This window comes from Planifilum fimeticola (assembly GCF_003001905.1).
GTDB classification, from domain to species: Bacteria; Bacillota; Bacilli; order Thermoactinomycetales; family DSM-44946; genus Planifilum; species Planifilum fimeticola.
This window is the reverse complement of the sequence record NZ_PVNE01000027.1, coordinates 1-54,770: the sequence shown is the minus strand read 5'-3', so window position 1 is coordinate 54,770 and position 54,770 is coordinate 1. Positions and strand designations below refer to the sequence as shown.

Annotated in this window: 51 protein-coding genes, 1 tRNA gene and 1 pseudogene; 11 read left to right on the top strand and 42 right to left on the bottom strand. The window is 56.7% G+C overall.

Going from position 1 to position 54,770, the window contains the following annotated elements:
* Window positions 1-190: 190 nt before the first annotated feature.
* The 8 genes from pssA to CLV97_RS14605 form a co-directional block, all read right to left on the bottom strand.
* On the bottom strand, window positions 191-904 hold the full coding sequence (pssA, locus tag CLV97_RS14640; protein ID WP_106346266.1) for a CDP-diacylglycerol--serine O-phosphatidyltransferase: 714 nt from the start codon (window positions 902-904) through the stop codon (window positions 191-193).
* Between the two features lie 96 nt (window positions 905-1,000).
* A complete protein-coding gene (gene disA, locus CLV97_RS14635) occupies window positions 1,001-2,068 on the bottom strand; it encodes a DNA integrity scanning diadenylate cyclase DisA (protein WP_106346274.1) in 1,068 nt (355 codons plus the stop codon).
* Between the two features lie 8 nt (window positions 2,069-2,076).
* Entirely contained in the window at window positions 2,077-3,456 is a 1,380-nt protein-coding gene (radA, locus tag CLV97_RS14630; RefSeq protein ID WP_106346265.1) for a DNA repair protein RadA, read from the bottom strand.
* Between the two features lie 342 nt (window positions 3,457-3,798).
* Window positions 3,799-5,106 carry a pyrimidine-nucleoside phosphorylase gene (locus CLV97_RS14625; RefSeq protein ID WP_106346264.1) on the bottom strand — a complete coding sequence of 436 codons (1,308 nt, stop codon included), beginning with the start codon at window positions 5,104-5,106 and terminating at the stop codon, window positions 3,799-3,801.
* A gap of 27 nt (window positions 5,107-5,133) precedes the next feature.
* Window positions 5,134-5,841 carry a purine-nucleoside phosphorylase gene (gene deoD, locus CLV97_RS14620; protein ID WP_106346263.1) on the bottom strand — a complete coding sequence of 236 codons (708 nt, stop codon included), beginning with the start codon at window positions 5,839-5,841 and terminating at the stop codon, window positions 5,134-5,136.
* A gap of 79 nt (window positions 5,842-5,920) precedes the next feature.
* Complete coding sequence (deoB, locus tag CLV97_RS14615; protein WP_281257614.1) at window positions 5,921-7,102, bottom strand: phosphopentomutase; 1,182 nt, start codon at window positions 7,100-7,102, stop codon at window positions 5,921-5,923.
* A gap of 194 nt (window positions 7,103-7,296) precedes the next feature.
* Window positions 7,297-7,878 (bottom strand): protein-S-isoprenylcysteine O-methyltransferase, encoded by a 582-nt coding sequence (locus tag CLV97_RS14610; RefSeq protein ID WP_106346262.1) that lies wholly within the window; start codon window positions 7,876-7,878, stop codon window positions 7,297-7,299.
* 256 nt (window positions 7,879-8,134) lie between these two features.
* Window positions 8,135-8,521 carry a hypothetical protein gene (locus CLV97_RS14605; protein ID WP_106346261.1) on the bottom strand — a complete coding sequence of 129 codons (387 nt, stop codon included), beginning with the start codon at window positions 8,519-8,521 and terminating at the stop codon, window positions 8,135-8,137.
* 99 nt (window positions 8,522-8,620) lie between these two features.
* On the opposite strand from CLV97_RS14605, the gene CLV97_RS18250 reads away from it, so the two are divergent.
* Complete coding sequence (locus CLV97_RS18250) at window positions 8,621-9,211, top strand: hypothetical protein (protein ID WP_106346260.1); 591 nt, start codon at window positions 8,621-8,623, stop codon at window positions 9,209-9,211.
* Here CLV97_RS18250 and CLV97_RS14595 read toward each other — a convergent pair.
* From CLV97_RS14595 to CLV97_RS14530, 14 genes are all read right to left on the bottom strand, one after another.
* The gene (locus tag CLV97_RS14595) at window positions 9,197-10,465 is read right to left on the bottom strand and encodes a DUF4129 domain-containing protein (protein WP_170070554.1); all 1,269 of its coding nucleotides are present in this window, start codon (window positions 10,463-10,465) and stop codon (window positions 9,197-9,199) included. The genes CLV97_RS18250 and CLV97_RS14595 overlap by 15 nt on opposite strands.
* Window positions 10,425-11,594: a DUF58 domain-containing protein gene (locus CLV97_RS14590; protein WP_106346258.1), complete on the bottom strand. Its 1,170-nt coding sequence runs from the start codon at window positions 11,592-11,594 to the stop codon at window positions 10,425-10,427. Before CLV97_RS14590 ends, CLV97_RS14595 begins: the two co-directional genes overlap by 41 nt.
* On the bottom strand, window positions 11,591-12,559 hold the full coding sequence (locus CLV97_RS14585; RefSeq protein WP_106346257.1) for an AAA family ATPase: 969 nt from the start codon (window positions 12,557-12,559) through the stop codon (window positions 11,591-11,593). The genes CLV97_RS14590 and CLV97_RS14585 overlap by 4 nt, the downstream gene beginning before the upstream one ends.
* A gap of 189 nt (window positions 12,560-12,748) precedes the next feature.
* Window positions 12,749-15,184, bottom strand: a complete 2,436-nt coding sequence (locus CLV97_RS14580) for an ATP-dependent Clp protease ATP-binding subunit (protein WP_106346256.1) — start codon at window positions 15,182-15,184, stop codon at window positions 12,749-12,751.
* Window positions 15,185-15,248: 64 nt separating this feature from the next.
* Entirely contained in the window at window positions 15,249-16,322 is a 1,074-nt protein-coding gene (mcsB, locus tag CLV97_RS14575) for a protein-arginine kinase McsB (RefSeq protein WP_106346255.1), read from the bottom strand.
* Window positions 16,323-16,337: 15 nt separating this feature from the next.
* Window positions 16,338-16,856, bottom strand: coding sequence for a protein-arginine kinase activator protein McsA (gene mcsA / locus CLV97_RS14570; protein ID WP_106346254.1), 519 nt, complete (start codon window positions 16,854-16,856; stop codon window positions 16,338-16,340).
* Between the two features lie 6 nt (window positions 16,857-16,862).
* Window positions 16,863-17,333 (bottom strand): CtsR family transcriptional regulator, encoded by a 471-nt coding sequence (locus CLV97_RS14565; RefSeq protein WP_106346253.1) that lies wholly within the window; start codon window positions 17,331-17,333, stop codon window positions 16,863-16,865.
* A gap of 357 nt (window positions 17,334-17,690) precedes the next feature.
* Window positions 17,691-18,380, bottom strand: coding sequence for an MgtC/SapB family protein (locus CLV97_RS14560; protein WP_106346272.1), 690 nt, complete (start codon window positions 18,378-18,380; stop codon window positions 17,691-17,693).
* A gap of 56 nt (window positions 18,381-18,436) precedes the next feature.
* Window positions 18,437-19,129 carry an HAD family hydrolase gene (locus tag CLV97_RS14555; RefSeq protein ID WP_245891619.1) on the bottom strand — a complete coding sequence of 231 codons (693 nt, stop codon included), beginning with the start codon at window positions 19,127-19,129 and terminating at the stop codon, window positions 18,437-18,439.
* Window positions 19,130-19,363: 234 nt separating this feature from the next.
* Window positions 19,364-20,074 carry a glycerophosphodiester phosphodiesterase gene (locus CLV97_RS14550; protein ID WP_106346252.1) on the bottom strand — a complete coding sequence of 237 codons (711 nt, stop codon included), beginning with the start codon at window positions 20,072-20,074 and terminating at the stop codon, window positions 19,364-19,366.
* A 389-nt stretch (window positions 20,075-20,463) separates the two neighbouring features.
* Window positions 20,464-21,606 carry an acyl-CoA dehydrogenase family protein gene (locus CLV97_RS14545; RefSeq protein ID WP_245891617.1) on the bottom strand — a complete coding sequence of 381 codons (1,143 nt, stop codon included), beginning with the start codon at window positions 21,604-21,606 and terminating at the stop codon, window positions 20,464-20,466.
* Window positions 21,603-22,811 (bottom strand): CaiB/BaiF CoA transferase family protein, encoded by a 1,209-nt coding sequence (locus CLV97_RS14540; protein WP_106346251.1) that lies wholly within the window; start codon window positions 22,809-22,811, stop codon window positions 21,603-21,605. Before CLV97_RS14540 ends, CLV97_RS14545 begins: the two co-directional genes overlap by 4 nt.
* A gap of 96 nt (window positions 22,812-22,907) precedes the next feature.
* Window positions 22,908-24,059, bottom strand: a complete 1,152-nt coding sequence (locus tag CLV97_RS14535; RefSeq protein WP_245891616.1) for a thiolase family protein — start codon at window positions 24,057-24,059, stop codon at window positions 22,908-22,910.
* Between the two features lie 101 nt (window positions 24,060-24,160).
* Window positions 24,161-24,991, bottom strand: coding sequence for an SDR family NAD(P)-dependent oxidoreductase (locus CLV97_RS14530; RefSeq protein ID WP_106346249.1), 831 nt, complete (start codon window positions 24,989-24,991; stop codon window positions 24,161-24,163).
* 489 nt (window positions 24,992-25,480) lie between these two features.
* Between CLV97_RS14530 and CLV97_RS14525 the strand changes: the two genes are divergently transcribed.
* The 4 genes from CLV97_RS14525 (at window position 25,481) to CLV97_RS14510 (ending at window position 29,025) form a co-directional block, all read left to right on the top strand.
* Window positions 25,481-26,359, top strand: a complete 879-nt coding sequence (locus CLV97_RS14525) for an ABC transporter ATP-binding protein (protein ID WP_211295763.1) — start codon at window positions 25,481-25,483, stop codon at window positions 26,357-26,359.
* Complete coding sequence (locus CLV97_RS14520; RefSeq protein WP_211295762.1) at window positions 26,343-27,149, top strand: ABC transporter permease; 807 nt, start codon at window positions 26,343-26,345, stop codon at window positions 27,147-27,149. Before CLV97_RS14525 ends, CLV97_RS14520 begins: the two co-directional genes overlap by 17 nt.
* Window positions 27,150-27,352: 203 nt before the next feature.
* On the top strand, window positions 27,353-28,006 hold the full coding sequence (locus tag CLV97_RS14515) for an SCO family protein (protein ID WP_106346247.1): 654 nt from the start codon (window positions 27,353-27,355) through the stop codon (window positions 28,004-28,006).
* A gap of 140 nt (window positions 28,007-28,146) precedes the next feature.
* On the top strand, window positions 28,147-29,025 hold the full coding sequence (locus tag CLV97_RS14510; protein ID WP_106346246.1) for a cytochrome c oxidase assembly protein: 879 nt from the start codon (window positions 28,147-28,149) through the stop codon (window positions 29,023-29,025).
* Window positions 29,026-29,100: 75 nt separating this feature from the next.
* On the opposite strand, the gene CLV97_RS14505 is transcribed toward CLV97_RS14510, so the two are convergent.
* The 7 genes from CLV97_RS14505 to CLV97_RS14475 all read right to left on the bottom strand — a co-directional run bounded on the left by CLV97_RS14505 (window position 29,101) and on the right by CLV97_RS14475 (window position 34,605).
* On the bottom strand, window positions 29,101-30,231 hold the full coding sequence (locus CLV97_RS14505) for a site-2 protease family protein (protein WP_106346245.1): 1,131 nt from the start codon (window positions 30,229-30,231) through the stop codon (window positions 29,101-29,103).
* A 250-nt stretch (window positions 30,232-30,481) separates the two neighbouring features.
* Window positions 30,482-30,557: transfer RNA gene (locus tag CLV97_RS14500), tRNA-Ala, on the bottom strand.
* 51 nt (window positions 30,558-30,608) lie between these two features.
* On the bottom strand, window positions 30,609-30,938 hold the full coding sequence (locus CLV97_RS14495) for a hypothetical protein (protein WP_106346244.1): 330 nt from the start codon (window positions 30,936-30,938) through the stop codon (window positions 30,609-30,611).
* 1 nt (window position 30,939) lies between these two features.
* Window positions 30,940-31,197 carry a transglutaminase-like domain-containing protein gene (locus CLV97_RS14490; protein WP_106346243.1) on the bottom strand — a complete coding sequence of 86 codons (258 nt, stop codon included), beginning with the start codon at window positions 31,195-31,197 and terminating at the stop codon, window positions 30,940-30,942.
* A 117-nt stretch (window positions 31,198-31,314) separates the two neighbouring features.
* Window positions 31,315-31,563, bottom strand: a complete 249-nt coding sequence (locus CLV97_RS14485) for a SelT/SelW/SelH family (seleno)protein (RefSeq protein WP_106346242.1) — start codon at window positions 31,561-31,563, stop codon at window positions 31,315-31,317.
* A gap of 88 nt (window positions 31,564-31,651) precedes the next feature.
* Window positions 31,652-33,766 carry a tetratricopeptide repeat protein gene (locus CLV97_RS14480; protein WP_170070552.1) on the bottom strand — a complete coding sequence of 705 codons (2,115 nt, stop codon included), beginning with the start codon at window positions 33,764-33,766 and terminating at the stop codon, window positions 31,652-31,654.
* Window positions 33,767-33,864: 98 nt separating this feature from the next.
* Window positions 33,865-34,605 (bottom strand): protein kinase family protein, encoded by a 741-nt coding sequence (locus CLV97_RS14475; RefSeq protein ID WP_106346240.1) that lies wholly within the window; start codon window positions 34,603-34,605, stop codon window positions 33,865-33,867.
* 14 nt (window positions 34,606-34,619) lie between these two features.
* Between CLV97_RS14475 and CLV97_RS14470 the strand changes: the two genes are divergently transcribed.
* On the top strand, window positions 34,620-36,173 hold the full coding sequence (locus tag CLV97_RS14470; protein WP_245891613.1) for an MFS transporter: 1,554 nt from the start codon (window positions 34,620-34,622) through the stop codon (window positions 36,171-36,173).
* A gap of 779 nt (window positions 36,174-36,952) precedes the next feature.
* On the opposite strand, the pseudogene CLV97_RS18805 reads toward CLV97_RS14470, so the two are convergent.
* Both CLV97_RS18805 and CLV97_RS14460 read right to left on the bottom strand, forming a co-directional pair.
* A pseudogene (locus tag CLV97_RS18805) lies at window positions 36,953-37,384 on the bottom strand (HD domain-containing protein); the annotation flags it as partial.
* A gap of 51 nt (window positions 37,385-37,435) precedes the next feature.
* On the bottom strand, window positions 37,436-37,921 hold the full coding sequence (locus tag CLV97_RS14460; RefSeq protein ID WP_146130512.1) for an enolase-like domain-containing protein: 486 nt from the start codon (window positions 37,919-37,921) through the stop codon (window positions 37,436-37,438).
* A 766-nt stretch (window positions 37,922-38,687) separates the two neighbouring features.
* On the opposite strand from CLV97_RS14460, the gene CLV97_RS14455 reads away from it, so the two are divergent.
* From CLV97_RS14455 to CLV97_RS14440, 4 genes are all read left to right on the top strand, one after another.
* On the top strand, window positions 38,688-39,536 hold the full coding sequence (locus CLV97_RS14455) for an ABC transporter ATP-binding protein (protein WP_106346238.1): 849 nt from the start codon (window positions 38,688-38,690) through the stop codon (window positions 39,534-39,536).
* The gene (locus CLV97_RS14450; protein WP_106346267.1) at window positions 39,487-40,398 is read left to right on the top strand and encodes an iron-hydroxamate ABC transporter substrate-binding protein; all 912 of its coding nucleotides are present in this window, start codon (window positions 39,487-39,489) and stop codon (window positions 40,396-40,398) included. The genes CLV97_RS14455 and CLV97_RS14450 overlap by 50 nt, the downstream gene beginning before the upstream one ends.
* 62 nt (window positions 40,399-40,460) lie before the next feature.
* Window positions 40,461-41,459: a FecCD family ABC transporter permease gene (locus tag CLV97_RS14445; RefSeq protein WP_106346237.1), complete on the top strand. Its 999-nt coding sequence runs from the start codon at window positions 40,461-40,463 to the stop codon at window positions 41,457-41,459.
* A complete protein-coding gene (locus CLV97_RS14440) occupies window positions 41,456-42,475 on the top strand; it encodes a FecCD family ABC transporter permease (RefSeq protein ID WP_106346236.1) in 1,020 nt (339 codons plus the stop codon). The genes CLV97_RS14445 and CLV97_RS14440 overlap by 4 nt, the downstream gene beginning before the upstream one ends.
* Window positions 42,476-43,160: 685 nt before the next feature.
* On the opposite strand, the gene CLV97_RS14430 is transcribed toward CLV97_RS14440, so the two are convergent.
* On the bottom strand, window positions 43,161-44,306 hold the full coding sequence (locus tag CLV97_RS14430) for a dicarboxylate/amino acid:cation symporter (protein WP_106346234.1): 1,146 nt from the start codon (window positions 44,304-44,306) through the stop codon (window positions 43,161-43,163).
* A 246-nt stretch (window positions 44,307-44,552) separates the two neighbouring features.
* On the opposite strand from CLV97_RS14430, the gene CLV97_RS14425 reads away from it, so the two are divergent.
* Complete coding sequence (locus CLV97_RS14425) at window positions 44,553-45,884, top strand: vWA domain-containing protein (RefSeq protein WP_106346233.1); 1,332 nt, start codon at window positions 44,553-44,555, stop codon at window positions 45,882-45,884.
* Between the two features lie 160 nt (window positions 45,885-46,044).
* Here the strand turns inward: CLV97_RS14425 and CLV97_RS14420 are convergent, their stop codons facing one another.
* The 10 genes from CLV97_RS14420 to CLV97_RS18410 all read right to left on the bottom strand — a co-directional run bounded on the left by CLV97_RS14420 (window position 46,045) and on the right by CLV97_RS18410 (window position 54,731).
* Window positions 46,045-46,974: a hypothetical protein gene (locus CLV97_RS14420; protein ID WP_146130511.1), complete on the bottom strand. Its 930-nt coding sequence runs from the start codon at window positions 46,972-46,974 to the stop codon at window positions 46,045-46,047.
* On the bottom strand, window positions 46,944-47,126 hold the full coding sequence (locus tag CLV97_RS17915; protein WP_146130510.1) for a hypothetical protein: 183 nt from the start codon (window positions 47,124-47,126) through the stop codon (window positions 46,944-46,946). The genes CLV97_RS14420 and CLV97_RS17915 overlap by 31 nt, the downstream gene beginning before the upstream one ends.
* 150 nt (window positions 47,127-47,276) lie before the next feature.
* Complete coding sequence (locus CLV97_RS14415) at window positions 47,277-47,969, bottom strand: hypothetical protein (protein WP_146130509.1); 693 nt, start codon at window positions 47,967-47,969, stop codon at window positions 47,277-47,279.
* Between the two features lie 190 nt (window positions 47,970-48,159).
* Complete coding sequence (locus CLV97_RS14410; protein ID WP_146130508.1) at window positions 48,160-48,945, bottom strand: hypothetical protein; 786 nt, start codon at window positions 48,943-48,945, stop codon at window positions 48,160-48,162.
* 107 nt (window positions 48,946-49,052) lie between these two features.
* Complete coding sequence (locus tag CLV97_RS14405) at window positions 49,053-49,739, bottom strand: hypothetical protein (protein ID WP_146130507.1); 687 nt, start codon at window positions 49,737-49,739, stop codon at window positions 49,053-49,055.
* A 135-nt stretch (window positions 49,740-49,874) separates the two neighbouring features.
* Window positions 49,875-50,678 (bottom strand): hypothetical protein, encoded by an 804-nt coding sequence (locus CLV97_RS14400; RefSeq protein WP_106346228.1) that lies wholly within the window; start codon window positions 50,676-50,678, stop codon window positions 49,875-49,877.
* Window positions 50,679-50,757: 79 nt separating this feature from the next.
* Window positions 50,758-51,549: a hypothetical protein gene (locus tag CLV97_RS14395; RefSeq protein ID WP_146130506.1), complete on the bottom strand. Its 792-nt coding sequence runs from the start codon at window positions 51,547-51,549 to the stop codon at window positions 50,758-50,760.
* Window positions 51,550-51,594: 45 nt separating this feature from the next.
* On the bottom strand, window positions 51,595-52,371 hold the full coding sequence (locus CLV97_RS14390) for a hypothetical protein (RefSeq protein WP_146130505.1): 777 nt from the start codon (window positions 52,369-52,371) through the stop codon (window positions 51,595-51,597).
* A gap of 45 nt (window positions 52,372-52,416) precedes the next feature.
* Window positions 52,417-53,421 carry a hypothetical protein gene (locus CLV97_RS14385; protein ID WP_146130504.1) on the bottom strand — a complete coding sequence of 335 codons (1,005 nt, stop codon included), beginning with the start codon at window positions 53,419-53,421 and terminating at the stop codon, window positions 52,417-52,419.
* Window positions 53,422-53,447: 26 nt separating this feature from the next.
* A complete protein-coding gene (locus tag CLV97_RS18410) occupies window positions 53,448-54,731 on the bottom strand; it encodes a Tle-like phospholipase domain-containing protein (RefSeq protein WP_106346224.1) in 1,284 nt (427 codons plus the stop codon).
* Window positions 54,732-54,770: the final 39 nt, after the last annotated feature.

Here is a 54,770-nt window from a genome sequence, read left to right as displayed (position 1 = left end):
AAACATCAAAAAAATGGCCTTGCTCCTCTCGAAGAGAGGAAAAGGCTTTGTGATCCGCCTAATTTACCAAATCTAATTTCCTTTATCTGTTTATTTCCCATAAACATGCAACCCCTGGCGCTTTTCTTGCGAAAAGAGCCAGGGGGTTTGTCATCAATCTCAACCCCGGGGGTCCCGGGGTTTTTGCTGTTCAGGGCTTCAATTCCTCCACCGGTTCCTCCGAATTCCTCCGACGCCGGCGGTTGACCGATTGTTTCAATCCGTAGACCGCGTAAACGGCAAGCGGGAAAAAGACAATCTTGGGGAAATGCTCCGGATACCGCGCCGCAAGCACCGCGATCAGCACGAGAACCAGCGGAACGATCCAGTACGTGCGACGGGGCATCCCCAGATTTTTAAAGTTGGGATACCTGACCCGGCTGATCATCAGATAGGACAGGAGCAACATGCCCAGGATGTGAAACAGCGGATTGGGCGTCACTTCACTGTAGAGGGCCATCGTCGCCAACACCCCGCCGGCGGCGGTGATGGGCAGGCCGATGAAAAAGCCGGGCAACCCGGGTTCCACGTTGAACCGGGCCAACCGCAACGCGCCGCAGATGGGAAAAATGGCGGTGATGATCCACCCGGCAACCCCCATATCCTGAAGGATGGCCACATACATGATCAGCGCCGGCGCGACACCGAAGGAAATCACATCGGAAAGCGAATCCAGCTCCTTCCCGAATTCGCTTTGGGCGTTGAGCATCCGCGCCACCCGTCCGTCCAGGCCATCCAGAAACATCCCGATAATCACCATAATCGCGGCATACTGCCACTGATCATGAACCGCAAAAATAATCGCGATGATCCCTAAAAATAAGTTCCCGACGGTAAACATGCTGGGAAGCGTCTTGACAAACATCAAGGGAACCCCCTCAATCTATTGAATGGACCGGGCCAGCGGGACCCCACCCCTTTCGAACAATCGGTCGTTTGTTATTTCCCCATTCTATGTTATTTATATATGCCTGTCAATAAACACTTGCTCTTGGATTCGCTTCAATCCCTCTTTGATGGTATGCGCCCGGATGTCGCCGATTCCTTCGACCTCGTCCAAATCGTCGAGGCCGGCCGTCATCAATTTTGATAGATTTTTAAATCGATCGATCAACTTTTGTATCACGGTGGAGGGAAGGCGCGGAATCTTGTTCAGGATCCGATACCCCCTGGGAGAGACGGGGTCATCCTCGATGTTGACGGTTCCCGGGTAACCCAGTGCCCGGATGATGTGTTCATGCTCCAGCAGCTCATCGGAGGACAGGCTTTTCAGCTCGTCCAACACTTCCTCCGGGGTTCGGGAATCGTCATCATAACTGTAATCCCGGATCAGGAGCTTCGCTTCCTCCTCGATGTTGGACACCAGTTCCTCCAGCTGCATGCTGATGAGCCGCCCTTCGGTTCCCAGCTCGTTGATGTAGGTTTCAATCTCTCCCTTGATGCGAAGCACCACGGCGATCCGGTGGATGACCATGGCCACATCGTTCAGGGTCACCAGTTCCTCGAACTCCAGAGCGCTCAGATTGGTGATGGACTGGTCCAGCACCGACTTGTACTTTTCCAGTATCTGGAGTGTCTGGTTGGCCTTGGCCAGAATCACGCCGATGTCCCTCAGGGTATAGCGAAACTCGCCCTGGTACAGCGTGATGACGTTGCGCCGCTGGGATATGGCCACCACCAGCTTCCCGGTCTGGCGGGCGGTGCGCTGGGCGGTGCGGTGGCGGATCCCCGTTTCCGTCGACCGGATCGACGATTCCGGGACCAGATGGACATTGGCGTACAGGATCCGTTTCCCGTCGTCGCTCAGGATGATCGCTCCGTCCATCTTGGCCAGCTCGTACAGATGGGCGGCGGAAAAGGGACAGTCGATGTGAAAACCCCCATCGGCGATCTTTCTGACCCGTTCATCGTATCCAACGATGATCAACGCTCCGGTCTTGGCCCCGAGGATGCTGTCCAGCCCCTCGCGAAAGGGGGTGCCGGGAGCCACCAGGCGCAATACCCTTTGAACGAAGACCTCCCGTTCCATTTCCTCCTTCAATCATTCGACCCTCCCAATGCCACCTCCAAGGCTTCTTCCACCGTCCCCACCCCGATGATCTTCAATCCCTCCGGCGGGATGAGGGACCGGCAATTCTTCCGCGGAACGATCGCGTTTTGAAATCCCATCTGGCGCGCTTCCGCCAGGCGCTGCTCCAGCCGGGCGACGCTCCGAACCTCTCCGGTCAATCCCACCTCGCCCACATAAACATCCCGGGGGCCGGTCGGCCGATCGCGAAAGCTGGAGGCGACGCTGACGGCCACGGCCAGATCGACGGCCGGCTCATCCAGCCGCACTCCCCCGACGACGTTGACATAGGCGTCCTGGTTCTGAAGAAACAGACCGAGGCGCTTTTCCAGGACCGCCAGGATCATGGACACCCGGTGGTGATCCAGGCCGGTGGCCATCCGCCTCGGGGTGGCCAAGCCCGTCGGTGCCACGAGGGCCTGCACCTCCACCAGGACCGGACGGCTTCCCTCCATGCTGGCGGCGACGGCCGATCCGGCCACCCCCGTCGGCCGCTCCGAGAGGAACATCTCCGACGGATTGGCCACCTCGGCAAGCCCTTCCGACTTCATTTCGAAAACGCCCATCTCGTTGGTGGAACCGAAACGGTTTTTGACCGCCCGGAGGATCCGGTAGGCGTGATGCCGGTCCCCCTCAAAGTAGAGGACACAATCCACCATGTGCTCCAGAAGGCGGGGGCCGGCAATCGCCCCCGCCTTGGTGACGTGGCCGACGATGATCACGGTGATTCCCTGTTCCTTGGCCAGTCGCATCAGGTGTCCCGTACACTCCCTCACCTGGGCGACGCTGCCGGGAGCGGAGGTGATCTCCGGGTGATAAACGGTCTGAATCGAGTCGATCACCAGCGTCTTCGGACGGACCTGTTCCACCAGGGTACCGATCGCGGAAAGATCCGTCTCGGCCACGACGAACAGGCGGTCATCCAGGGCGTTGAGGCGATCCGCCCGCATCCGCAGCTGTTCCGCCGACTCCTCTCCTGAAACGTACAGGACGGCGGAGTCGCGGGCGGCCAAAAGGTGAGACGCCTGGAGCAACAGGGTGGATTTCCCGATCCCGGGGTCCCCGCCGACCAGGATGAGGGAGCCGGGAACCAGACCGCCGCCCAGCACCCGGTTCAACTCCCGGATCCCCGTATCCATCCGATCCTCCCGGCGCCGTTCCAGCCGGGTGATGGGGGTTGCCGTCGGTTGGGACTTGCGCCGGAGCATCGCGCCGCCCGGTGTGCGGACCGCCATTTCCCTCTCCTCAACCATCGTGTTCCACGATCCGCACCCGGGACAGCGTCCCATCCACTTGGGGGAAGCATATCCGCACTCTTGACAAGCAAACGTCGTCCTCGCCTTCGCCAACGCAGCTCCCCCCGATTCCCACGGTATGCTGTCTCCATTATATAGCAAAACGCAGTTCCCACATAACGGTTCCATCAATTTCCGCGCAGGCTTTCGGGTTGTCCTGACGTACGGGATTCGGTTTCCACGGGTGGCTCTCTGGGGGAAATTTGGGGAATGGATTTCGGAAGGCGGTTTGTCGGGAGGCATTGCGGAACGGGGGGAAGCTTACCAAAAAGCATCCCCCGAAGAAAAAGTGTATCCCTCACTTCCATTCTGCCACAGGAAACCGTCCATGGCCAGCGTCTTTCATCCGCAAAACGGCCCTTGGGACCCTTGAGGTTTACTTCCTTCCGGGTTTTCTTATCCCGTCGCCGCGATCACGTCATGGATCAAGACCGGCTTTTCCGCGCGGTCCCCGATCCGTATGCCGGCACGGATCTTCTCGATGATCTCATCGACGCGCTCGCTGTTTGCATGGATGGTTGCGAGGGGCTCTCCCTTTTCCACCGAATCCCCGATCTTTTTGTGCAGCACCAGACCCACCGACAGATCGATCTCCGATTCCTTCGTGGTTCGACCGGCGCCGAGCATCATCGCCGCCATCCCGATCCGATCGGCGACGATCTCCGCAACCACCCCTTTTTCCCTCGCCGGAACCTCGATTTGATAAGCGGCCCGCGGAAGCCGGTCCGGATCGTCCGCCACGTTCGGATCGCCTCCCTGACTTGCAATCCACTCCCGAAACTTCTCCAAAGCTTTTCCGCTTCGGAGAACCTCCCTCAGCTTTTCTTCCGCCTCCTCCGCGGTTCCGGCCTTGCCTGCGAGCACCACCATCTGCCCGCCGAGGGCCAGGCACAGCTCCTCCAGATCCTTCGGCCCCCGTCCCTGAAGGGTCTCAATCGCTTCCCGCACCTCCAGGGCGTTGCCGACTGCATAGCCGAGGGGCTGGCTCATATCGGAGATGACGGCCGTCGTCCTCCGGCCCAGCCGGTTGCCGATGTCCACCATCGCCTCCGCCAGGGCTCGGGCGTCCTCCAGCGTCTTCATGAAGGCGCCGGAACCCGTCTTCACGTCCAGCACGATCGCATCGGAGCCGCCGGCGATCTTCTTGCTCATCACCGAGCTCGCGATGAGCGGGATGGAATCCACCGTCGCCGTCACATCGCGCAGGGCGTACAATTTCTTGTCCGCGGGCGTCAGGTCGGCCGTCTGGCCGATGACGGCGATTTTATGCCGGTTCACCTTATCAATGAACTCTTCTCTGGTAAATTCCACGGTAAAGCCTTCGATCGACTCCAGCTTGTCGATCGTGCCGCCGGTATGCCCCAGACCCCTCCCGGACATTTTGGCCACCGGGATGTCCAGGGAGGCCACCAGGGGAGCCAAGACGAGAGTGGTCGTGTCCCCCACGCCTCCCGTGGAGTGTTTGTCCACCTTGATCCCTTCGATGGCCGACAGATCGACCTGTTCGCCGGAACGGACCATGGCCATGGTCAGATCGGCCCGCTCCCGTTCGGTCATGTCCCGGAAGTAGATGGCCATCGCCAGGGCGCTGACTTGGTAATCGGGAATTTCCCCCTTCGTATACCCTTCAATGATGAACCGGATCTCTTCCGCACTCAATTCCCCGCCGTCGCGTTTTTTCGCAATGAGATCCACCATTCTCATCGTCGATGCGCTCCCTTTCCCGCGATTTTACAGCGTGATGACGGTCTCCAGGGCCACTTCGATCATGTCGTTGAAGGTGGTCTGCCGCTCCGCCGCCGTGGTTTCCTCACCGGTCAACAGATGATCGCTGACCGTCAGGATCGTGAGCGCCTCCACGCCGTGTTTCGCCGCAAGGGTGTAAAGGGCGGTCGTCTCCATCTCCACCGCGAGCACGCCGTGATCCATGAACTTCTGCACGATCGATTGATCGTCGCGGTAAAACAGATCGGAGGTGAAGATGTTGCCCACGTGAACCCTCAGTCCCCTGGACGTCGCCTGTTCATAGGCGGCCTTCAGCAGCGAAAAGCTGGCGATGGGCGAAAAATCCCACCCGCCGAAGGCGTTCCGGTTCATGCCGGAATCGGTGCAGGCGGCCTGGGCCAGGATCAGATCCCTCACCTGCACATGGCGCTGCATGGCGCCGCAGGTTCCGACCCGGATGAGGCGCTTCGCCCCGTATTCCCGGATCAATTCATTGGCGTAGATCGCGATGGAGGGGACGCCCATCCCCGACCCCTGGACCGAGACGCGCTTTCCCTTGTATTTCCCCGTAAAGCCGAGCATGCCCCGAACCTCGTTGTAACAGGAGACATCCTCCAGGAAATGCTCCGCGATGTGCTTCGCCCGGAGGGGGTCGCCCGGCATCAGGACCGTCTCCGCAATCTCCCCCGGTTTGGCTCCGATATGTACGCTCATGAACGTTCATCTCCTTCAATGGGAATTGATGCCGGAACGGAGCGCGCCCGAAGGCGCGCTCCGCACCGACCGGCGATTTTCACTTTAGATCCTTTAGGAAGCTGGTGCCGTTCTCCGGCAGGGGGACGCCGAAATTGTCCGCGATGGTCGCCCCGACGTCGGCAAAGGTTTGGCGGAGCGGCAATTCCTTCCCTCCCGACAAAAACCGCGGAGAATAAACGAGGAGGGGCACCCGTTCCCGGGTGTGATCCGTCCCCCTGAAGGTCGGGTCGTTTCCGTGGTCCGCCGTGATGATCAAAAGGTCCTTCTCCGCCATCTTGTCCAGCACTTCCGGAAGGCGCCGGTCAAACTCCTCCAGAGCCCGGGCATACCCCTGCGGATCCCGCCGGTGGCCGTACTTTGAATCGAAATCGACGAGATTGATGAAGCTGAGCCCGGTGAAGGGTTCATCAAAGGTGGCGACAAACTTGTCCATGCCGTCCATGTTGGATTCGGTGCGAATCGTCCGGGTAATCCCCTCGCCGTCATAGATATCGGTGATCTTTCCCAGGGCGATGACGTCCAAGCCGTGGTCCTTCAACTCGTTCATCGTCGTCCGGCCGAAGGGTTTCAAGGCAAAATCGCGCCGGTTGGCCGTCCGGGTGAACCGGCCCGCCTGCTCCCCGACGAAGGGGCGGGCGATGATCCTTCCGATCCGATAGGGATCATCCCGGGTGATCTCCCGGCAAAATTCGCAGATCCCGTACAGTTCCTCGAGGGGGATCACCTCCTCATGGGCGGCGATCTGCAACACCGAATCGGCGGACGTATACACGATCAGCGCTCCGGTCCTCATATGCTCCTCGCCGAGCTCCTGGATGATCTGCGTACCGCTGGCCGGCTTGTTGCCGATCACTTTCCGGCCCGTTTCGGCTTCGATTCGCCGGATCAGTTCATCGGGAAACCCCTCCGGAAAGACGCGGAAGGGTTGATCGATATACAGCCCCATGATCTCCCAATGTCCCGTCATCGTGTCCTTGCTGCGGGAGGCTTCCTGCATTTTGCCGTAATAGGCCATGGGCCGCTCCGCCGCCGGAATTCCCGGAATCGGGCGGATGTTGGACAGCCCGAGCTTCGCCATGTTGGGCATGCGGAGCCCGCCGCACACCCGGGCGATGTTGCCGAGGGTGTCCGCCCCCGCGTCATCGAAATCCGCCGCATCCGGCGCTTCCCCGATGCCCACCGAGTCCATCACGATCAGGTGAATCCGTTCAAAGCTCACGACTCATCCCCTTCTCTCCTTTAGTGCGGTTTTCGCGCTGTCCCCTATCAGTTTCTGTTACTCCCACAGTCATAAATACCACAGTCCGCCTTCAAATCAAAGCGGTCGGCGGCGAAAATCGTGAATTTCCGTTGAAGGGGCGGAGGGCGCGCGCACCCGGATCGCCCCCGGGATGCAACGCAAAGCGATCCTGCTCAGCTCCGCCGCCACCGCGGAAAGATGCGCCCCGTTCGCTGCCTGTACGCCTGATACGCCTCCCCGAACTGATCGAGCATCATCTGCTCCTCCCGGGAAACGCGAAGAAAATACAGGATCAAGAGGGACAGGAAGGGGGACCAACCCGCGATCCAGTTATGCAGGATCAGTCCCTGGACGGCTCCCCACAACATGCCGGCGGCATACATCGGATGCCTCACATATTGGTACACACCATGGGTGATCAATTCATGCTCTTCCCTCAATTCGAGAGTGGGGGACCAGTTTCTCCCCAAATCCGCATGGGAGCGCCAAAAGAACCAAAGGGCCGCCGCGGAGACCCCGATGCCCAGCCATGTCGTCCAGGACGGCAGCCGGTAATCGGCGAAGTCGAGGAGCGAAGTGAAGGCATAAATCAGCGGGATGAAGACGATCCCGACGGCCATCTGCGCCAGCAGAAACTTCTCCAGTGCCGTTTTGCGGGCGACCACAATCCGGTTTGACTTCACCCGTCTCTCGTAGGGCCGGCGAATCATCTGCATCACGATCAATCCCAGAAAATACGCGGCGATCTGAAACATCTCGGCGTTCCTCCCCATTTCCGGATCGGGAGACGGCAGATGAAACCCCTCCCTCAATCGCAAAAAAGATTGGCGGGCAAGGAGGGCGAAAAGCGGGAAAGCGGGGGTGAGGACAGGAAACCGCACGACTTTGCCACAAGAGCATCACTGTTTACGCCCGAAAGTCCCGAAAGCGCTTCCAAACCGCCTTGCAGATCAGGGCGCTTATCGGCTGCGAAAGGACCGCCGCCTCCGGCCGGGTCGACAGGCACACCGGTCAACGGCCGGCCTGTTCTTCTTGCCGTTTTGCAAAATCGTCAATGGCTTGAACAGCCAACTGAAAGGCCTTAATTCTCCTTTCCAGAAGGGTTTTTTGCGGGCTGCCTTCCTTGGATTTCGCATAAATCCTCTTAATCGAAGGGAGCAAACCCGCCAGGACATGACGGGCTTCCGCCAGCTCTTCCTGTGTGTAAGGATGCGGCTCTTGATACCAGGTGCTTTTCAACATGGAAAGGCCGATGCGAAAGGCCTTGAGCCTTTTCCTTATCAAGGCGGTGTTTGCGCCTTTTTCAGCCATCTGATCCAAGGCGTTTTCGCTCTTGCGGATGGTTGATTGAAAGGATTGGATGGATTCGGATTTCACGCTGTCGGATACATTCTCCATTGTTTGGGCGCTCCTTCTCTGTTAATGCCCACGGCAATGCGAATCCCCGGTCATATCACGTTTCACGGAAAGGTTTATGAAAGAGGTTGAGCAACAGGGATGATTTTATGTTTTTTTGAATGGGTGGCAAGGGTTTTTCCTCATTTTATCGACCCGGAGGTGTCCGGATATAAGCGTCCTGTTTCTCAAAATCCCGCTCCACCGATGTGCGACCATTATCTGCCGAAACTCCTGGCCGCGATCCGTTCGGTGGAGAAGGAGGAACTGTGGCTTCGTGAAGGGGAAAACTTAAACAGCATCGGCGGAATCGCGCTGCACCTCTGCGAACACGTCCGGCGAAACGCCCTGTATCTGGGGGAAGGAGACGCCTCCATTTCCCGGGGAATCGAAGAGCATTTTCCGCACCTCCCCCTGTCCCCGGAGGAACTGGCCGCCCGGGCGGAACAAGCCTTCGGCGAGTGGCGGCGGGCGATGGAAGCCCGCCTCTGCAAGACCGGTTCCGGATGCCACCCGGAAAAGGGCGAATCCGGAAGACGAGATGCACCGGGTCTATCACCCGGTGGAGCATACCGGCGATCACCTGGGACAGATCGTCGACCGGGCGAGGCACCTCGCCGGCCGCTCCTTCGGGTTCGCTCAGGAAGGACCGAACGAGCGGCAGCTGCGGGAGAGGATTCAATCGGCGCTTGATCCTTCCCTTCGCGATTCCTGAAGGGTGACGGCCTCCCGATACAGCCGCTCCGCCTCCCGGCGGTCTCCCGCAAAGGAACGGCCCCCGTACCGCTCCTCCACGTACCGGGCCGTCAGCTCCTCCATCGGCTCCCGCAGGGCGGGGTGAGCCGCGGCCATGCGCCGGACGTATTCCCTCGGGGTTTCATCGGGATGGCGGGGATATCCGGCCCGCTTCATCCGAAGGAGAAACCGGCGATAAAGCCGGCGCATCCACGTGTCGGTGGAGGAATAGGCAACCCCGGCGGCTTGCGGTTCCGCCTTCCGGCCCGCGGGGATAAACTCCCGGATCTCCCGGTGGGAACGGCTTCTCTCCCCCGACGGCACCTCCCTCTGAAGCCGCCGGAAGAAGAAGACAAACACCGCGGCCATCACCGCTCCCAGGAACAGCGGCCCCAGCCAATCCCAACCCTCTGGCGGGACCGCTGCCGCCTCGGAGGCATCGAAAAGGAGGGGACTGGTCTCCTGCCCTTCAGACATGGACGGGAGTTCCAACTTCCGCGAGCCCTTCGAAAGGAACGCCACCAGATGCTGGACCATCCACCCGGCTCCGTACAGCAGAGGAGACAGCAGCAGGATCAGCCCGCGGACGACCAACGAATAAAGGAAGGGACCGAAAAACGTCAGGCTCCATCCGGCCGTCAGGAAAAGGCAGATTCCCAGCCACTCCATCCCGCCGAAGCCGGCTCCCCCCATCTGCCGGGTTCCTCTCCACAGGGCCGCCATCCGCAACCCGGCCCAGGTGAACAGAAGGGGAAGCGCTTCCCCGTCCCAACCGTCGCGCACGGAATAGACGGAAACAAACAGGGAGACCGCGAGCAGAAGCAGTCCGTCCCGGCGGGTTTCATCGATCAGATCATCCCTGAAAAAGGCGGGGTCCCGCACCATTCCCCTCCACATCCGCTGAACCAGCCACATTCCCAGAACGACGAAGCAGATCAAAAAGGCGGAGGAGGGCTGAGAGGTCCCCTTCCATCCGGCCCACGCCCCCAGCACCACCGCTCCCGCCGCGGCCGGATATGCCGCCTTGGGACGGGTGAGGATCTCCGGGGCGAACAGGGCGGACCCCAAGGCCAGGAGCAGGGCGATCCCCGAAAAGTAAAGGGCCGCTTCCCTGCCGACGGATAAAGCTCCCGACAGCACCAGGAAAAGGAGGGAGACAAAGAGGGCCTGGCTAAGCAGGGTCACGGCCCTCCCGGCATCCATCCGCTTCATGCCGGCCCCTCCTCTCTGACCAACAGGTGACGGTGACGAGAGGGAGGGAGGCGGCGGAATCAAGCCCTTCCACCTTCTCATCGGGCTCCCTGAAGCAGACGAGGATCAAATCGTGTCCCCGCCTCCGGAGCTCCTCCGCGGCGGAGGTGAGATTTTCATCCCAATATCCCGTCATGACGACAAAAAAAGACGGGTTTGAGACCTCCTCGCGGATCCGGCGCAACAGATCGGCCAAAGGCTCCTGGGCCTGGGGAAGCAGGCGCCCCAAGGCGGTCTCCACCGCCTCCAGGTGTTCCGGGGACCTTCCGGGCGGAATGGAAAAGCTGCGGCGGCCCCGCCAAGAACCGTTGGAATAAAGGCCGTATTCCAACCCCAGCTCTTCCGACCGGCGAAACAGCGCGGCGGCCAGCCGGCACTGTGCGTCCACCCGCCGCGGAGAGGAACCCAGCCAATGCGGCTCAAACAGCTGATGGTTCAACACCCCGTACAGCACCGTCCGGGAGCTTGTCTCGAACTGCTTGACCAACCATTTCCCGGTCCGGGCCGATGCCGCCCAATGGATGTGCCTGTAGGGATCGCCCGGCCGGAACTGACGTACTCCCCAGAGACGGGACGGATCCTCCTGGTACCAGCGGCGGACGGCCACTTCCCCGATCCATTCCCGGAACCGGAAAGGAATCGCGTCTCTTTCCATCGGTTTGGGTCGGACCAAAATGCGACACCCGGATTCCAGCCTCTCCATCCGCTCTTCCCACCCCAGCCCGTCACTGTAGCGGATTTCCGCCGTCGGCAGGATCTGCAGGCCCCTTCTGACGCACCGCAGGCGATGGATCCGCTGCACCCGCTGACGGGGAAGGAGATAGGTAGCGTAGCGAAGAAGATGGGACCCGCCGCCTTCCTCCAAAAGAACCGTGCCCTCCGGCAGGGGCTGTGACAGCTGAAGCCACGGAACAGGAAGCCAGGCGGTATTTTCCAGGATCGTCCGCAGCTCGATCTCCTCCCCTTCCCGCGGGCGCCCTTCGGAAATCGTGACGGAATACCGGATCTTCCCCCCGACGATCCGCCCCCAGAGGCGGGTGTAGCCCCATACGCCCCCCAGGAGGAGAATCAACACCCCCACGACCTTCACTTTTCGATCGCCGATGGTTCCGCATCGTCCTCCACCGGCACGGGAACTTCCTTCAAAACATCCAACACCACCGACTCCGGGGTCACCCGTTCCATCCGGAGATCGGAGGCGAGAACCAGGCGGTGGGCCAGCACCCGGGGAGCCAGGTATTTGACATCGTCCGGAATCACGTACTCCCTGCCGCGGATTCCCGCGAGGGCCCGAACCGCCGTCCCCAGCGCAGCCGCCGCCCGCGGGGAAGCCCCCAGCACCACGCCGTCGCGGTCGCGGGTCCGGCGCACCACTTCCAGCAGGTAGGTCTCCACGTCCTCGGACAGGCGGATTCGGCGCGCCTCCTCTCGGAGGGCGAGCACATCCTCGGGTCCGATCACCGGCCGGACCTCATCCCTTCCATTCCCTACGCCGGTCATGCGGAGGATCCTCCGCTCTTCCTCCAGTCCGGGATATCCGAGGGACACCTTCATCAAAAAGCGGTCCAGCTGGGCCTCCGGCAGGGGAAAGGTCCCCTGGGATTCCACGGGATTCTGGGTCGCCATCAGAAAAAAGGGCCGGTCCAACGGGCGGGGCTCCCCGTCCACGGTCACCTGCCCCTCGGCCATCGCCTCCAGAAAAGCCGACTGGGTCCGGGGAACGGCCCGGTTCACCTCGTCCGCCAACACGATCTGACTGAAGAGGGGACCTTCGCGAAAGCGGAACTGGCCGGTGGAAGGATTGTACACCACCGTCCCTGTCACATCGGAAGGGAGCAGGTCGGGCGTGCACTGAATCCGCTTGAAACGGCAGCCGACGCAGGCGGCAAGGGTTTTGACCAGGGTGGTCTTTCCCACCCCCGGCACATCTTCCAACAGGACGTGGCCGCCGGAAAAGAGCCCGACGAGCAGGAGCTCCAGAGCCTCCTCCTGTCCCACCACCGCTTTCTCCGTCTCTTCCCGGATCTTCTCGAAAGCATCATGCAACGTCGTCATCATGATCCTCCTTGTTCGGAGACGAGTAATCACCCAATTGAATGATTTTCTAGATGTCGGAAAAATTCCTTCATCCCGTGAAGGAGATTCCTTTCAGAAAATGCGATCCTTAGGGCGTTGAAACCTGGTTGCGCCTCCGACAAAATAAAAGGCCCTCCCCCCGCCCGGCGGCGGAAGGAGGGATTTTTCTCATTGACGCGAAGGGCTGAGCTCGCTCCCCTCGACGACCAGTTTTCCGTCCTTCACGTCGATGCGCACGGTGTCGCCCCGCTTGATCGTTCCGCGGAGCAGCTCCTCCGAGAGGCGGTCTTCGATGTGCTTCTGGATCACCCGGCGCAGGGGACGGGCTCCGTAGGTGGGATCGTAGCCCTCCTTGGCCAGGTGTTTCTTGGCCTCGTCGGTGAGGACGAAATCGATGTCCTGCTCCTTCAGACGCTTCCGCAGTTCCTCGGCCATCAGAGTGACGATCTCCCGCAGGTGGACCTCCTCCAGGGAGTGGAAGACGATCACGTCGTCGATCCGGTTGAGGAATTCCGGGCGGAAGGTCCGCTTCAACTCCTGCATCACGTTTTCCTTCATCGCTTCATACCCGGTATCCTCCCCGGCGGTGAAGCCCAGTCGGGTGTTCTTGCGGATCATGTCCGCCCCGACGTTGGAGGTCATGATGATCACCGTGTTGCGGAAATCGACGGTGCGCCCCTTCCCGTCGGTGAGGCGGCCGTCCTCCAACACCTGCAGCAGCACGTTGAACACTTCGGGGTGAGCTTTTTCCACCTCGTCGAAGAGAACCACCGAATAGGGCTTGCGCCGCACCTTTTCGGTCAGCTGTCCTCCTTCGTCATAGCCCACGTATCCCGGCGGCGCTCCCACCAGCCGCGCGGTGGAATGCTTCTCCATATATTCGGACATGTCGATGCGGATCATCGCGTCTTCGTCGCCGAACAGCGCTTCCGCCAGGGCGCGGGCCAGCTCCGTTTTCCCGACCCCCGTCGGACCGAGGAAGATGAAGGAACCGATGGGCCGCTTGGGATCCTTCAGCCCGGCCCGGGCCCGGCGAATCGCCCGGGACACGGCCTTGACGGCCTCTTCCTGGCCGATCACCCGCTCATGCAGGATCTCCTCCATCTTCAGAAGGCGCTCCGATTCTTCCTCCGCCATCTTGCTCACGGGAATCCCCGTCCAGCTGGCCACCACTTCGGCGATATCCTCCGCCGTCACTTCCGAATCGGTTTTTCCCTGATCCTCTTTCCAGCGGTTGCGGGTGGCCTCCAGCTCCTCACGCAGTTTTTGCTCCCTGTCGCGGAGGGAAGCCGCCTTTTCGAACTCCTGGCTCTGCACCGCGGCATCCTTTTCCTTCTTGACGGCCTCCAGCTTTTGCTCCAGTTCCTTCAGCTCCGGGGGAACGGTGTAGGAGCGAAGGCGCACTTTGGAAGCGGCTTCGTCAATCAGGTCGATCGCCTTATCGGGGAGATAGCGGTCCGTGATGTACCGGTCCGAGAGCCGGACCGCCTGGGTGATCGCCTCGTCGGTGATCTTCACCCGGTGGTGCGCCTCATAGCGGTCCCGGAGCCCCTCCAGGATGAGGATCGCCTCCTCGGGGGAGGGCTCGTCGACGACGATCGGCTGGAACCGGCGCTCCAGGGCGGCATCTTTCTCGATGTATTTCCGGTATTCATCCAGGGTGGTGGCTCCCACGCACTGCAGTTCGCCCCGGGCCAGAGCCGGCTTCAGGATGTTGGAGGCGTCGATGGCCCCCTCGGCTCCTCCGGCGCCGATCAGGGTGTGCAGCTCGTCGATGAACAGGATGATGTTGCCCGCCTGGCGGATCTCATCCATGATCTTTTTCAGGCGGTCCTCAAATTCCCCGCGGTACTTGGTCCCGGCCACCACGGTCCCCATGTCGAGGGTCATCACCCGTTTGCCCCGGAGGGTTTCCGGGATCTCCCCGTCGACGATCCGCTGGGCCAGGCCTTCGGCGATGGCCGTCTTCCCGACCCCCGGCTCCCCGATCAGGACGGGATTGTTTTTGGTCCGGCGGGACAGGACCTGGATCACCCGCTCGATCTCTTTGCTCCGCCCGATCACCGGGTCCAGCTTTCCTTCCCGGGCCGCCGCCGTCAAATCCCGCGCGAGGCTGTCCAGGGTAGGGGTGTTGGCGGCGCTGCTGCCCTGATGGGAAGAGACCGTCTCGCTGCTGCCCAAAAGCTGCAGCACCTGCTGCCGCGCCTTGTTGAGGCTGACGCCCAGGTTGTTCAGGACCCGGGCCGCCACCCCTTCCCCTTCCCGGATCAGGCCGAGCAGGATGTGTTCGGTGCCCACGTACGTATGACCCAGCTTGCGCGCCTCATCCATCGACAGTTCGATCACTTTCTTGGCCCGGGGGGTGTAGGCGATGTTGATGGGCTGCCCCTGGCCGCGGCCGATCAGGGATTCCACTTCCTTCTGGATCTTCTCCAGGCCCAATCCCAATCCGATCAGGGCCTTGGCCGCAATGCCCTCTCCCTCCCGGACCAGCCCGAGCAGAATATGTTCCGTTCCGATGTTGCTGTGTCCCAACCGGACCGCTTCCTCCTGGGCCAGGGCCAGCACCTTATGCGCCCGCTCGGTAAACCGGCCAAACATCATCGTCTCAACACCTCGCTTGAAAAGGATGGATTCCGACTCCGACTCTCCCTTTGCTCTCGACCCTCTAGGACCGCTTTTCCTGCGCCAACCGCTCGCGGATCAGCGCGGCGCGCCGCTTGTCGCGCTCTTCCGGGGTCAACACCTGTCCCGCCTGATGCTGCAAGAACCCCGGCTGAGTGATGACCATCAGCTCATTCATCACGTGGGCCGACACATCGCGGATCAGTCCGAGATCGACTCCCAGCCGCACATCCGAAAGCCGGCTCATCGCTTCCTTGGAATCGATCACGCGGGCGTTGGCCAAAATGCCGTAGGACCGGTACACCCGATCCTCCAGCTGGACGGGGGAGATCTCCATCAGATGGGCTCTGGCGTTCTTTTCATGCTGGATCAGCTGCTGCACCACTCCCTGCAACTTGTCGAGAATTTCATCCTCGGTCAGCCCCAGGGTGACCTGGTTGGATACCTGATACAAATTTCCGAGGGCCTCGCTTCCTTCCCCGTAAATGCCCCGCACCGCCAGACCCACCTGGGTGATGGCGGGCAGAAGCCGGTTGAGCTGTTCCGCCATGGCCAGCGCCGGCAGATGCACCATCACCGAAGCGCGGATCCCCGTCCCGACGTTGGTGGGACAACTGGTCAAAAACCCGCATTTCTCGTCGAAGGCGTAGTTGAGGCGCTTTTCGAACCAATCATCCAGCTGATCGGCCAACCGCCAGGCGTCCACCAATTGAAAGCCCGGAAACAGGCACTGGATGCGCAGGTGATCCTCCTCGTTCACCATGATGCTGACGGCTTCGTTGCCGCTCAGGATCACGGCGCCGTGGCGGGACTCCTCCGCCATGTTGAGGCTGATCAGGTGCTTCTCCACCAGAACGCGCTTCTCCAGATCGGTCAGGTCCGCCATCGAGATCCATTTGGCGTCGCTCAGGACGGGATTGTCCCGTCCCCGGCGATAGACCTGCTCCACCCGGTGGAGCACTTCCTTGGCCTGGTGTTCATCGGCCACGGTGGGAAAGGGAAGATCGGCCAGGTTGCGCGCAATCCGGACCCGGCTGCTGATGACGATGTCGGACTGGGGCCCTTTTCCCCGCATCCATTCGCTGACGGAATTACGGATATAACGATGGAGCGACACGCGCGATCCACCTCCCTAACTGTCCAATTTTCCCTGCAGTTCCCGAATCCGGTCGCGCAGGCGGGCCGCTTCCTCAAATTCCTCGGCCTGAACACACCGGGAAAGTTCGGCCTTCAGCCGTTCGATCTCCCGATGGATCTTCAACCTTCCACCGGTTCGCTCCGGAACCTTGCCCCGATGGGAGGTGTGCCCGTGAACCCGGCGGAACAAGGGATCCAGCCGATCCTTAAAGGTCCGGTAACAGTCCATGCATCCAAAACGACCCATCTTGGCAAATTGTCCGTAGGTCAAACCGCAGGTCGGACAGCGAAGTCCGGTGGATTGGACCCGTTCCGACCTGCTCCCCTGGGAAAGGTCGGGGTTGAGAAGGCCCGACAAGAGATCCTGAAAGCTGAATCCGGTATCCAGCCCGGTAAATTTCTCCCCTTTTTCCTTGGCGCACTCTTCACACAGGTGATACTCCGTCTTTTCACCGTTGATGATTTTCGTGAAATGCAGGGTGGCCATTCGTTTGCCGCACTCGTCGCATAACATGGCGGCTCACTCTCCTTTTCCCGCGAATAGGATGGTCACCATCGCCCGCATGATCCGGGCGCGAACTTGATCCCGCAGAGGCACCGGCAGCTGCATGACGTCACGGGCGATGATGCGCCGCATGAGTCGGGCCTCCCGGGGGGTCATCAGCTCTTCCTCCCGAAGCCGATCGATGATGTCCTCCGCTTGGGCCTGGCTGATCGCCCCGCCGATCTGGCGCAGCAGGAGATCGTAGACGCTCCCCGGGGAACCCAGCCGCACCCTGCGAATCCGGATGTAGCCGCCGCCCCCTCGCTTGCTCTCCACTATATACCCTTTTTCCACCGTAAAACGGGTGCTAATCACGTAGTTGATCTGCGAAGGAACGCACTGAAACCGGTCGGCCAGCTCGCTCCGCTTGATCTCGATGATCCCGGACCGGCTTTGGTCGAGGATCTTTTTCAAGTGGTGCTCGATGATATCCGAAATGCTGGGCATCGAACAACCCCCTGTTGACTTTGACTAACTTTGACCTTCACTTTTTATTATAAATCCATTCGCGGGAAATGCAAGGGGTTCTCCGAAAGAGACCTGAACGATTCTCGACGCGCAGTCCATCCGTTGATTCATTACCATTTTTCCCGCCGCCGGCGAGCTTTCATACAAACGCGCATCCCGGACAAAAGCGAAAAAAGCGGCGGAAGACATGCGCCGCCGCCCGGGTGTTTGGCTTCTCGGCAGGGAGCGATGTTCCGCCCCCGCTCCATGTGCGAGAATTCCTCGAGGGAAGATTCACCCCGGTTTTTTGGACTCGAAGTTGTCCTGACATTCCAAGAGGGGACCCCGCCCTCCCGTTTATCCGGAACGCACCTCCTTGACCCCCGTCACCCGGCGCACTTCCTCCAAAATCTGCGTCGTGGAGATTTCCTCCGAAAGGCGGATCGTGAAGGAGATGTTGAGCCAGTCATCCTCCAAATCGCCCTCATCGATGGTCACCTTGCGAATGCTGGCGCCCATCCGCCCCAGCAGGGAGGCGATCTCCCCCAATTTCCCCGGTTCGTCCCTGACGGAGACCACGATCTTTTTCAGGCGATGGCGCCTGACCAGGATCTTTTCCAGCCGGTTCAGCAGCTCCAGGCTGACCAGGGCGAGGATCGTGGTCAACACCGCTCCGAACATGTAGCCGGCTCCCACGGCGAGACCGATGCCGGCCACCACCCAGAGCGAAGCCGCCGTCGTCAGCCCGCTCACCGTCAATCCGTGCCGGAGGATCGTCCCCGCCCCCAAAAAACCGATGCCGCTCACCACCTGGGCGGCCAGCCGGGCGGGGTCGGCCCGCACGTTTTCCTCCTTCATGAACTCGGAAAAACCGTAGATGGAAATCAGCATGATCAAAGCCGATCCGAGGCAGACGAGGATGTGCGTCCGGAAACCGGCCGGATGCGCGTCCCTCTCCCGCTCCCATCCGATCAGACCGCCGAGCAAAACAGCCATGAACAGGCGATATGCCGTCTCCCAGTAGGGGATGGTCCATACGCTGCTCACCCCGTCGCCCTCCTTGTTCGTCATTCTCCGCCGGACCCCCCGCCCGGCGGCGGGAATCAGGATGGGTCTCCGCACGCCTTCAACAAGACGGGCAAAATGTCCGGGAACCGGTCCACCACGACATCGGCATCCTTCAGCTCATCCGCCCGTCCGAACCGGGTGTAACCGGGATAGCGGCAGCCGATCACCTTCAGGCCGTTGGCCTTTCCCGCTTCGACGTCGGATTTCCGGTCCCCCACCATGAAACCGCCGGAGACCCCGTGTTCCTCCATCAAAAGGCGAACCAGTTCATCCTTTGTCTCCGTTTCATAGTCCCCCGCCCCGTAAACGCCGGAGAAGAGGGGGGCCAGGCGGAAAGTTTCCAGCACGCCGTCGAGATAGGGCCGGAGCCCGTTGCTGGCGATAAACAGCCTCCACCCCTCTTCCTTCAGACGATGCAGGGTTTCGGCCACCCCGGGATACAGGCTGCCCTCAGCACGTCTTAAGCCGGCCAGCTCCTCCTCCAGGGTCCAGCGGTCGGCGATTTTTCTCGTCTTTTCGTCCGCCTCCGGCAGCAGACGGGCCCAGATCTCCTCCTGGGTCATTCCGAACACCGACCGGATCTCCTCGTCGGAAGGGGAATCCCCCCGGTAGAGGCCCTCCTCCTTCAGGCGCCGGAAAGCCCTGCGGAAAGCGGGCAAGGCCACCTTCTCCGATTGAAACAACGTCCCGTCCATGTCAAATACCGCTGTTTTCTCGCCGCAGTTCACGAAAACGACTCCCTTTCCTTCATGTGATCATGCGGAGGCTGCCCGCCGGGCGGAACAACCCCCATCCCGAGGGAATTGCGCAGACGCGCCTCCCGAATCTTCTCCGGGAAGGATCCGTCCCTAAAAAAAGGATCTGCCGAAGCTCCATCTCCGATCCAGAGGCGGTCAATCCTCAGCGGTCATCTGGTCCGTTCGGCAGATCGTTTGAAGGCCGGATCGCCCGGGCGATCCGCGCTATTGAAATCGCTCTTGATACATTTCCTTAAAGCCTTCCAGATCATCTGTCACACACAACACGGAAGGATATCGGGCCGCCTTGTCAAACTGCCATTTCAGGTTGACCGGCCACACCATCAGCTGTATGCCCGACCGCTCGCAAAGCTTCACGTATTCATCCGTCAGATATTCGGTCCGGAGGGACAGGTACCGGGCCCGGATCTCCTCCATAAAGGGGACAACGGCGGGAGTGGCTCCCCACTGAATCAGCCCCAGTTCCACTTCGTCGGACAGTTTGCGCATCTTGACGATGGAGTAGTGATCAAAGGAGGAAATGTACACCTGGTCCAACATGTCCGTTTTCTTCAAAATCTCCAACACCGTCTCTTCCAGCCCCGGATACAGCTCTCCATATTGCTTCAACTCCACGTTCACCGTCATCTTGTCTTTGGCAAACAACAGGGCCTCTTCCAGGGTCGGGATGGTTTCATCCCTTCCCACGCGGAATTGTCTCAATTCCTCCAGGGTATAATCCTTGACCCACCCCTGTCCGTCGGTCATGCGGTCGATCGTCGGGTCGTGCATCAGGACGGGAACGCCGTCCTTGCTCAGATGCACGTCCAGTTCGAGATGCGTGAATCCGAGGTCATAGGCGGCTTTATACGAAGACAAGGTGTTTTCCGGGTATCGAAGGGGATACCCCCGGTGCGCCACTCCTCTTATTTTCACTTGGATGCTCCTTTCCGATGTAAACCGTGCACAATTTCATTATAGGTGTTATTGCGGGCGGAACAAAAGAGGGAAAAGGAAGACGCGCAGGAGGAAGGGACTTCGGAATGTGCGCCGCTTCCGTAATCTATTGTATTGTTTGCCCATCGAAAAATACGGAATATGGAGGAAAAAGAATTGGCCTCGTCCACTCTGTCCTCCGATTCGCGGAACTGCGGAAGTGCGTTCCCTTCCCTCCCGGCCATGACCCGCAGACCTGACGACGCGGTCGCCGGCAAATCATTCCGGCCACCTCGGTGGTCGGGATATGCGGTGCTTATGTCCGAGTTTCTACAGCAAACCTCTGATATCCTTCCCAAATATTTGGAGAAAAGCAGGCACGGCCTCCCTTACATCAGACGGGTCATGACCAGTTTCTGGATCTGAGTCGTTCCCTCGTAAATGCTCAGCACCTTGGCGTCGCGCATCCACTTCTCCACGGGGAAGTCCCGCATGTAGCCATATCCCCCGAGAATCTGCACCGCTTGGGTGGTAACCTCCATGGCCACCTCCGCGGCGTAGGCCTTGGCCATGCTGCCCTCCAGGGCGCAGGACTCGCCCCGGTCCGCCAGCTCGGCGGCCCGCCACACCAGGAACCGGGCCGCGTCAATCTTGGTACGCATGTCGGCGAGCATGAAGGAGATCGACTGGTTGTGAAAAATGGGCCTACCGAATTGGACGCGCTTCTTGGCGTAGTCCAGGGCGTATTCCCAGGCGGCCCGGGCCACTCCCACCGCCGCCGCCCCCACGGTCGGCCTGGAGTGCTCCAACATCTTCATCGCGTAGTAAAAACCCCGGTTCTCCTCGCCCACCAGGAATTCGGCGGGAATCCGGCAATCTTCAAAGATGACATCACCGGTGTGGGAGGCTCGCTGTCCCATCTTGCGCTCCTTTTTTCCCCCGGAGACCCCCGGCGCGTCTTTCGGGACGAGAAAGAGGGAAACCCCGTTGTAGCCGTCCTCCGGCTTCGTCTTGGCGAAGACCAGGTACAGATCGGCGATTCCCCCGTTGGTGATGAAGCACTTCCGGCCATTTATGACCCACTCATCCCCCCGGCGGACCGCCCGGGTCTGAATGGCTCCGAAATCGGAACCGGCTCCCGGCTCGGTGAGACAGACGGCCCCGAGGCGGGCATGTTTCGGATCGCACAGAAAGGTGAGCCACTTTTGTTTCTGCTGTTCCGTTCCGAACTGGTGAATCAGCCCGGCGGCCAGGGCGGTCACGCCGAAGGAGGTGGCCATCCCGGCACAACCCCAGAACAGCTCCTCCGAGATGATGCAGGAGGTGAGGAGGCTGTCCACACCCCCTCCCAGGTACTCTTCCGGAAACCGATAGGTGATGAGGCCGGCCCGGTGGGCCTTTTCGTACACATCCCGGGGGAAGCGCTCCTGCTCGTCGCACTCGGGAGCCACCGGGCGCATCTCTTCTTCGGCGAACCGGCGGGCCAGCCTCTGCATTTCCCGCTGTTCATCCGTCATCTGAAAGGAAATCAACGGGATTCCCCTCCTTCCACGATGCCTTCTTCCATAAAGCGGTCGATCTCTTCCCGGCGAAAGCCCATCTCCAGAAGGATTTCGGCGGTGTGTTCCCCCCGACGCGGGGCCGGCGTCACGGGATTCCCCTTCCGCTTGTTGCGGGCCGACAAAAACCCGCTGTTGGGCATCACCTGGCTCCCCTCCGCCGGATGATCCAGCGCGAAAAAGTTTTCCCGCTCCCGGGCCAGCGAAGAACGGACGGCTTCGGAAAGGGTGAGGACCGGCGTCAGACAACAGTCGGCCTCCTCACCGATGCGCACCCACTCTTCCAATTTCCTCCTCCGAAACAGTTCCGCCACTTCCCGGTACAATCCGCTCGGGTCGTCGGGGGGCGTAAAGCCCCGGTCCCTCCATTCCCGCCGGCCCACCGCGTCACAAAAACGGTTCCAGAACTTGGGTTCCAGCGCACCCAGGGCGACGTAACGGCCGTCCGCCGTTTCATACACATTGTAGGCGGTCATCGCCCCGCAGAGAACGTGGGAGCCCCGGGTGACCGGTTCACCGCTCTGCTCGACCGCGAGGGGGAAAACCTGCCAGCTGTGCAGCACGTCCGTCATGGACACATCCAGGACCGCTCCTTCCCCGGTGCGCAGGCGGCGGACCCAGGCGGCGAGGATCTGCTCGACGGCCGCCATGCCCCCGGCCAGGTCGGCCAACTGCACCGAAGGGATCGACGGAGGGCCGCCGGGGTTGCCGATTCCGTCCAAGATGCCGGTCATGGCCGCGTAGTTGATATCGTGGCCCGCCCGGGAAGCCATCGGTCCCCGCTGTCCGTATCCGGTGATGGAACAGTAGATCAGTCCGGGATGGATCGTGCGGAGCGTCTCCGCATCCAGGCCAAACCGGGCCATCACGCCCGGCCGGTAGCTCTCCACCACCACGTCCACCTTCGGTATGAGGCGATGGAGGATCTCCCTTCCCGCCTCCGTCTTCACGTCGATCGCCAGGCTTCGCTTGTTCCGGTTCAGGAGCAGAAAAAGGCGGCCCGTCTCCTCGGCAAGGGGAGGAAGGTAGCGGGCCGGATCACCGATGGACGGATCCTCCACCTTGATCACGTCCGCGCCCATGTCGGCCAGGCGCATGGTGGCGAAGGGTCCGGGAAGGTATCGGGAGAAATCCAGCACCCTCATCCCCTTGAGAAAATCCTTCCGTCGCAGTTCCATTCCCCCGCGCCTCCTCAGGAAAGCGTTTTCAGAATGAAAGGAAAAAGACGGGCCCTCGGAGTTCGACCGATTCCCGGAAGACCCGTCTTCCCGCGGTTACGCTTCCCGCTCGATAATGGTGGCGATCGCCATCCCGAAGCCGATGCACATGGTCATCAATCCGTAACGGGCTTCACGCCGCTCCAATTCGTTCAGGAGCGTGGCGGTGATGCGGGCGCCGCTCGCCCCCAGCGGATGGCCCAGGGCGATCGCCCCGCCGTTGACGTTCACCTTTTCCCAAGGGGCTCCGGTTTCCTTCTGCCAGGCCAACACCACCGAGGCAAAGGCTTCGTTCACTTCGAACAGATCGATATCGTCCATGGTGAGGCCGGCCTTTTTCAGGACCTTCTCCGTGCAGGGAATGACACCGGTCAACATGATCGTCGGATCCACCCCGGCCGTGGCGGTGGCGACGATCCGCGCCCGGGGCTTCAGTCCCAACTCGTCCGCCTTTTCCCGGGAGGCGACCAGCACCGCCGCCGCTCCGTCGGAGATCTGGCTGGAATTGCCGGCGGTCACCACGCCGTCCGCCTGGAAGGAGGGCTGGAGCTGCGCCATCTTTTCCAGGCTGGTGTCCGCCCGGGGAGTCTCGTCCTTCTCCATCCGGACCGCCTCCCCTTCCTCCGTCACCACATCGATGGGAACGATCTCGCGGTCAAACCTTCCTTCCCGCTGGGCCCGCAGGGCTTTCTGATGGCTTTCATAGGAAAACCGGTCCAGCTCCTCCCGGGTGAATCCCCATTGGGAGGCGATCATCTCCGCGGAAAAGCCCTGGGGGATGATCATGTACCGATCCGTCAATTTGGAGCTGAAGTTTCCGCCGTCGCTTCCCATCGGGACGCGGCTCATGCTCTCCACGCCGGCGGCGATGAACAGGTCCCCCATGCCGGCCATCACTTCGTGGGCCGCCTGGTTCAGGGTCTCCAGGCTGGAGCCGCACATCCGGTTGGAGCTGACCCCGCAGACCTCCACGGGGAAGCCGGCGATCAAAGCTGCTATCCGCCCGATGTTGAATCCCTGTTCGTCGATCTGGGTGACACAACCCATTTTCACATCTTCCACCAAGTCCGGCTTGATTCCGTTCCGCTCCACGATGGCGGACAGCACGTGGGCCGCCATTTCGTCCGGCCGGGTCCGGCTCAGCAGGCCCTTCTTCCGGCCGATGGGCGTCCGCACGGCGTCGATAATCACGGCATCCCTCGCACTCACTGGCTTCCTCTCCCCTTTTTGTTCGAATGAAAAAGACCTCATCCCCGTTTCAACAAGGGCCGGGGCCCGAATGCGCAGGCCCCCCTCCGCCGCGGCGAGGATCAGAAGGTGAACAGTTCAATCCCGCCGGACACGTTGAGCTCGATGCCGGTGATGTATTTGGCGTGGTCCGATGCGAGGAAACAGATGGCATTTGCGATATCCTCCGGTTCGCCTGGCCGCTTGAAGGCGGTGCGCTGGATCATCCGCTCCCGCATCTTGGGATCGATCATCTGGAAGGCTTCCGTGTTGACAATCCCGGGAACGATCGCGTTTACGGTGATGTTGTAGCGGGCGCCTTCCAGGGCCATGCTCTTGGTGAAGCCGAGGATCCCGGCCTTGGTCGTGGAATAGCTGGCCTGACCGAATCCGCCGATGGTCCCCGCGACGGAGGCCATATTGATGATCCGCCCCCAGTTCTGCTCCTTCATGATCGGCCAGACCGCCTTGGTGCAGTTGTAGGTCCCCGTCAGGTTCACCCTCAGATCCCTCTCCCAAAACTCGTCGTTCTGGTACTCGATGCGGGAGACGTGGTCCAGGGTGGCGGCGTTGTTGACGAGGATGTGGATGCCTCCCATCTCTTCCTTCACCTTCTGGAACACCTCGTTCACCTGTTCCCGATCGGTGACGTCCATCCGGATGGCCATCGAACGGCGTCCCATCTTGCGGATCTCCTCCGCCGTCTTTTCGGCGTAGACGACCCCGGTCGACTTCATCACCTGGCTCATCGGTCCGTACTTTTGCGCCGTTTCGTCATCGTCGAGGCTTTCCAGCAGAATATCGGTGATCACCACATCCGCTCCCGCGCGGGCCAGGGCCAACGCATCGGCCCGCCCCAAACCGCGCGAAGCTCCCGTGACCAGTGCCACCTTTCCTTCCAGCGAGTATGTCATCGTCTCTTCCCCCCATCGCGTGAAAATGATGTCAGTTACTGAAGACTTTCTTGCGGCGCAGGGATCCAAACCTGAGTATCAAGGCGTATTTGAATGAACAATCATTCATTTGGTTCAATTCGGATTATAAACGATCGAAGAGTGAAATTCAAGACTTGTCGGGGATTGACATTTGTTGTTTCCAGGGCTAAAATTTAAAAGCTGATATCCCTTGAAAAGGAGGTCGACGTCCATGCGGATCGAAATCGCTCTGGCAGCAGTTTCTCGCCGCCAAGGCCTTTTTGGCGTTTTTGCGGGTTCCGTATGCCCAAAACCGCATCTACCGCGCGTCGACCTCGGCAGGGGGATGCATCCCGAAGCTTGACCGGACAACTGCCACAGGTCGACACCGGCCTGTGTTGCTTTCATAAGATGTCGCATTTTTTGCTTTCGCACCACAGGCCGTCGCCTGTGGTGTTTTTTTGTCCGGAAGAAAAGGAGAGGTGAAGGATGACCCAAACCCTGGAAATGCCGTCTTCACCCCATATCGAAACCGTACCGGACGACAAAGAGGTGGTGATCGATTGCCGCGGCGTGTCCAAGCACTTCTATGAACCCGTGGAAGGAAGCCGCACCTGGCGCAATCTGTTTCTCGGCGAACGCCGGCGGATCCGCGCGGTGAATCAGGTCTCCTTCCGGGTTTACCGGGGAGAGATTTTCGGCCTCCTCGGCGCGAACGGGTCCGGAAAATCGACGATGATCCGCCTGATCGCCACCCTCCTCTTCCCTGACGCGGGGCAGCTTACGGTGTTCGGCAAGGACGTGGTCCGGCACCAGCAGGAAGTGCGCCGCCGGATCAACAGGGTGTCGGTGGAAGCCTCCTTTTTCAAGAAGTTGTCTTCCATGGAAAACCTGCGCTACACGGCTCGCCTCTACGGGCTGTCCGTCCAGGAGGGGGAACGGCGCGCGCTGGAAATCCTTCGACGGCTGGGAATATCCAGTCAAAAATCCCGCGTGCCCCTGGAAAACCTCTCCCGGGGGATGCAGCAAAAGGTGGCCATCGCCCGGGCCTTGATGACCGATCCGGAATTGGTGCTCCTGGATGAGCCGACCACCGGGCTGGATCCCAAATCCAAGCGGGATGTTCAAAAGTTCCTGCTGGAGGTGAAGAAGGGCGGCCAAACCACGATGATTTTGACCAGTCACGATATGGACGAAGCGGAAAAGCTGTGCGATCGCATCGCCATCATCAACAAGGGATCGCTGATCGCTCTGGACACCCCGGAGGGATTGAAACGAAAGACGGGAGCCTCCACGATGGAGGAAGTCTTTTTCCGATGTACCGGAACGGAATGGGAGGATGCATTGGCCGATGAAGACGATGAATGAACTGGGCGCCGCAGTCGCCTTCGTGGAACGCAGTTTTCGCCTCGTCAAGCGCTATCTCGCCTGGGAAGTGGTTTTCCTTTTCTACAATATCGTCAACACCCTGACCATCGGACTGATCGGATACACCGCGGAGCCCGAAGCCCGGGGAGAGACCGTCCTTTTCCTGGTGATCGGCGCCCTGTGCTGGGGGTTCATGGCTGTGCTTTTCGAGGAAGTGGCCAACACCATCACCTGGGAACGGTGGGAGGGGACGATCGAGTACACCTTCATGGCTCCGATCCGCAGGATCACCCATCTGTTCGGAACCTGCCTCTTCGCCATCCTCTACGGGCTCGTACGGACCGTCGTCGTCCTGATCGCCGTCGCCCTCTTTTTCGATCTTCCCCTTCAGCAGGCCAACCTGATCGCCGCCTTGGCGGCAGTCGTCGCCGCCGGTCCCGCCTTCATGGGCCTGGGCCTGATCGCCGCCGTGCTGCCCCTTCTCTCCCCCGAACGGGGAACGCAGGCAACCCACATCATCCAGGGGGTCATCTTGCTGGTTTCCGGCATCTACTACCCGGTGTCGGTCCTTCCCGGATGGCTTCAACCGCTGTCCCTCGTCTCGCCGGGAACCTACGCCCTCGAGGCGGCCCGGGCCGCTCTGCTGAAGGGGGCGAAAGTCGCCGAGCTCCTTCCCGACCTCCTTCTGCTCCTCGGTTTGGGGGCGATCCTCATCCCCTTGGGTCTGTGGATTTTCTCCGTCGCCGAACGGTACGCGATGCGGACCGGAAAGCTGAAGCGGAGCGGATGATGCCCCCGGGTTTTTCCGTGAAGACAAAGAACCGTCACTTCTCTGATCGGAAAGTGACGGTTTTTTGTCTTTCGGCCGGTCTCTTCCCTTCATGTGTTATCATAAGAGAGAGCCGGGAAGGGCTTTCAAAGCCGTCCGACAACGATGATGAAACAGCGGATCCGCCAGGATCCTTGTCTTGATAGGAGAGGGGAGAGGCATCCATGAAGGACCGTCGCAAACTGTTGAAGCGGATCGCATGGTTCGGCGGGGTCGGTCTCTTCGCAGCCGTTCTCATATGGAAGGCGTTGGACATCGCCAATTGTCTTCCCTTCAGCGGACCGGCTCCTGCACCTTCCAATGAGGCGGAGACGGATTCGGAAATTGCCTGGGAGGTCCCGGAATTTGAAGCGGTGGACCAAGACGGGAAACCCTTCAAACTGTCCGACATGAAAGGCAAGGTGTGGCTCGCCGATTTCGTCTTCACCAATTGCAACACCGTCTGCCCTCCGATGACGGCCAACATGGCCCTCCTCCAGAAGCGACTGAAATTTGAAGGGCTGGACGTGGAGATCGTCTCCTTCAGCGTCGATCCGGAGCGGGACGATCAAAAGGCGATTCACGAATTCGCCAAGCAACACAACGTGGATTTCTCCAACTGGCATTTCCTCACGGGATACCCCTTCGAGGAGATCCAGAAGTTGTCGCGGGAAACCTTCAAGGCGGAGGTCCGGATGGATCCCGAGTCGGATCAAGTGGTTCACGGCACCCAATTTTACCTCATCGATCAGTCCGGGAAGATTCGGAAGTTCTACAACGGCGTCCGACCCGATGACGATCAAATCGTTCATGACGTCAAAGAATTGCTCGGAAAGTGAAGGCTGACCCGAAAAAAAATCCGGACGGAAAAGACACACCGCCTTTCCCCGTCCGAATTTTTTCATGATCCGCCGCGAACAATGGTAATCATAAGCGGGGGGTTCATCGGATCACCCGCCCCCGAAAGGAGGGAAACTCCGTGGGATTTGAGGAACTGATGGAATTGTTTCGACACCCGGCCAACTGGAACCTGCCGGGAAACCTGCTGGCGATTCTGGTGGGAGCCATTTACCTCATCCTCGTCGGCCCCCTGCGCCGTCTGTTCCCGGGATCGGCGCCCGTTCGGCCCGGCAAGAAAATCTGGTTTTTGAGCGGGCTGCTGCTTTTGTATTTCACCCTGGGCAGTCCCATGGACCTTTTGGCTCATGAACTGTTCAGTTTCCACATGCTGCAGATGTCGCTCCTGTACCTGGTCCTGCCGCCCTTTTTCCTGCAGGGCATTCCGGATTGGATGTTTCGCGCCCTTTTCCGCATCCCCGGCGTGAGACCGGTGGTTTCTCTCTTCACGCGTCCGGTCGTGGCCCTGTTCGTATTCAACGGGCTGCTCTCCATCTATCACGTTCCGCTGATCTTCGATCGAATCATGGCCAACGAATGGCTTCACGCCGGCGTCCATCTCCTCCTCGGAATCACCGCCTTGTTCTTCTGGTGGCCCATCACCGCTCCGGTGGAGGAACTGGATCGTTTGAAGGGATGGAAGAGGCTCGTCTACATCTTTGCCGGCGGCGCCCTGCTCACCCCCGCCTGCGCGCTGATCATCTTCTCCGACACCCCCATGTTCGCCCTGTACAAAGAGGGGTCCGCGCTGGCGCCGATCCTAACCCCTCAGCAGGACCAACAGCTGGGAGGGGTCCTGATGAAGATCATCCAGGAGATCTCCTACGGCGTCGCCTTGACCTACAATTTCTTCCTCTGGGTGGCGCAGGAACGGGCCAAGGACCGAATACGGAAGGAAACCGACACCGCCGCGCCCACGACCTTCACCGGGGCAAGCGGCAAACCGCAGACCAATCCCTGACGGAGGGAAAAAGCTTGAAGGCGGGTCCAGTCAAAGGACCCGCCTTTTCTCTGGCAAAACCCTTGGAATCCGAATTTAAACCTGTGCCACAGCGGGGGGCTGCATGGGCGCCTGTCCGAGCATGGCCAGCATGATGATGAGAAAGACCGCCAAACCGAAATAGGCGATGCCGTAACCCAAACGGGTCAGCGGAGGCACTGAGTAATATTCTTCGCTTTTCAGCAAGCCGGGATCTTCCTCCGGAGCCGGGACATAATCCACCAGAAGATGGAGGCGGACCATCTCTCCGTTCACCCCGGCGGGTTGGGTGCGGACCAGACGAACCCGTTCGACGGACCCGCTGAACCCCGTGTCGGTGTGGATCACGCCCAGCCCCGGATAGGCGATCTCGAGGCGGTGCTCCCTCGTCGCCACCTCGCAGAAGAGGGAATAGGGCAAGTCCCGGCTGTGCTCCTCTCCCGGAACCAAGAGGCCCGCTTCCTCAAAGGCGCGGCGCTCCACGTCCACCTTGATCACGCCGGTCAACGCTGTCCGGCCCCGTTTCCTCCTGCGGTGGGCGGCATAAAATTGCCAAAGCTGCCAGGCAAACATCAGCCAAACCAGGAAGAGAATCGGACTGAAGGTGTATATGATCAGAATGAGGCCCACCACCAGCCCCACGGCCCACAGCCAGCGGGAAATGGCCGTCACGATTCTGCCCCCGTCGAGGGGATGGATCGGCAGCAGGTTGAAGAGATTGATGAAAAATCCGATCGCGGCGATGGGATAGAGAGGAGGATGATTCGTCACCTCCGCCAGGACGTAACACGCGACGGCTCCCAAGGTGCCGAACAGAGGGCCGGCATAGGCGATGTAGGCCTCGGTCACGGCATCCCTGGGCTGCTTTTTCAGGATGATCAATGCCCCCACAAAGGGAATGAAGGCCGGAGCCGTGACATCCAAGCCCTTCCGGCGGGCGGCCAGGACGTGACCCATCTCGTGGATGAAGATCATGACCACCAGTCCGATCGCCGTCGTCCACGGAAAGACCAAGGCATAGGCCCCCACCGACACCAGCATGCTGATCAGCGTTCCCCCGGCTTTCCCCAGTTTCAGCAGGGGCAGGATAAACTTCAATTTCCCCCCCAGGCTGAGCAGGAGGGCGGCCAACCCCCCCATCCATTTCCATCCGCTCCGACTCTTTTTCGCGCTATGCTCGTCGCTCAAACCATCGTCCTCCCGGTGTCTTTGATTCTGTCACACGCCTTTTGGGGAGACCCTTCGACAAAAACGGCCCCTTTTCCCTTTTTTTCATCGGGATCGCTCACGTTCATGATACCCTCTGCAGGCGGATTCAAACAATCAAAAGAGGGTGAATACGCTGCCTGCCCGGATTGCGGACAAAGGAAAACCCCGTCGGACCGCCGAGGTTCGCCGTTAAAACAATAAAAAAACCCTTGTGGCCAAGGGTTTTGCTTGGTGGAGCTGAGCGGGCTCGAACCGCCGACCTCCTCGTTGCGAACGAGGCGCTCTCCCAGCTGAGCTACAGCCCCATGTATTCCGTTCGCGCGCAAGTATCATAATACACGGTCGGCGGAAAAAAGTCAACCGGAAAAAAAGAACGGATCCTCCAACGCCCGTATGCATTCCTCCCGGATGCGCCAAACCCGCTCCCATACCAGGGGAGGACGTTGCCTGGCCGCCCACGAACGGATATAGGCCTGGTGCAGGGAAACTTTGTACTCGCCGATCTGGTCCGGCCGGATGTTCTCCTCCCAGAGCCACGTCCGCACCGGCTCGGCTTGAACGGAAACCGTCCGGGTGACGTCCAACCGGCAGTTCCCGTATTTCAGATAGCAGTGGGCCTCCGGAACCGCATCCAGACCGTAACGGGCGAGAACCCGGCCGATTCCCGGCGTGTTCCTTTCGTTCATCTCAAATGCCCAGAGTGAGCTCAAGGGGAATTCCCTGCTCCTGCGCCAGACGGGCCAGGAGGGCGTGTTTGGTTCTGCAGGTTCCCTTCCCCTCCCGGAGCACCCGCCGAAAGTCACCCCGGTCGGTATTTTGCCCGTAGGGAAGCCGGCGGATATATGCCACGGCGGAAGCCATATCCGTCAGTCCCCGGCTCAGGAACTCCCGGGAGATTTCCCCTCGGTCCGCGATCCGATGCCGGAGGAGTCGCTTCATGTTCATGGTTTCCCTCTCCCGTAATGAACTGTCGGATGACACAAGGACGAAGGAAGCGGTTTCCCTCCCCGGCACGGGCATTGCGGACCCGTCGGCGGAAAACCGCTTCCGTTCACGCCGGCTCTACTTGCCGACCGCCTCTTTCATCAACTGAACGACTTCTCCCTCCTCGGCATGGCGACCGAGCTCCTTCTTGGAGAAGATGCGCTTTCCATCCACATCCACCTCAAAGACACCGCCGCTGGAGGGAATCAGGAGCATTTCCCCGATCTCCCCGCGGAACTCGTTCAACAATTCCTCCGCCACACGGGCGGCATAGGGAGCGTAATTTCAAGCCATGCAGAACTCGATGCGGACCCGATACTTGTTCATGTTCCTCTCACCCCTTGAAAGAGCGTTCCCCTCTTTCTTCTCCGCTGCTTTCAGGGTTTCCTTCCGGGGAAATCCTATTCACGTCCCGTCATTCCGATTTCAGCTTGGTGAGGGCCTTTTTGTAGCGGTCGTTGTTCGGTTCCAATTCCACCGCCTTCTCCAGCGCCTTGATCGCCTCCGACTTCTTGTTCTGGGCGGTCAAGATCACCCCCAGCTGATAATGGTAGGAGGCCCGGTCGGAGTTCAGAACGATGGCCCGTTCCACCGCTCGTTTCGCATTGCTGAGATCACCGTAGTAAAATCGGCTCATCGCTTCGTAATAGTACGCCTGGGAATAGCGATCATTCAGCTTGGTGGCGGCTTGGAAACTTTCATAGGCCTTTTTGGCCAAGGATCGCTGTTTCTCTTTCTTTTCCTTGGCGGAGAGATCCGAATCCTTTTCCAGCAGCTCCCGTTTTTTCAGGTAGGCAAGACCGAGGGTCATCCGGTATTTTTCGTTGGAATCACTTAGTTGGACCGCTTTTTCCGCGTATTGGATGGACCGGTCGATTTCTTCGAGACGAAACAGAATGACGGCCAGATCATGATGATAAACGGCGTTTTTCGAGTCCCTCTTCACGGCTTCCTCGATCAATTCGGCCGCGGTCCTCTGATTCCCCTGGGCGACGAAAATTTTCCCCCGGTGATACAGGTATTCGGGATTTTCCGGTTCCAATTGAACCGACCGATCGCTCGCCGTTTCGGCGGTCTTCAGATCCTTGACCTGATAGGCGTACAAGGCCAGCATGTCATGGAGTTCCGCATCATCCGGAAACCGCTTGACGCCTTCCTGGAGGAGAAGCACGGCGCTTTGGGCATCCCCCGCCTCCTGGTAGAGTTCAGCCAGATGAACGTAATAATCGCGCTTGTTGGGATCGGCGCTGACCGCCTTCCTCCCCAGGAGGATGGCCTGCGCCACCTGCTTGTTGTTCTTCGCCTCCACGGATTGCCGGTGCCACACCGCCGCCTGTTCGGGATCTTCCTCCACTTCCGGATCAAAGACGGCCGAAGGTTTCGCATCGGCGGGGTCTTTATCGGCAAAGAGCCATTGATAGCCCCCCAGCCCCGCGAGCGCCACGATGCACACCACCAGCGCCGCCACCAGCCCCTTGGATTTCCACAGGGGCTGGGAATTCCTGGAGCGACCCGCGGAGGTCGGGGATTCCTCGGAAACGAGATAGGGAGATCTCTTGCCCTGGGGAACCAGGTCGGTTCCCGGACCGGCGTTCGCCCCCCTCCGTCCGTCCCCGCGCCGTGGAGATCCATCCGCGCCGATCGGGGAAGGCTTGACGGGAGTAGGTTGGACGGCCGGCAGCCGCCCATCCGCCCCCTTTTCGGCAGCCGGCAACGAGGACCCCCGTTCGGCCCTGCGAACACCCTCCTCCGCCGGCTTGGCGGGTGCGGGCATTTGCTCCTCCGGAACGTCTCCCCTTTCTTCGGGAGCCTTCAACATTCCTGCCTCGAGCCGGGCGAGGGTGGGCCGCGCAGACGGATCGGAAGAGAGGGCCTTGCGGATCAGTCCGTCCCAGACGGCGGGTATATCCCCCCGATGTCGACGAAGCGGCGGGAGAGCAGCTCCCTCCGGCGGCATATGACCGGTCAACAACCGGTAAGCCAGGGAGGCGATGCCGAATACCCACTGCTTTTCCACATCCGGGATCTCGGCACCGGGCAGGCTGCCGGCCGCTCCCCCGTATAAAAAGCGGACGTTCCCATCCGTCGTCTCCAGGATGTTGAGGGGATCGACGACGGCATACTCCCCTTTGGAAGCCAGGCGACGGGCATGACCGAAGATCGCCGACAGGAGACTTCGGACTTCCCCGAGCGGGAGAGAGCCGGCCTGAATCAGCCGATGGGCCAGCAGATTCCCCGCCAAGGGGCGGAACACCCAGTATAAAACACCCTCATCGACGAACTCTTCCTCCACCGGGAAAAAGGCGGCGTCATCCCGCTTCAGCAGATGGCGGGCACTTTCTTCCCTTTTCCGCTTCCCGACCGCCAATATAAAGCGCGTCGGTTGGGACTCCCCTTGACCCGGTTCCCAGTCTCCGCCCTCCACCGCCGAATAATACAAGATCCCTTGAACAAAAGGGAAAGCATCCAGGACCCGATATGTATAGCCGATCCATTCCCCCGACTGCTTCATCTTCATTTGATCGCTCAACGGCGGGAATCCCCTGTTGGGGAAGGGCCGTCCTTCCTCCTTTCGCATAGATTTCATTCCATCCCAAGCCAGGGAACAGGCAACCGCGACGCGCGGGATTAATACTCGACAGACGTCGCCGCAGCCGTCCGTTGAAACACTTCAGACATTCTCACCAGCGGAGGCCGCGCGGACGGATCGAGGGAACAAGCGCGCATCACCCATTTTTCCAGAACCGGAGACACGTCGGATCGGAACGTGCGGATGGGTGCCGGATTCGGGGCTTGGGAAGTGAACCGCTTTCCGGTGAGGAGGGCATAGCCCAGGGCCCCGACGGCAAAGGTGTCGAAGGAACGGCGCTGAGAAAGGCCTCCCGCTTCCTCGCCCCCGATCCAACCCGGCATCAGTGCTACGGGGCCGCCGTAGATGAAGCGAATGGCCTTTCCGGAGGTGATCAGGATATTCTGCGGATGAACCACGGCGAACTGGCCGAGCTCGTACAGGCGAAGCAACTGGTTCGACACCCCGTGGAGAATCCACAGCGCCTCATCGAGGGGAAGGGGGCCGTCCTTCTCGATGCTGTGCGCGAGCAAGGTCCCTTCCAACCGGCGAAAGACCTGGTACAGCGCCCCCTCCTCGACAAACGCATCCTGGAGGGGAAAAAGGATATCCTCGTGACGGCTTATTCGGAGCTCGTCCACATCGATGCCGGACAAGCCGTCGATGGCGTGAACGAAGCAGGTGCGGAGAAGATCGCCCTCCTCTTCCTCCACATAATAGAGCATTCCCTCCACAAAGGGGAATGCCTCGATCACCCGGTATCTCCCCCGGATTTTTTCGCCTTTCCCCTTGATGATCATCGCCTCATTCCCCCGTGACACGCAAAATCCCCGGGCATTCCCTTCCGATTCTTATATTTCCACCGTTTTGGAACGACGGAAATCTCCGTTATCTCCTCCCATTCTACCATGAAAGGCATCCTTCGACATCCCCCTTCCCCCGCTTCCGGCAAGGAAAAGGAGCACGTGACGGAGAATCTTTTCGTTGGGCGGATTCGGACCGATCGAACCGACCCCGATCCCGTCCCCCGGTTTCATCCCACGCCTTCGAAGGAGGACTTGATGTGAACAAGCGAGCCGTCCGCAGCTGGGTGATGTACGACTGGGCCAACTCCGCCTTCGCCACGACCATCATGGCAGCGGTGATGCCCATCTTTTACGCCGACGTGGCCGGGAAAAACCTCGCTCCCGCCACGGCGACCGCGTACTGGGGTTACACCCAGTCGATCGCCCTCGCCTTCGTGTTTCTGCTCTCCCCCGTCCTGGGAGCCATCGCCGATGTTACCCGATCCAAGCGGAATTTTCTTATCTTTTTCGTGCTGATGGGCGCCGTATCCACGGTGGCGATGGCCTGGATCGACGAGGGAGAATGGCTGTTCGCCTCCGTTCTGGTCATCCTGGGAACCCTGGCCTTTTCCGGGGGGAATGTGTTTTACGACGCCTTCCTGCCCGAGCTGGTTCCGGAAGAAAAGCAGGACATGATCTCCTCCAGGGGTTACGCCTACGGCTACATCGGAGGCGGGCTGCTCTTGGCCGTCAATCTGGCGATGATCCAGTTTCCCGAATTCTTTTTGCTGCCTGACACTTTGACCGCCACCCGGCTCGCCTTCGCCAGCGTCGGCCTGTGGTGGTTGCTCTTTTCCCTGCCCCTCTTCCGCCATGTTCGCGACCGGGACATGGGCGGCCGCCCGGACCGGATCACACCGGGGATCGTGGCCGAAGGCTTCCGAACCGTCGGCCGGACACTCCGGAGAATCCGGCGCTACCCGGAACTGCTCAAGTTCCTCATCGCCTTCTGGTTTTTCAGCGACGGCATCAATACGATCATCAAGATGGCCACCATCTACGGCCGGGAAATCGGCATCGGCCAGACGGATCTGATCGCCGCCCTGCTGATCACCCAGTTCGTGGGCATCCCCTGCACCCTGCTGTTCGGAAAGGTGGCGGAGCGCTTCGGCGCGATGCGCACGCTGATCACCACCCTGGTGATTTATCTGATCATCGTCATCCTCGGTTATTTCATGAAAACCGCCCTTCATTTCTACCTGCTGGCCATCCTCGTCGGCTTCGTCCAGGGAGGCAGCCAGGCTCTGGCCCGCTCCATCTTCAGCCGTCTCGTCCCGGCCGGAAAAAATGCGGAGTTTTTCGGCTTTTACGGCCTTACGGGCAAATTCGCCGCCATCTTCGGCCCCTTCCTCTTCGGCTTCGTCGGACAGCTGACCGGCTCCAGCCGGGCGGGCATCGCCTCTCTGGCCCTCTTTTTCCTGGCGGGCATCGTCATCCTGCTGTTCATCGACCTGGAGAAGGGGAAGGCCGAGGCGGCGGCGGAATCGGCGGAATCCGCGGCCCCTTCCCCGGCGGCGAGGTGATTCCCTCCCCATTCCCCGAGAGAATCACTCCGCAACCCGGATGTAGACTCCCCGGATCTCTGCGGACAAGTGACAAAGTATTGAGAGGGACCGATTTTTCGCCGAGCGACTTGCCACTGCATGGAACCGAGGCGGAAAATCGTGTCCCCGACCTTTTTAGCGTTGTGAAACAATTCATCCGATGCAGAAGGGGGTGTACCGCTTCGTTTCGTTGCGATGGCAAAGGCACTCAGCGTTACACCCCCTTCTCCACAACATTTTTTATGGATTTTTAGAGCGAAGTTGCCAGAAGTCTTCGAAGGCACCCGCTCCGACACCGCCGAGGCCCGCACCGCACCGGGCGGGTCGGAGCGGTAAATCAGAGGATCCACCATCCGGGGCTTGCTGCGGAAATGAAGACCGGCAGCCTGTTCGGCTTCCTCCACCCGAATCCCCTCACGGAGGCGATCCAAGAGGGCGCTCACGTGCTCATCGCCGCCGGTACGCATCTTTTGGATCACCTGCCCGTCGTCCAAAAACCAATCGTCGAAGCGGAGCAAGCCAATATCCAGGCTGCGCCGGATTGCCTCGGCCAGCGTCAGCTGGGCATACGCGTTGAGGGGATCGAGGAAAAAGTCGATGACTTCCTCCACATACCGGTCCACAAACCACTCCGCCATCTCCAGCGAGGAAACACCGATTCCTTCCGGTCCGACCGACAGATCACCGAGGAAGCGCTCCACTTCGGAAAGGGAGAGACCGCCGTACCGCACCCGATCCCGCAAGGTGTAATCGATCCGGTCTGCCGACAGGTCGGGAAGGGGTTTCTCCAGCAGGGTCCAATTTCCGGAGAGAATCGATTCCGGATGGAAGCCGTGCTTTCGCAGGATGGCGTAAATCTCCGATTCCTGCCAAATCCGGCGGTGCCAGCGTTCATGCAGGTTCTCCTTCCCCTCCCCGTATACATAATCCACCACGTGGGAAAAGGCCGTATGGCCCACATCGTGCAACAGCCCCGCAATCTGCTCCTCCAGACTGCCGCCCAACCGGCGGATGAGCAGCATCACCCCCACCGAATGTTCGTACCGGGTCACGTTCCACTCCGGCTTGACCAGACAGCCTGCGCCCCCCTGATGAATCCGCTTCAAGCGCTGAACGGGAGCCGATCGGACCAGATCGGCCAAAACCCCTTCCACCTCGAAGCAGCCATACAGGCGATCGGCAATTTGCATTTCCTTTTCCCCTCCAACATCGCTTCGGCTGCACCCGTCAAGGAATCCGGCTCAGCGGTCAAAAAGTTGGATCACCTTTTCCATTTTCTCCGGGGAGTAATAACGTCTCATATTTTGGAGGTCTGCTTTCGTCAACGGGACAACCTCCAGCTCAATCCCGTTTTTTTCAACGAGGCGCTCCACCCTTTGGATCTCCTCCAAATCGTATCGACCGTCAAACCGCAGTTCGCACACGGGTCCGGACAGGTCAAAGGCGTATTTCAGGGCGAAAATCTCCTCAATGTCCCTTCCCGGAATCCGATGGGGCAACAGCTTTGCACTTCGAATCTCCTGCCAGGGATAGAACCGTTCATCCCCCTTAAACTCGTAATGAACTCCCCGTTCGGTGATCTCACAGGAGGGGGACGGATTGAGGATTTTGACTGCCAACAGAAATGAAGCGATCAATATCAGGGCGATTGCGACACACAGCAAGAAAAAGAAAGCGGGACGCCGATACAACAATTGGCCCAACCAATCGTTCAGCCGCGCGATCATGAATCCTTTCTCCTTTCCATCCATAGCATATCAAATTACTTCCTGCCCCTTTGAAGGAATTCCCCTCATCCGGCGTCCCGAACCGACCAACAAAAAGACCGCGTGGATTTTGGAGGGCAGGCCCCCACGCGGCCTTTTCGCCTCTTCGGGACGGAAAGGGATTCCGCCCCGCCCCTGCCGGAGAACGGCGCGGCCTATTCCGGCTGCACGACAAACTCCACCCGCCGGTTCTTCTGCCGGTAGGCACCGTGTCGTTGGGAACCAGCGGTTCCTTCTCTCCGTAGCCCTTCGCCGTAAGCATCGACGACAGCACGCCGAACCGGTCGACCTGCGCCTTCCTCACAGGCATCGTTTCCCTTGCCGTCCGTATGGAACGAATGGGATGACACAAAATATTTTCAATCGGATTTCCTTCCGGTTCGAATGGATTTCCCATTTTTCACCCTTTATATCCTGTCGTTCCAAGGACTGTTTTCCAAACCCAACCCATCATGATTGATTCCTCCGGAGAATTGCAAAAAGGAACGCGTCCGTTTCAGGGAACTCGCAGCCGTTTCGGGATTGAATTTCCACACCGCAGAACCTGTTTCAAAACTGTCACAACCGGCGGGTGAAAGCCCCGCAACCCGCACCGCACCGGGCTTTTTCCCTCTCAGAAATCGGTTGACAGGATCCCCTCCACTTGGTATAGTGATCTCGAAATTGAGAATCATTATCATATGTTTCCGACAAAAATCCCGGGTGCATGCGGAAGGTGGGGGCATAGATGCATCGCCTGTGCGCGAAGAATCTGCAAATCGGATACGGCGACCGCCTCATCGTGCAGGATCTGAACATCACGATTCCGGACCGTCAGATCACCACGATCATCGGACCCAACGGCTGCGGAAAGTCCACGCTCCTCAAAGCGATGACGCGCATCATCGCACCGCATTCCGGTTCCGTCCTGTTGGACGGAAAAGACATCGCGCGCCAAAGCACCAAAGAGGTCGCGCAGAAAATGGCGATTTTGCCGCAGACGCCGGAAGGGACCAGGGGGTTGACCGTCGCCGAGCTCGTCTCCTACGGCCGTTTCCCCTATCAGAAAGGGTTTGGAAGATTGACCAAGCGGGATTACGAAGTGATCGACTGGGCACTGGAAATGACCGGCACGGCCGAATTCAAACACCGCCCCGTCGATCGGCTGTCGGGGGGACAGCGCCAACGGGTGTGGATCGCGATGGCCTTGGCCCAGGAAACCGATATCATCTTTCTGGATGAACCCACCACCTATCTGGATCTCGCCCATCAGCTGGAAGTGTTGGAGCTGCTCCAGGAATTAAATCAGAAACAGGGGCGGACCATCATCATCGTGCTGCACGACCTGAATCAGGCCGCCCGCTTCGCGGACTACATCATCGCGATGAAGCAGGGGCGCATCGTCAAAGCCGGTTCTTGTGAAGAAGTGATCAACGCCGACGTGTTGCGCGAGGTTTTCCGAATCGATGCGGTGATCAGCCGAGACCCCCGCACCGGAAAACCCATCTGTCTCACCTACAACCTGATCAAAGGAGAAGCGGATCATGATGAAAAAGTTGCTCATTCCCTTTCTGCTGATTTGCTTGGTGTTCGCTAGCGCCTGCGGCGCTCCGTCGCAGGACTCGGAAAAGTCCGCGGAGGGCGGGGAAACGAGAACCTACCAGTCTGAAAAGGGAGCCGTCGAAGTGCCCGCCGAACCGAAACGGGTCGTCGCTCTCCATCCCTACGCCGGCCATGTCTTGTCCCTGGGCATCAAGCCCGTGGCCGTCGATCAGTGGACCAAGATGAATCCCCGCTGGGAGAAACAGCTGAAGGATGTTCCGGTGGTATCCGATGAAAACCTCGAAAAGATCATCGAGCTGAACCCGGACCTGATCATCGGGATCTCGAGCATGAAAAACCAAGACAAGCTGAATGAAATCGCCCCCACCGTCACCTACACCTACGGCAAACTGGACTATCTGGAGCAGTTCATCGAGATCGGGAAGCTCCTCAACAAGGAAGAGGAAGCGGTCAAATGGGTGGAAGACTTCAAGAAGCGGGCCAAGGAGACCGGTGAAAAGATCAAGGCGAAAATCGGAGAGGATGCCACCGTCTCGGTCATCGAAAGCTTCGAGAAACAAATCTATGTTTACGGGGAAAACTGGGGACGCGGCACCGAAGTCCTGTATCAGGCCATGGGGCTGAAGATGCCGGAAAAGGTAAAGGAGAAGGCGCTGAAACCGGGCTATTACGCCATCTCTCCGGAAATGCTTCCCGAGTTTGCGGGCGACTACCTGATCGTCAGCAAATTTGAAGACACGGACAACTCCTACATGGAGACCAAGACTTACAAGAACCTGCCGGCCGTGAAGAAGGGACGGGCCTTCGTGGCCGACGCCAAGGCGTTCCAGTTCAACGACCCGGACACGCTGGACTACCAGCTGGAATTCTTCAAAGAAAAATTCCTCGGACAATGATGCATCCCTCCGGATGCATCTTCCCCGTTTTTTAACCTGGCACAAGGGGAGCCTGAACCTTCATGAATCGACCTTTTCTATTCCCGATACAGATCGCGCTCTTTTTCCTGCTGTTCGCCTTCGCCTTTTTCGGCTCCATCGCCTTCGGCGCGGCGGACATCTCCCTGCGGGAGGTATGGCTGGCGCTCACGAGCTCTGAAGGCGGCGAGAAAATCAACATCCTGCGCGAGATCCGTTTCCCCCGGGAAGTGGCGGCCGCCCTGGTGGGAGCGGCCTTGGCCGTGTCGGGGGCCATCATTCAGGGCATCAGCCGCAACCCGCTGGGGGATCCGGGTCTGCTCGGACTCACCGCGGGAGCCAACGCCGCTCTGGCGACGGCCATGGCCTTTTTCTCCAGCCTCAACTTTTTCGGCATCATGATCGCCTGTTTTATCGGCGCCGGGATCGGTTCCCTCATCGTCTTCGGCATCGGAAAAATGCAGAGGGGGGGCCTTTCCCCCTTCCGCCTCGTCCTGGCGGGGGCGGCCGTATCCACCTTTTTTTATGCCGTCTCCGACGGGATTTCCCTCATCTTCAAGGTGTCGAAGAATGTGACGATGTGGACCGCAGGGGGATTGATCGGAACCACCTGGGATCATCTTCTGTGGGTTACGCCGGTGGTGCTGATCGGCATCCTGGGAGCCCTCCTCTTTTCGCGCCAGCTCACCATCCTCAGCCTCAGCGAGGAGGTGGCCATCGGTCTCGGACAGAGGATCGAGCAGATCAAGGCGATTCTCTTTCTCATCACCATCCTGCTGGCGGGCGCCGCCGTCTCCCTGGCGGGGAATCTGGTGTTCGTCGGCCTGTTGATCCCCCATATCGTGCGCGCCATTGTGGGACCAGATTACCGCTTCATCATCCCGTCCGCAGCCCTCGTCGGCGCCGCCTTCATGCTTTTGGCCGACACCCTCGCGCGGACGGTCAACGCCCCCTTCGAGACACCGATCATCGCCGTCGTCGCCGTGCTGGGGTTGCCCTTCTTTCTCATCATCGTTCGTAAAGGCGGTCGAGCGTTCTCATGATTCCGCTTTCGGTTCGTCGCAGGCAAAAATGGTTGATCATCGCGCTGTTTGCACTCATCCTCATCACCATCGTGGTCAGCCTGGGGCTCGGCTACGCTTCCCTTTCCTACGATCGCCTCATTCCCACGCTGATCGGGGAAGGCACCTTCAAGGAGGAATTCATCCTCTTTTCCCTCCGCCTTCCCCGCATCCTGATCACCCTGCTCACGGGCATGGCCCTGGCCTTGTCCGGGGCGATCCTGCAGGCCATCACCCAGAATGATCTGGCCGACCCCGGCATCATCGGCATCAACTCCGGGGCCGGCATGGCCATCGCCGTCTATTTTTTGTTCGCTCCCCTCGATGTGGGGAACTTCGCCTACCTCATCCCCTGTATCGCCTTTGTGGGGGCCATCCTGACGGCCGCGCTCATCTACGTCGCCGCCTACGACCGGCAAACCGGGCTGCAACCGATCCGCCTCGTCCTGATCGGGGTGGGCTTCTCCGCCGCCCTCTCGGGGGGCATGATCCTCCTCATGTCCTCGGCGGAGCAGCAAAAGGTGGATTTCGTCGCCAAATGGCTGGCCGGAACCGTTTGGGGAACCGATTGGCCCTTCATCCTGGCGGTCCTTCCCTGGCTGGTCCTCCTGATTCCCTTCGTCTGGTACAAGATGAACCAGATGAACCTGCTCGGCATGGATGAAGCCCTGGCCATCGGGCTGGGGGTGAGGACCCAGCGGGAACGCCTCCTGCTCCTTCTGGCCGCCGTCGCCCTGGCTGCCGCGGGCACATCGGTGACGGGAGGAATCGCCTTTGTCGGCCTGATGGCTCCCCACCTGGCCAAGGTCATGATCGGCCACCGGGCGCAACTCTACCTGCCGATCTGCATCCTGCTCGGCGGATGGCTCCTGCTTCTGGCGGACACCATCGGACGAAACGCCGTCGATCCCGACGGCGTCCCCGCCGGCGTCGTCGTCTCCCTGATCGGCGCTCCCTATTTTGTGTACCTGTTGATGAGGCAATCCCGGCTTGAGTAACTTCCCGTATATGGACCTGACCATGCGATGCGAAGAGGCGCCGCGATGCCTTTCAGGGAGACGGGGCTTCGGTCCCCTTCCCGAATCGGTAGGGATCCGTCTCCTCCAATTCCGCAGCAGCCCGTTTTTCTGCCGGGGCACCGGCTTCGAGATGCTCTTTGGAACAGGAGGACGCCTGTCACCAAAAAGCTGATCCAGTCCGTGGATGATTCCGGGGCGTCGATGGGAAAGCGAGTCCCGGCCTGGCCAAAGCGCCTGTGCTTTCCAGGGGAAAGCATGAAGAGGGGAGAGCGGACCGTCCCTTCCGCGCTGCCCGGGCTTTCGCTGAAGGAGATAGGGGTTGCTCGAGACATCCACCAGGGAGACTTGCGGCGTTTTAAAGGGAAGGAGACCTTTCCATCGCCAACCGGGTTGTTTACGCCTCCCGGCGGATGATTTGATGATAAATAAACCGCGTGGAGGGTCGATTCGTACGGCCGCATCCACGCGGTTTCGCTTTTTCACTCTTCTTCAGCTGACTGACAAACTTCCCACGCTGTTTTCCCGTTCCCAAGACTCCCTGCCATTTCATCACCTTGGCGGAATCCGCCAGCCTCCCTCAAAAGCCGGTCCGATGCTCCCGTCACCGGAAATCCTTAAACAAAAAACCCTCCTCTAAACAAGAGGAGGGAATGTCCACCGAAAATCACTTTTTGGAGGACATGTACTTGTCTAGCATCAAAGCGATCGCTCCGTCGCCGGTTACATTGGTGGCGGTTCCAAAACTGTCCTGCGCCATGTACAGAGCGATCATCAGACCGATGGCCTCCTTGTCGAAGCCGAGCATCGAACCCAGAATTCCCGTCGCCGCCATTACCGCTCCGCCCGGAACTCCCGGCGCGGCGACCATGATGACTCCGAGCATCAGGATGAAGGGCAGCATCTCCAGAAAGCCGGGGACGCTGTAGCCGCTCAGGACCGCCATCACGGCCACGGAACAGCTCGTGATCGTGATCGTGCTCCCCGAAAGATGAATGGTGGCACAAAGGGGAATGCTGAAGTTGGCGATTTCCTCCCTCACCTGGTTCGACTTTGCTTGCCTCAGCGTAACGGGAATGGTGGCCGCGCTGCTCATGGTCCCGATCGCCGTAAAGAAGGCCGGCAGCATGTTCTTGAGCAGGACAAAGGGATTTTTCCCATTGTAGAGACCCGCCGCGGTGTACAGGACCAGGAGCCACACCCAATGCAGCAACACAGCAACGATGAGAACGATTCCAAAAACCTTCAGGGTGTGGAAAACAGTCCCGGCTGCGGCCATTTCCGTGAAAATTCCCGCGATGTAGAAGGGAAGGATCGGGATAACCACCTTGGCGATGGTCAATTCGATGATGGCCGTCCCCTCATCGAAGGCCTTCATCAGGGTGTCGCTCTTGACCCTCGTCATTCCGATCCCAAACACAAAGGCGCAGATCAACGCCGTAAGGACGCCCATCAGGGGTTCGATCTCGAGCTCCAGGAAGCCCTTGATCCCTTCCCCTTCCTCCAGGACGGACCCCTTGGAAGCGACGTAGGGCATGATGAAGGAGGCCACAAAAAAGGCCAGGATCCCGGCCAGCAAAGTGGACGCATAGGCGGCGCCGACAGTGGCCCCCAACAGCTTCCCGGATTGCTTGCCCAGCTTGGAAATTCCAGATGCGATAAACAACAAAATGATGAACGGAACGATAAAGTTGATGAATCCGCCGAACAGATCCTTCACCGTGACCGCCAGTCGAACAATCCATTCGATCTGGGTCATGCCTAATAGTATGCCTGCGACGATTCCTGCAATCAACTTAAAGATCAACTTCAAGAGGAATCCCGCCTTCCTATTAAACTGCATCCTTTGTATAGTGCGTTTTGTCATACATTGTCCAACATTACACATCTTGATTCAAGTCAAATAGATAAAGTCGAAATTGTCGAATGGCGGTAATTAATGGGATTTGAACGCGCATCCGGTCTATTAACCGTATTGACCGCAAGGAATCGGCAGGTATAATCTTCGTTGACGATCTCTGGATTCATATGGAAATTTACAAAGAATGGAGGATACGTGATGAAGAAGGCGTACTCATGGATATTCATCCTTGTTCTCCTGCTGAGCGGCGGCTGTTCCCCATTCGCTTCGGGGGATAAAGAGGAGGTGAAACAGGCGGCCACCGATGTGGAGGGGATGCTCCGGGAGGGACCTGGAAAATACGGTGGAGATAAATACGATGAAGCAAAAGTGAAAGCGGAGCTGGAGCAATTCCCCGACAACCTGTCGGCGGACGAGGCGTATAACCGGCTGATTGCCCTGTTGGCGGAGGACTATAAACCGCTTGTCAAACAGCTGGATGAACTGAACCCCGAATTCCAACTGAGCAAAGCACCGGAAAAGAGAAACACAAAGGGGGACGCTCAGGCAGAGGATGAAGAAAAACCGCGCCGTCTCAACGTGGAGATTCTCCTGGATGCCAGCGGGAGCATGGCCGGCCGGGTAAGCGGCGGGGTGAAGATGGATCTGGCCAGGAAGGCGATCCGGAACTTTGTCTCCCAACTGCCGGAGGATGCCCGAGTGGCATTGCGAGTATACGGTCACAAAGGTAGCAACCAGCAAAAAGACAAAGCACTCTCTTGCAAGAGCACCGAGGTCGTTTATCCCCTGGGGGCTTATGACGAGTCGTCCTTCCAGGATTCCCTGAACCAGTTCCGTCCGACGGGCTGGACTCCCCTTGCCGCGGCGATGGAACAGGCGAAGAACGATCTAAAAGGCAACACGGGAGAGAATGTGGAGAACATCATCTACGTGGTGAGCGACGGAATTGAGACCTGCGGCGGAGATCCGGTCAAGGCGGCAAAGGAACTGCACAGGTCAAAGATTCAGGCAATCGTCAACATCATCGGTTTCGACGTGGATGACGCGGGACAGCGGGCGCTGAAAAAGGTGGCCGAAGCCGGCGGGGGAACTTATCAGACGGCCAGTTCCGGGACAGAGCTAAACCAGGCTTTTCAGAGCAATATCGATGAACTTCTTTCCGAGATACACAATGAGATCGATTGGGGACTTTGGAATACCCACAACAGGTTGGATTTCGGCCTATATAAAAAAAGCGTTATCGAAAAACTGGTGGAATTGACCATGCTATGGAACTCGGGATTCCCGGCTGCCGCATCTCGGGAAAACGACCGTTTGAAAGAGGCGATGGCGGAACTCAAGGAAATGGGCAAACTTCAGTCCGGTATCGCCGATTTGAATGGTGCTTTGGCAAAAAAGATTGATCACCGCTATCAAGCGATTAAAAAGTATTACACCGAAAGAAACGAGGAAATCTCGAAAAAGCTGGATGAGCTGGAGGAAAAAATCGATCGGGAAATCAGTGAAAAGCACCGGGAAGGAACAAAATAAGTCCGGGTCCTTCGAAAACCCCGGGACTATAACGAGAAACACCGGACACGGCATGATTCTACTAACTATAACCCGGGAGCCCAGCAAGCGGGCTCCCACTTTTTTGGCTGAAAAAGAACTGGATATTGGAATAGAACGGAATGATTGCCAACAAAGGTATTTACTTTATCTCGCTCGCAAAATCCTCCCTGGGATTTCGTGTGATCTCGAGCGCTTTTTGAAACACTTTTTCTTCCCGCTCCATATTCCCATTTATATAAACATCAATAACCTCCTTCATCATCTCCCGATCCTTCGGTTTCACCCTTTCCTCGTCGGGATGCATCCGGAGATGGTAGAACCACAACGCGATTGCCGGCAAAAACTTTTTCCTTTGAAGCAGGTACTGAATCACTTTTTTTCGATCTTCATAAGTCTTCATCTGAACGACATTTTGCATGGTAGCACATCTACTGAATTCGTAGTGATAATTACCCAATATTTTATGATCTTCTGGTGTCACAACCTGATCTTTCACATTCTGCTTTATATGTCGATCCGTTTTTTTTACCAGCTCCTTTAAGCGTAGATGATTATCAATCGTCTCTTTAGGAGCTTTAATGAAGCCTTCCAAGGCCTGTTGGATGTCCGGTGGCATCTCATGTTTCATCGTTCGCTCCACCCAGCGAAGAATCGATAAGGTTCGTCTCATGAAACCTAAATGCCGCTTTCTTGCGATACGAAATCCGAAGTCATAAAGAGCTATGCTTATGTTAATTAATTCAAAGTATATTCTTGTTGCAAATTCAACCTCTTCTAGGTTAATGGAGGGTACCGAACCGTCCTCTTTGATGGTAATATATCCGGTTATCGGTTGTCCTAAATGATAACTGGCACCGTAATAGGTATTTCCGTTTACCTCAATTCTGCAAGGGAAAATCTCATAACGCTCTCCTTGCCGTTTATACTGTTCAAGGGTTTTTGATACAACTTCGGGAGGTCTAAATCGCGCCACGATCATCACCCCTAATTTTCCAGTGTAGAGAACCCCGGGACAGCTACGACCCCGGGGGCGATATTTTAAGAAAACCAGCTTTTCACTGTATTCCATGCTTTTTTGCCTGCGTTGGCTGCTTTATTCACACCGCTTTTGACGAGCCTCACCGGAGCAGAAACCGCTCGGGCAAAAGTTTCGTTTTTGGTGAAATGTTGTCCGATGCTTCCAATGGCCCAACAAGCCAAACCCATTCCTCCGACTGCCAATGTGACGGGACCTCCTCCGATTAGAGCAGCAGCCCCTATCAGAGCTCCGCCCACTGCCGCTATACCCTTTAAAGTGTAGTCCGCTTGCGTTTCAAGGTCTTCCTCTACCGTTTTATTTTAGAGACAAAAGGGAGGAATTCACCCTCCCCTTTACTTGATCAAATTCTTTTTAATATCCTTTTTCGCTTTAATCTCCGAGACATCTGCGATCTCTATCAGGCCTGTTGAATACTCCGTATACTCTGTTCTCCTGGTGAAATCAACCTCTTTAACCCCGCTTTTCTTGATCGCGGGATCATAATAAAGCACATCAAGCTCAGCTCGTATATTGTTCTGATTCAGATACGACACCAAGCGATATACTTCCTCAATTTCCTGCTCCTGATTCTTCTCCGTCAAAGAAGTGGCCAAGGCAATTGTTATTATTTGTTGGTACTTTTGGGTCTCTTTACGAAGTTCTTGATAGCTGGGAATCGATTTAGCATATTGATCTTCTACCTCATCTTCCGCAATCACTGAAGTCTCCCAATTGATCAGGCTGTCAAACGTTTTCTCAATAATTGGCTTAAATTCTTTCTGTGCATCTCTTGAGAGGCGATTACTAAAATACGTATCTTCAAACTGTCCATCGTCCTTAAAAACCCAAAAGTCCCATCCTTTTTCGCTTTTCAGATGTCCCCTCATATCCCAGGAATCCGTCTGCCAAATGTAATGAAGATCATCCACATAAAACTCCTCGCCGTATCGTTCCTTCAGATACTGCTCCGCCTCCTGCTTCACCTGCTGCTTTTCATCTTCGGAGGGCTCTGACAGATTCTCCATTTCCTCCAGCAGCTTGTCCACAACACTTTTCTCCGGAGTCAACAGAGAACATCCGCTACTTAAAAGCAGACATATAATCAAGGTCCATGCAAATACTGTTCTCATATTCATCCCCCTATATAGAAAGGATCCATTCAGCAACCCTCCCAGTAAAAACAGTGGGATGGTTTTCAACAACCATCCCACCCCCTACAATGAAACCTCTATTCCTTTATTTGTTTACGAACCTGAAATGGTTTTCCAAATCTCTTTCCCTCTTTACCTGCGAAACATCATCAATCTCTATCTTGGCAGTCAAAAAGCCCTCATATTGTACCCGCCTTGTAAAATCAACTTTTTTAATCCCTTTTTCCTTGATAGAAGGATCATAGTAGAATATCTCTATTTCTGCTCTTATGTTGTTTTGATTCAAATACGACACCAAACGATATACTTTCTCAAATTCCTGTTCCTGATTTTTCTCTGTCAAAGAAGTGGCCAAGGCAATCCTTATTATTTGTCGATACTCCCGAGTTTCTTTACGAAGCTCCTGATAGCTGGGAATAGACTTGGCGTATTTGTTTTCTACTTCATCTTCAGCAACAACAGAAGTCTGCCAATTGATGAGACTATCAAGCGCTTCCTCAATAATTGGTTTAAATTCTTCTTCTGCATCCCTGGAAATGCGGTGGGTAAAATAGGCATCCTTAAATTGGCCCCTTTCCTTTGATACCCAGAAATCCCATCCTTCTTCGTTTTTCAAATGCCCCCTCATATCCCATGTATCTGTTTGCCAAATGTAATGGAGATTATCCACATAAAACTCCTCGCCGTATCGTTCCTTCAGATACTGCTCCGCCTCCTGCTTCACCTTCTGCTTTTCTTCTTCGGAGGGCTCTGATAGATTCTCCATTGCCTCAAGTATCTTGTCCACAACACTTTTCTCCGGAGTCAACAGAGAACATCCGGCACTTAAAAGCAGACATACAAAAAATATCCATGAAATTACTGCTCTCATAAATATCCCCTTATATAAATAGGGTACTTTTTTTAAAAGATCGATCCATTGCACTCAATGCAGTTCGAAAACGATTACACACCAAAAGGGGAGAAATTCATCCACCTTTACTTTATTAAATATCTTTGGATATCCTTTATTGTTTTTATCTTTGATACGTCTTTGATCTCAAGTGTAGCAGTCGAATAATCCTGATAATCCCCTAGTTTAGTAAAGTCTACCTCTCGAATCCCTTTCTCTTTGAGGGTAGGATCATAGTAGAATACAAGAAGTAGAGCTCGTATATTGTTCTGATTCAGATACGACACCAAGCGATATACTTTCTCAATTTCCTTCTCCTGTTTCTTCTCCGTCAAAGAAGTGGCCAAGGCAATTTTTATTATTTGTCGGTACTTTTGGGTCTCTTTACGAAGTTCTTGATAACTGGGAATCGATTTGGCATATTGACCTTCTACCTCATCTTCCGCAATCACTGAAGTCTCCCAATTGATCAGACTGTCAAACGTTTTCTCAATAATTGGCTTAAATTCTTTCTGTGCATCTCTTGAGAGGCGATTACTAAAATACGTATCTTCAAACTGACCATCGTCATTAAAAACCCAAAAGTCCCATCCATTCTTGTCATGTACCCTCATGGACCACCTATCCGTCTGCCAAGCGTAATGGAGATCATCCACATAAAACTCCTCGCCATATCGCTCCTTCAGATACTGCTCCGCTTCCTGCTTCACCTTTTGCTTTTCCTCTTCGGAGGGCTCTGATAGATTCTCCATTGCCTCAAGTATCTTGTCCACAACACTTTTCTCCGGAGTCAACAGAGAACATCCGGCACTTAAAAGCAGACATATAATCGAGATCCATGCAAATGCCGTTCTCCTTCTCATCCCCTTGACACCTTCAAATAGGGGAGGATTCCCTCCCCTTTTTATTTACTTAAGATACTTACCGATATCCTTTGCTGTTTTTACCTTGGAAACATCATTGATTTCCAGAAGGCCTGTCAAATACTCTTGATAATACCCTGATCTAGTAAAATCAACTTTTTTAATCCCTTTTTCCTTGATGGAAGGATCATAGTAGAATATCTCCATGTCTGCTCTAATGTTGTTTTGATTCAAATACGACACCAAACGGTATACTTCCTCAAATTCCTGTTCCTGATTTTTCTCTGTCAAAGAGGTGGCCAAGGCAATGGTAATTGTTTGTTTGTAACGCTTTGTCTTTTCACGAAGCTCTTGGTAGCTGGGAATGGATTTTGCATATTGATCCTCGATCTCTTCAGGTATACCCACCGAGGTATCCCAGTTGATAAGAGAGTCAAAGGCCTCCTCGATTTGAGGTTTGATCTCTTCCTCTGCATCCCTGGAAATGCGGTGGGTAAAATAGGCATCTTTGAATTGTCCATTGTACTTTGATACCCAAAAATCCCAACCTTTTTCGTTTGTTAAATGTCCTCTCATACTCCATCTATTAGTCTGCCAAATGTAATGGAGATCATCCACATAAAACTCCTCGCCATATCGCTCCTTCAGATACTGCTCCGCCTCCTGCTTTACCTTTTGCTTTTCCTCTTCGGAGGGCTCTGACATATTCTCCATTTCCTCAAGTATCTTGTCCACAACACTTTTCTCCGGAGTCAACAGAGAACATCCGCCACTTAAAAGCAAACATACAATCAAGGTCCATGCAAATGCCGTTCTCCTTCTCATCCCCCTATCATAGAAAAGATCCATTCAGCAACCCTCCCAGTAAAAACAGTGGGATGGTTTTCAACAACCATCCCCCACCCCCTACAATTGAACCTCTATTACTTTATTTGTTTACGAACCTGAAATGGTTTTCCAAATCTCTTTCCCTCTTTACCTGCGAAACATCATCAATCTCTATCTTGGCAGTCAAAAAGCCCTCATATTGCACCTGCCTTGTAAAATCAACTTTTTTAATCCCTTTTTCCTTGATGGAAGGATCATAGTAGAATATCTCTATTTCTGCTCTTATGTTGTTTTGATTCAAATACGACACCAAGCGGTATACTTCCTCAAATTCCTGTTCCTGATTCTTTTCTGTCAAAGAAGTGGCCAAGGCAATGGTAATTGTTTGATAGTATCTCTTAGTCTGTTCACGAAGCTCTTGGTAGCTGGGAATGGATTTTGCATATTGATCCTCGATCTCTTCAGGCACACCCACCGAGGTATCCCAGTTGATAAGAGAGTCAAAGGCTTCCTCGATTTGAGGCTTGATCTCTTCCTCTGCATCCCTGGAAATGCGATGGATAAAGTAGGCATCCTTAAATTGGCCCCTTGCCTTTGATACCCAGAAATCCCATCCTTCTTCGTTTTTCAAATGCCCCCTCATATCCCATGTATCTGTTTGCCAAATGTAATGGAGATTATCCACATAAAACTCCTCGCCGTATCGCTCCTTCAGATACTGCTCCGCTTCCTTCTTCACCTGCTGCTTTTCTTCTTCGGAGGGCTCTGACAGATTCTCCATTTCCTCAAGTATCTTGTCCACAACACTTCTTTCCGGGGGAAACAGAGAACATCCGGCACTTAAAAGCAGACATATAATCGAGATCCATGCAAATGCCGTTCTCCTTCTCATCCCCTTGACACCTTCAAATAGGGGAGGATCCCCTCCCCTTTTTATTTACTTAAGATACTTACCGATATCCTTTGCTGTTTTTACCTTGGAAACATCATTGATTTCCAGAAGGCCTGTCAAATACTCTTGATACTCCCCAGAATTGGTGAAATCTATTTTTTGGATACCTTTATCCTTGATAGCTGGATCATAGTATAATACATCAACTGCCGCTCGAACATTGTTCTGATTTAGATACGACACCAAGCGGTATACTTTCTCAAATTCCTGGTCCTGATTTTTTTCTGTCAAAGAAGTGGCCAAGGCAATTCTTATTATTTGTCGGTACTTTTGGGTCTCTTTACGAAGCTCCTGATAGCTGGGAATCGATTTGGCATATTGATCTTCTACCTCATCTTCCGCAACCACTGAAGTCTGCCAATTGATGAGACTATCAAGTGCTTCAGCAATAATTGGTTTAAATTCTTCCTCTGCATCCCTGGAAATGCGGTGAGTAAAATAGGCATCCTTAAATTGGCCCCTTGCCTTTGATACCCAGAAGTCCCATCCTTCTTCGTTTTTCAGATGTCCCCTCATGCTCCATCGATCTGTTGGCCAAATGTATTTGAGATTATCCACATAAAACTCCTCGCCATATCGCTCCTTCAGATACTGCTCCGCTTCCTTCTTCACCTGCTGCTTTTCTTCTTCGGAGGGCTCTGACATATTCTCCATTTCCTCAAGTATCTTGTCCACAACACTTTTCTCCGGAGTCAACAGAGAACATCCGCCACTTAAAAGACATACAATCAAGGTCCATGCAAATGCTGTTCTCCTTCTCATCCCCTTGACACCTTCAAATAGGGGAGGATTCCCTCCCCTTTTTATTTACTTAAGATACTTACCGATATCCTTTGCTGTTTTTACCTTGGAAACATCATTGATTTCCAGAAGGCCTGTCAAATACTCTTGATAATACCCTGATCTAGTAAAATCAACTTTTTTAATCCCTTTTTCCTTGATGGAAGGATCATAGTAGAATATCACCATATCTGCTCTAATGTTGTTTTGATTCAAATACGACACCAAACGGTATACTTCCTCAAATTCCTGTTCCTGATTTTTCTCTGTCAAAGAGGTGGCCAAGGCAATGGTAATTGTTTGTTTGTATCGCTTTGTCTTTTCACGAAGCTCTTGGTAGCTGGGAATGGATTTTGCATATTGATCTTTTATCTCATCAGCTACCCCCACCGAGGTATCCCAGTTGATAAGAGAGTCAAAGGCTTCCTCGATTTGAGGTTTGATCTCTTCCTCTGCATCCCTGGAAATGCGGTGGGTAAAATAGGCATCCTTAAATTGGCCCCTTGCCTTTGATACCCAGAAGTCCCATCCTTCTTCGTTTTTCAGATGTCCCCTCATGCTCCATCGATCTGTTTGCCAAATGTAATGGAGATTATCCACATAAAACTCCTCGCCGTATCGCTCCTTCAGATACTGCTCCGCTTCCTTCTTCACCTGCTGCTTTTCTTCTTCGGAGGGTTCTCCCAGATTTTGAAGCTCTTCAAATGGATTAGGTCTGTATTGTATCATCCATTCATCGAATATCCCGGTTATCAAAATAGATAATATTGAAATCACGACTACTTCCAACACGAACTTTCTTCCTTTTGGAGCTTCCAGTTTTCCTCTCTGTACTTTAAATCCAAAAATAGCTGCATCAACCAGCGCAACAGCATACAGCAGATAAACCGGAATTTCAGATACCGTATGGTTTAAAACGATTCCTACAAAGTCAAGACCAATAAACACAATTCCTTTCCAGCGATGCCCATTAACCAATTGTCCCAGACCTGGCAACAACAATGTTAGGAAAATCGCCAAAAACAGGCGCAAGACCATCACCCTTTCAACATCAAGGACTATCTTGCTATGTTTCCATCTCTTCCAAAATGTTCATCAAAGGAAACAGTGCCATGTTGATAACGTACTTCGTCAATTCCACCTCTACCAAGCAAAGTTGTGAACTTTTGTATTACATTTTGTTCTCTATCTTTTAGTGGACGCAGATAATCATTTCTCTCTCCCGGGGTGCTGTTCTTTCCGGTTAATACAACTTTACCGAAATGAACTCCGAAGTTTCCTACAGGATCTTCCTTATTTACATAATTGATTACCCTCTCATCATAGGCTCCCAGTGCGTTAATCGGATCTACAATAATATCCATATTTGGATTTGTCAACGTCTTAAAAGCCTTCCAAAAACCAAACGTACCACTCGCACCACTCACAGGATGCGGTTTTAGACCAGGTGCGTTAAATGTAACAGCAGGAAGTCCATACTTCATAGCCCCCCGTTGCCCATGAAATCCACCCTGTGAATGACCAGTCAAAATAATGCGCGAACCTTTTACACGATCGTTATTCATCACTCTTTCAATAAATTGATCAGCGCTATCAATTTGAGGACCTTTAAATTGTAACCAAATAGAGAGATTTTGCCCCCACCAATCAACGCCATTATACTCAAAATCTGATCCCCTGAAAGCAATAACTACCTCATTGGTGACCTTGTTTTTAACAGCTATGGCCTGAAAACCATTAGCTTTATCTTCACGATCAATTATTATGCCATTGGAATCTCCGTTTTTATCTACACCAAAAATATTACTCAGATCTTCATCACTTATTTTATGGATTTTCTCATAGGCTAGATCAGTTAATTGTTTCAACTGGTAATCTGTCACTTGATAATCATCCAATTTCGGAGTGCCGCGATCAAACACTTGGGAGGGATTACTGAGTGCCCAAGCAGTGAACTTTATTCTGTTCCACGCAGCGATTGCTTTCCCTTTCGTCCAATTCCACGCGCTGATGACTTTCCCCTTTGTCCAGTTCCAGGCGGCATATGCCTTGTTCAATGTCCAATTCCACGCGGCGACTATCTGATTGGCAACCCATTTCCCCAGAACGATTGCCTGATCGACCACCCATCCCCATACTGCTCTGAAGATATTATCACCGTATTGTTGAAGAAACCACCATATCAGACCACCGTGAGTAAGAGAAATAGGTCTCTTTTCTTCCTTTGATGCCTTTTCTAATTCTTCAAGGATTCTCTCCAACAGCCCTTTATTCTCTTCTTCTTCACTAGAAGCTATTTCAAAATTCGGTTTACACACCAAATAATGAATGCGATCAGGCAAAAAGCTCTATATATATGCAAATATCGGTCATACCGAACT

Excerpts from the sequence above, each read along its gene's own strand:
- pssA (WP_106346266.1), bottom strand. The coding sequence starts at position 904 with ATGTTTGTCAAGACGCTTCCCAGCATGTTTACCGTCGGGAACTTATTT.
- disA (WP_106346274.1), bottom strand. The coding sequence starts at position 2,068 with ATGGAACGGGAGGTCTTCGTTCAAAGGGTATTGCGCCTGGTGGCTCCC.
- CLV97_RS14625 (WP_106346264.1), bottom strand. The coding sequence starts at position 5,106 with ATGAGAATGGTGGATCTCATTGCGAAAAAACGCGACGGCGGGGAATTG.
- deoD (WP_106346263.1), bottom strand. The coding sequence starts at position 5,841 with ATGAGCGTACATATCGGAGCCAAACCGGGGGAGATTGCGGAGACGGTC.
- CLV97_RS14610 (WP_106346262.1), bottom strand. The coding sequence starts at position 7,878 with ATGTTTCAGATCGCCGCGTATTTTCTGGGATTGATCGTGATGCAGATG.
- CLV97_RS14605 (WP_106346261.1), bottom strand. The coding sequence starts at position 8,521 with ATGGAGAATGTATCCGACAGCGTGAAATCCGAATCCATCCAATCCTTT.
- CLV97_RS18250 (WP_106346260.1), top strand. The coding sequence starts at position 8,621 with ATGATTTTATGTTTTTTTGAATGGGTGGCAAGGGTTTTTCCTCATTTT.
- CLV97_RS14595 (WP_170070554.1), bottom strand. The coding sequence starts at position 10,465 with ATGAAGCGGATGGATGCCGGGAGGGCCGTGACCCTGCTTAGCCAGGCC.
- CLV97_RS14585 (WP_106346257.1), bottom strand. The coding sequence starts at position 12,559 with ATGACGACGTTGCATGATGCTTTCGAGAAGATCCGGGAAGAGACGGAG.
- CLV97_RS14580 (WP_106346256.1), bottom strand. The coding sequence starts at position 15,184 with ATGATGTTTGGCCGGTTTACCGAGCGGGCGCATAAGGTGCTGGCCCTG.
- mcsA (WP_106346254.1), bottom strand. The coding sequence starts at position 16,856 with ATGTTATGCGACGAGTGCGGCAAACGAATGGCCACCCTGCATTTCACG.
- CLV97_RS14565 (WP_106346253.1), bottom strand. The coding sequence starts at position 17,333 with ATGCCCAGCATTTCGGATATCATCGAGCACCACTTGAAAAAGATCCTC.
- CLV97_RS14540 (WP_106346251.1), bottom strand. The coding sequence starts at position 22,811 with ATGGAACTGCGACGGAAGGATTTTCTCAAGGGGATGAGGGTGCTGGAT.
- CLV97_RS14530 (WP_106346249.1), bottom strand. The coding sequence starts at position 24,991 with ATGACATACTCGCTGGAAGGAAAGGTGGCACTGGTCACGGGAGCTTCG.
- CLV97_RS14525 (WP_211295763.1), top strand. The coding sequence starts at position 25,481 with ATGACCCAAACCCTGGAAATGCCGTCTTCACCCCATATCGAAACCGTA.
- CLV97_RS14520 (WP_211295762.1), top strand. The coding sequence starts at position 26,343 with ATGAAGACGATGAATGAACTGGGCGCCGCAGTCGCCTTCGTGGAACGC.
- CLV97_RS14515 (WP_106346247.1), top strand. The coding sequence starts at position 27,353 with ATGAAGGACCGTCGCAAACTGTTGAAGCGGATCGCATGGTTCGGCGGG.
- CLV97_RS14495 (WP_106346244.1), bottom strand. The coding sequence starts at position 30,938 with ATGAACGAAAGGAACACGCCGGGAATCGGCCGGGTTCTCGCCCGTTAC.
- CLV97_RS14490 (WP_106346243.1), bottom strand. The coding sequence starts at position 31,197 with ATGAACATGAAGCGACTCCTCCGGCATCGGATCGCGGACCGAGGGGAA.
- CLV97_RS14475 (WP_106346240.1), bottom strand. The coding sequence starts at position 34,605 with ATGATCATCAAGGGGAAAGGCGAAAAAATCCGGGGGAGATACCGGGTG.
- CLV97_RS14460 (WP_146130512.1), bottom strand. The coding sequence starts at position 37,921 with ATGATCGCGCGGCTGAACGATTGGTTGGGCCAATTGTTGTATCGGCGT.
- CLV97_RS14455 (WP_106346238.1), top strand. The coding sequence starts at position 38,688 with ATGCATCGCCTGTGCGCGAAGAATCTGCAAATCGGATACGGCGACCGC.
- CLV97_RS14450 (WP_106346267.1), top strand. The coding sequence starts at position 39,487 with ATGAAAAAGTTGCTCATTCCCTTTCTGCTGATTTGCTTGGTGTTCGCT.
- CLV97_RS14445 (WP_106346237.1), top strand. The coding sequence starts at position 40,461 with ATGAATCGACCTTTTCTATTCCCGATACAGATCGCGCTCTTTTTCCTG.
- CLV97_RS14440 (WP_106346236.1), top strand. The coding sequence starts at position 41,456 with ATGATTCCGCTTTCGGTTCGTCGCAGGCAAAAATGGTTGATCATCGCG.
- CLV97_RS14425 (WP_106346233.1), top strand. The coding sequence starts at position 44,553 with ATGAAGAAGGCGTACTCATGGATATTCATCCTTGTTCTCCTGCTGAGC.
- CLV97_RS14420 (WP_146130511.1), bottom strand. The coding sequence starts at position 46,974 with ATGGAATACAGTGAAAAGCTGGTTTTCTTAAAATATCGCCCCCGGGGT.
- CLV97_RS14410 (WP_146130508.1), bottom strand. The coding sequence starts at position 48,945 with ATGAGAGCAGTAATTTCATGGATATTTTTTGTATGTCTGCTTTTAAGT.
- CLV97_RS14400 (WP_106346228.1), bottom strand. The coding sequence starts at position 50,678 with ATGGATCTTTTCTATGATAGGGGGATGAGAAGGAGAACGGCATTTGCA.
- CLV97_RS14395 (WP_146130506.1), bottom strand. The coding sequence starts at position 51,549 with ATGAGAAGGAGAACGGCATTTGCATGGATCTCGATTATATGTCTGCTT.
- CLV97_RS14390 (WP_146130505.1), bottom strand. The coding sequence starts at position 52,371 with ATGAGAAGGAGAACAGCATTTGCATGGACCTTGATTGTATGTCTTTTA.